This window comes from Actinoplanes sp. NPDC049802, from assembly GCF_040656595.1.
Classification (GTDB): Bacteria; Actinomycetota; Actinomycetes; order Mycobacteriales; family Micromonosporaceae; genus Actinoplanes.
On record NZ_JBFAMR010000033.1, the window covers coordinates 1 to 57,071 of the forward strand.

At 71.8% G+C, this 57,071-nt stretch carries 53 protein-coding genes and 1 pseudogene (1 of these 54 running past the window's edge); 35 read left to right on the top strand and 19 right to left on the bottom strand.

Annotated elements, in window-relative coordinates; translation table 11 throughout:
• The coding region (locus AB0I88_RS22865) for a hypothetical protein (protein ID WP_361027867.1) at positions 1-2,096 on the bottom strand (2,096 nt) is incomplete at its 3' end.
• Here AB0I88_RS22865 and AB0I88_RS22870 point away from each other — a divergent pair.
• Positions 1,989-3,149 (top strand): Replicase polyprotein 1ab, encoded by a 1,161-nt coding sequence (locus AB0I88_RS22870; RefSeq protein WP_361027870.1) that lies wholly within the window; start codon positions 1,989-1,991, stop codon positions 3,147-3,149. The two genes, AB0I88_RS22865 and AB0I88_RS22870, sit on opposite strands and share 108 nt — an antisense overlap.
• Positions 3,146-4,162 carry an HAD-IIA family hydrolase gene (locus AB0I88_RS22875; RefSeq protein WP_361027873.1) on the top strand — a complete coding sequence of 339 codons (1,017 nt, stop codon included), beginning with the start codon at positions 3,146-3,148 and terminating at the stop codon, positions 4,160-4,162. The genes AB0I88_RS22870 and AB0I88_RS22875 overlap by 4 nt, the downstream gene beginning before the upstream one ends.
• A 490-nt stretch (positions 4,163-4,652) precedes the next feature.
• Here AB0I88_RS22875 and AB0I88_RS22880 read toward each other — a convergent pair whose 3' ends face one another.
• Entirely contained in the window at positions 4,653-4,913 is a 261-nt protein-coding gene (locus tag AB0I88_RS22880; RefSeq protein WP_361027876.1) for a hypothetical protein, read from the bottom strand.
• Between the two features lie 146 nt (positions 4,914-5,059).
• On the opposite strand from AB0I88_RS22880, the gene AB0I88_RS22885 reads away from it, so the two are divergent.
• Positions 5,060-6,343, top strand: coding sequence for a methyl-accepting chemotaxis protein (locus AB0I88_RS22885; RefSeq protein ID WP_361027879.1), 1,284 nt, complete (start codon positions 5,060-5,062; stop codon positions 6,341-6,343).
• A 58-nt stretch (positions 6,344-6,401) separates the two neighbouring features.
• Here the strand turns inward: AB0I88_RS22885 and AB0I88_RS22890 are convergent, their stop codons facing one another.
• On the bottom strand, positions 6,402-6,725 hold the full coding sequence (locus AB0I88_RS22890) for a sterol-binding protein (RefSeq protein ID WP_361027882.1): 324 nt from the start codon (positions 6,723-6,725) through the stop codon (positions 6,402-6,404).
• A gap of 108 nt (positions 6,726-6,833) precedes the next feature.
• Here AB0I88_RS22890 and AB0I88_RS22895 point away from each other — a divergent pair, with 108 nt between their 5' ends.
• From AB0I88_RS22895 to AB0I88_RS22955, 13 genes are all read left to right on the top strand, one after another.
• Complete coding sequence (locus AB0I88_RS22895; protein WP_361027885.1) at positions 6,834-7,742, top strand: hypothetical protein; 909 nt, start codon at positions 6,834-6,836, stop codon at positions 7,740-7,742.
• A gap of 4 nt (positions 7,743-7,746) precedes the next feature.
• Positions 7,747-8,025, top strand: a complete 279-nt coding sequence (locus AB0I88_RS22900; protein WP_361027888.1) for a hypothetical protein — start codon at positions 7,747-7,749, stop codon at positions 8,023-8,025.
• Positions 8,026-8,097: 72 nt separating this feature from the next.
• Complete coding sequence (locus tag AB0I88_RS22905) at positions 8,098-9,021, top strand: TlyA family RNA methyltransferase (RefSeq protein ID WP_361027891.1); 924 nt, start codon at positions 8,098-8,100, stop codon at positions 9,019-9,021.
• Positions 9,018-9,905: an NAD kinase gene (locus tag AB0I88_RS22910; protein ID WP_361027893.1), complete on the top strand. Its 888-nt coding sequence runs from the start codon at positions 9,018-9,020 to the stop codon at positions 9,903-9,905. Before AB0I88_RS22905 ends, AB0I88_RS22910 begins: the two co-directional genes overlap by 4 nt.
• Before the next feature lie 52 nt (positions 9,906-9,957).
• Positions 9,958-11,715, top strand: a complete 1,758-nt coding sequence (gene recN / locus AB0I88_RS22915; protein WP_361027896.1) for a DNA repair protein RecN — start codon at positions 9,958-9,960, stop codon at positions 11,713-11,715.
• A gap of 85 nt (positions 11,716-11,800) precedes the next feature.
• Positions 11,801-12,994, top strand: a complete 1,194-nt coding sequence (steA, locus tag AB0I88_RS22920; RefSeq protein WP_361028100.1) for a putative cytokinetic ring protein SteA — start codon at positions 11,801-11,803, stop codon at positions 12,992-12,994.
• Positions 12,978-13,937 (top strand): copper transporter, encoded by a 960-nt coding sequence (locus tag AB0I88_RS22925; RefSeq protein ID WP_361027899.1) that lies wholly within the window; start codon positions 12,978-12,980, stop codon positions 13,935-13,937. Before steA ends, AB0I88_RS22925 begins: the two co-directional genes overlap by 17 nt.
• 136 nt (positions 13,938-14,073) lie before the next feature.
• A complete protein-coding gene (locus AB0I88_RS22930; RefSeq protein ID WP_361027902.1) occupies positions 14,074-14,904 on the top strand; it encodes a hypothetical protein in 831 nt (276 codons plus the stop codon).
• A 203-nt stretch (positions 14,905-15,107) separates the two neighbouring features.
• Positions 15,108-16,625 (top strand): lipid II flippase MurJ, encoded by a 1,518-nt coding sequence (locus AB0I88_RS22935; protein ID WP_361027905.1) that lies wholly within the window; start codon positions 15,108-15,110, stop codon positions 16,623-16,625.
• A gap of 472 nt (positions 16,626-17,097) precedes the next feature.
• Positions 17,098-18,210 (top strand): glycosyltransferase family 4 protein, encoded by a 1,113-nt coding sequence (locus tag AB0I88_RS22940; protein ID WP_361027908.1) that lies wholly within the window; start codon positions 17,098-17,100, stop codon positions 18,208-18,210.
• Positions 18,207-20,438 (top strand): hypothetical protein, encoded by a 2,232-nt coding sequence (locus AB0I88_RS22945; RefSeq protein ID WP_361027911.1) that lies wholly within the window; start codon positions 18,207-18,209, stop codon positions 20,436-20,438. The genes AB0I88_RS22940 and AB0I88_RS22945 overlap by 4 nt, the downstream gene beginning before the upstream one ends.
• Before the next feature lie 217 nt (positions 20,439-20,655).
• Entirely contained in the window at positions 20,656-22,335 is a 1,680-nt protein-coding gene (locus AB0I88_RS22950; RefSeq protein ID WP_361027914.1) for a CTP synthase, read from the top strand.
• Between the two features lies 1 nt (position 22,336).
• Positions 22,337-22,915 (top strand): NUDIX hydrolase, encoded by a 579-nt coding sequence (locus AB0I88_RS22955; protein WP_361027917.1) that lies wholly within the window; start codon positions 22,337-22,339, stop codon positions 22,913-22,915.
• A 305-nt stretch (positions 22,916-23,220) separates the two neighbouring features.
• Here the strand turns inward: AB0I88_RS22955 and AB0I88_RS22960 are convergent, their stop codons facing one another.
• The gene (locus AB0I88_RS22960) at positions 23,221-24,405 is read right to left on the bottom strand and encodes a macrolide family glycosyltransferase (RefSeq protein WP_361027920.1); all 1,185 of its coding nucleotides are present in this window, start codon (positions 24,403-24,405) and stop codon (positions 23,221-23,223) included.
• Positions 24,406-24,508: 103 nt separating this feature from the next.
• Between AB0I88_RS22960 and AB0I88_RS22965 the strand changes: the two genes are divergently transcribed.
• The 3 genes from AB0I88_RS22965 to AB0I88_RS22975 all read left to right on the top strand — a co-directional run bounded on the left by AB0I88_RS22965 (position 24,509) and on the right by AB0I88_RS22975 (position 27,378).
• On the top strand, positions 24,509-25,090 hold the full coding sequence (locus AB0I88_RS22965) for a TetR/AcrR family transcriptional regulator (protein WP_361027923.1): 582 nt from the start codon (positions 24,509-24,511) through the stop codon (positions 25,088-25,090).
• A 135-nt stretch (positions 25,091-25,225) separates the two neighbouring features.
• Positions 25,226-26,092 carry a CPBP family intramembrane glutamic endopeptidase gene (locus AB0I88_RS22970; protein WP_361027926.1) on the top strand — a complete coding sequence of 289 codons (867 nt, stop codon included), beginning with the start codon at positions 25,226-25,228 and terminating at the stop codon, positions 26,090-26,092.
• A 29-nt stretch (positions 26,093-26,121) separates the two neighbouring features.
• Entirely contained in the window at positions 26,122-27,378 is a 1,257-nt protein-coding gene (locus AB0I88_RS22975) for an MFS transporter (RefSeq protein ID WP_361027929.1), read from the top strand.
• 37 nt (positions 27,379-27,415) lie between these two features.
• Here AB0I88_RS22975 and AB0I88_RS22980 read toward each other — a convergent pair whose 3' ends face one another.
• Complete coding sequence (locus AB0I88_RS22980) at positions 27,416-28,021, bottom strand: YdbC family protein (RefSeq protein ID WP_361027932.1); 606 nt, start codon at positions 28,019-28,021, stop codon at positions 27,416-27,418.
• A gap of 104 nt (positions 28,022-28,125) precedes the next feature.
• Between AB0I88_RS22980 and AB0I88_RS22985 the strand changes: the two genes are divergently transcribed.
• Together AB0I88_RS22985 and AB0I88_RS22990 are read left to right on the top strand one after the other, a co-directional pair.
• Positions 28,126-28,521 (top strand): VOC family protein, encoded by a 396-nt coding sequence (locus AB0I88_RS22985; RefSeq protein WP_361027935.1) that lies wholly within the window; start codon positions 28,126-28,128, stop codon positions 28,519-28,521.
• Positions 28,522-28,574: 53 nt separating this feature from the next.
• A complete protein-coding gene (locus tag AB0I88_RS22990; protein ID WP_361027938.1) occupies positions 28,575-28,970 on the top strand; it encodes a PPOX class F420-dependent oxidoreductase in 396 nt (131 codons plus the stop codon).
• A 16-nt stretch (positions 28,971-28,986) separates the two neighbouring features.
• On the opposite strand, the gene AB0I88_RS22995 is transcribed toward AB0I88_RS22990, so the two are convergent.
• Positions 28,987-30,198, bottom strand: coding sequence for a barstar family protein (locus AB0I88_RS22995; RefSeq protein WP_361027941.1), 1,212 nt, complete (start codon positions 30,196-30,198; stop codon positions 28,987-28,989).
• Positions 30,199-30,289: 91 nt separating this feature from the next.
• Between AB0I88_RS22995 and ald the strand changes: the two genes are divergently transcribed.
• The 6 genes and pseudogenes from ald to AB0I88_RS23025 form a co-directional block, all read left to right on the top strand.
• A complete protein-coding gene (ald, locus tag AB0I88_RS23000) occupies positions 30,290-31,405 on the top strand; it encodes an alanine dehydrogenase (protein WP_361027944.1) in 1,116 nt (371 codons plus the stop codon).
• A complete protein-coding gene (locus tag AB0I88_RS23005) occupies positions 31,402-32,316 on the top strand; it encodes a site-specific tyrosine recombinase XerD (protein ID WP_361028104.1) in 915 nt (304 codons plus the stop codon). Before ald ends, AB0I88_RS23005 begins: the two co-directional genes overlap by 4 nt.
• 151 nt (positions 32,317-32,467) lie before the next feature.
• Positions 32,468-33,400 carry a ParA family protein gene (locus tag AB0I88_RS23010; protein WP_361027947.1) on the top strand — a complete coding sequence of 311 codons (933 nt, stop codon included), beginning with the start codon at positions 32,468-32,470 and terminating at the stop codon, positions 33,398-33,400.
• An 11-nt stretch (positions 33,401-33,411) separates the two neighbouring features.
• Complete coding sequence (locus AB0I88_RS23015) at positions 33,412-34,083, top strand: hypothetical protein (RefSeq protein ID WP_361027950.1); 672 nt, start codon at positions 33,412-33,414, stop codon at positions 34,081-34,083.
• A 33-nt stretch (positions 34,084-34,116) separates the two neighbouring features.
• Positions 34,117-35,343, top strand: coding sequence for an MFS transporter (locus tag AB0I88_RS23020; protein ID WP_361027952.1), 1,227 nt, complete (start codon positions 34,117-34,119; stop codon positions 35,341-35,343).
• Positions 35,344-35,706: 363 nt separating this feature from the next.
• Positions 35,707-35,829, top strand: a pseudogene (locus tag AB0I88_RS23025) (hypothetical protein); the annotation flags it as partial.
• A gap of 3 nt (positions 35,830-35,832) precedes the next feature.
• Here the strand turns inward: AB0I88_RS23025 and AB0I88_RS23030 are convergent.
• Positions 35,833-36,003 carry a hypothetical protein gene (locus AB0I88_RS23030; RefSeq protein WP_361028110.1) on the bottom strand — a complete coding sequence of 57 codons (171 nt, stop codon included), beginning with the start codon at positions 36,001-36,003 and terminating at the stop codon, positions 35,833-35,835.
• Positions 36,004-36,201: 198 nt separating this feature from the next.
• Between AB0I88_RS23030 and AB0I88_RS23035 the strand changes: the two genes are divergently transcribed.
• Together AB0I88_RS23035 and AB0I88_RS23040 are read left to right on the top strand one after the other, a co-directional pair.
• A complete protein-coding gene (locus AB0I88_RS23035) occupies positions 36,202-37,101 on the top strand; it encodes an AAA family ATPase (protein WP_361028107.1) in 900 nt (299 codons plus the stop codon).
• Between the two features lie 44 nt (positions 37,102-37,145).
• The gene (locus tag AB0I88_RS23040; RefSeq protein WP_361027955.1) at positions 37,146-37,844 is read left to right on the top strand and encodes a hypothetical protein; all 699 of its coding nucleotides are present in this window, start codon (positions 37,146-37,148) and stop codon (positions 37,842-37,844) included.
• 43 nt (positions 37,845-37,887) lie between these two features.
• Here the strand turns inward: AB0I88_RS23040 and AB0I88_RS23045 are convergent, their stop codons facing one another.
• Positions 37,888-39,594 carry a glycerol-3-phosphate dehydrogenase/oxidase gene (locus tag AB0I88_RS23045; RefSeq protein WP_361027957.1) on the bottom strand — a complete coding sequence of 569 codons (1,707 nt, stop codon included), beginning with the start codon at positions 39,592-39,594 and terminating at the stop codon, positions 37,888-37,890.
• Complete coding sequence (locus AB0I88_RS23050; protein ID WP_361027960.1) at positions 39,591-39,833, bottom strand: FGGY family carbohydrate kinase; 243 nt, start codon at positions 39,831-39,833, stop codon at positions 39,591-39,593. The genes AB0I88_RS23045 and AB0I88_RS23050 overlap by 4 nt, the downstream gene beginning before the upstream one ends.
• A gap of 81 nt (positions 39,834-39,914) precedes the next feature.
• Between AB0I88_RS23050 and AB0I88_RS23055 the strand changes: the two genes are divergently transcribed.
• Both AB0I88_RS23055 and glpK read left to right on the top strand, forming a co-directional pair.
• On the top strand, positions 39,915-40,673 hold the full coding sequence (locus AB0I88_RS23055; protein ID WP_361027963.1) for an IclR family transcriptional regulator: 759 nt from the start codon (positions 39,915-39,917) through the stop codon (positions 40,671-40,673).
• Positions 40,670-42,154, top strand: coding sequence for a glycerol kinase GlpK (glpK, locus tag AB0I88_RS23060; RefSeq protein WP_361027966.1), 1,485 nt, complete (start codon positions 40,670-40,672; stop codon positions 42,152-42,154). The genes AB0I88_RS23055 and glpK overlap by 4 nt, the downstream gene beginning before the upstream one ends.
• A gap of 37 nt (positions 42,155-42,191) precedes the next feature.
• On the opposite strand, the gene AB0I88_RS23065 is transcribed toward glpK, so the two are convergent.
• Positions 42,192-42,458: an acylphosphatase gene (locus AB0I88_RS23065; protein ID WP_361027969.1), complete on the bottom strand. Its 267-nt coding sequence runs from the start codon at positions 42,456-42,458 to the stop codon at positions 42,192-42,194.
• Between the two features lie 194 nt (positions 42,459-42,652).
• Between AB0I88_RS23065 and AB0I88_RS23070 the strand changes: the two genes are divergently transcribed.
• Positions 42,653-43,027 (top strand): hypothetical protein, encoded by a 375-nt coding sequence (locus tag AB0I88_RS23070; RefSeq protein ID WP_361027972.1) that lies wholly within the window; start codon positions 42,653-42,655, stop codon positions 43,025-43,027.
• Between the two features lie 36 nt (positions 43,028-43,063).
• Here AB0I88_RS23070 and AB0I88_RS23075 read toward each other — a convergent pair whose 3' ends face one another.
• Complete coding sequence (locus AB0I88_RS23075) at positions 43,064-43,588, bottom strand: GNAT family N-acetyltransferase (RefSeq protein WP_361027975.1); 525 nt, start codon at positions 43,586-43,588, stop codon at positions 43,064-43,066.
• Between the two features lie 118 nt (positions 43,589-43,706).
• On the opposite strand from AB0I88_RS23075, the gene AB0I88_RS23080 reads away from it, so the two are divergent.
• From AB0I88_RS23080 to AB0I88_RS23090, 3 genes are read left to right on the top strand one after another with little or no spacing between them, the layout of a single operon-like run.
• The gene (locus tag AB0I88_RS23080; RefSeq protein ID WP_361027978.1) at positions 43,707-44,681 is read left to right on the top strand and encodes a ScpA family protein; all 975 of its coding nucleotides are present in this window, start codon (positions 43,707-43,709) and stop codon (positions 44,679-44,681) included.
• Positions 44,678-45,691: an SMC-Scp complex subunit ScpB gene (scpB, locus tag AB0I88_RS23085; RefSeq protein WP_361027981.1), complete on the top strand. Its 1,014-nt coding sequence runs from the start codon at positions 44,678-44,680 to the stop codon at positions 45,689-45,691. The genes AB0I88_RS23080 and scpB overlap by 4 nt, the downstream gene beginning before the upstream one ends.
• On the top strand, positions 45,678-46,415 hold the full coding sequence (locus tag AB0I88_RS23090; RefSeq protein ID WP_361027984.1) for a pseudouridine synthase: 738 nt from the start codon (positions 45,678-45,680) through the stop codon (positions 46,413-46,415). The genes scpB and AB0I88_RS23090 overlap by 14 nt, the downstream gene beginning before the upstream one ends.
• Here the strand turns inward: AB0I88_RS23090 and AB0I88_RS23095 are convergent.
• The 8 genes from AB0I88_RS23095 to AB0I88_RS23130 form a co-directional block, all read right to left on the bottom strand.
• Positions 46,412-47,395, bottom strand: a complete 984-nt coding sequence (locus tag AB0I88_RS23095) for an ABC transporter substrate-binding protein (protein ID WP_361027987.1) — start codon at positions 47,393-47,395, stop codon at positions 46,412-46,414. The genes AB0I88_RS23090 and AB0I88_RS23095 overlap by 4 nt on opposite strands.
• Before the next feature lie 125 nt (positions 47,396-47,520).
• Positions 47,521-48,813, bottom strand: a complete 1,293-nt coding sequence (locus tag AB0I88_RS23100; protein ID WP_361027990.1) for an ABC transporter permease — start codon at positions 48,811-48,813, stop codon at positions 47,521-47,523.
• Positions 48,810-49,499 carry an ABC transporter ATP-binding protein gene (locus AB0I88_RS23105; RefSeq protein ID WP_361027993.1) on the bottom strand — a complete coding sequence of 230 codons (690 nt, stop codon included), beginning with the start codon at positions 49,497-49,499 and terminating at the stop codon, positions 48,810-48,812. The genes AB0I88_RS23100 and AB0I88_RS23105 overlap by 4 nt, the downstream gene beginning before the upstream one ends.
• Positions 49,496-50,467 (bottom strand): efflux RND transporter periplasmic adaptor subunit, encoded by a 972-nt coding sequence (locus AB0I88_RS23110; protein WP_361027996.1) that lies wholly within the window; start codon positions 50,465-50,467, stop codon positions 49,496-49,498. The genes AB0I88_RS23105 and AB0I88_RS23110 overlap by 4 nt, the downstream gene beginning before the upstream one ends.
• 428 nt (positions 50,468-50,895) lie before the next feature.
• On the bottom strand, positions 50,896-51,132 hold the full coding sequence (locus tag AB0I88_RS23115; RefSeq protein ID WP_361027999.1) for a hypothetical protein: 237 nt from the start codon (positions 51,130-51,132) through the stop codon (positions 50,896-50,898).
• Positions 51,133-52,823: 1,691 nt separating this feature from the next.
• Positions 52,824-53,600, bottom strand: coding sequence for a metallophosphoesterase (locus AB0I88_RS23120; RefSeq protein ID WP_361028002.1), 777 nt, complete (start codon positions 53,598-53,600; stop codon positions 52,824-52,826).
• Between the two features lie 43 nt (positions 53,601-53,643).
• Positions 53,644-55,914: a bifunctional diguanylate cyclase/phosphodiesterase gene (locus tag AB0I88_RS23125; protein WP_361028005.1), complete on the bottom strand. Its 2,271-nt coding sequence runs from the start codon at positions 55,912-55,914 to the stop codon at positions 53,644-53,646.
• Between the two features lie 36 nt (positions 55,915-55,950).
• Positions 55,951-57,071 carry the 3' portion of an AMP-binding protein gene (locus AB0I88_RS23130; RefSeq protein ID WP_361028008.1) on the bottom strand. It continues 211 nt past the right edge of the window, so the window shows 1,121 of its 1,332 coding nt (coding positions 212-1,332); its start codon lies off the right edge, out of view; its stop codon occupies positions 55,951-55,953.

A 57,071-nucleotide genomic window follows, 5' to 3' on the forward strand; every position in this document is an offset into this window, starting at 1 on the left:
AGCAGTTTGTTGTCCTGGCCGACGGCCTCTAACACGGGGGCGCCGCAGCAACGTGATCGGTCGAGGGCCGCCCCACTTGGGGTCGGCCCTCGACTGCGTTTATGGGCAGATCCCCTAGTAACTTTGTGTATCGAGAACAGCGTGTGTCGGAGCAGGGCCACCCGGGCCTCAGTAGCCCGCCGCCGTACTGGAAGGAATGATCCGTGAGTACAGGACCGCAGGACGGCGGCTCCAGCAACCGCGACGACGACCGTCGGCCCGGCCGGGGCCGTGACGGAGATGGCGACGGTCGCCGCGGTGACCGGAGCGGCTATCAAGGCGGCGGTGACCGCAGCGGTTCCCGTGGCGGCTATCAAGGCGGTGGCGACCGCGGCGGCTTCCGTGGCGGTGACCGTGGTGGCTATCAAGGCGGTGGCGACCGCGGCGGCTTCCGTGGCGGTGACCGTGGTGGCTATCAGGGTGGCGGCGACCGTGGCGGGCGTCCGAGTGGTGACCGGCCTGGTTACCAGGGTGGTGGTGATCGCGGTGGTTTCCGTGGTGGCGACCGGCCTGGTTACCAGGGTGGTGGCGACCGTGGTGGGTTCCGCCGGGATGACCGCGGCGGCGACCGTGGCGGCTTCCGTGGGGGAGACCGTGGCGTAGAGCGCGGCGGCTACCAGGGTGGCGGCGACCGTGGCGGCTTCCGTGGCGGTGACCGGCCCGGTTACCAGGGTGGTGGCGATCGCGGTGGTTTCCGTGGCGGCGACCGGCCCGGTTACCAGGGTGGTGGCGACCGTGGTGGGTTCCGCCGGGATGACCGCGGCGGCGCCGGCGGCGACCGTGGCGGGCGTCCGAGTGGTGACCGGCCTGGTTACCAGGGTGGTGGCGATCGCGGTGGTTTCCGTGGCGGCGACCGGCCCGGTTACCAGGGTGGTGGCGACCGTGACCGTGGTGGTTACCAGGGTGGCCGTCCGAGCGGTGACCGGCCCGGTTACCAGGGTGGCGGTGATCGCGGTGGTTTCCGTGGTGGTGACCGTGACCGTGGTGGCTACCAGGGTGGGCGTCCGAGCGGCGACCGGCCCGGCTACCAGGGTGGTGGCGACCGTGACCGTGGTGGCTACCAGGGTGGGCGTCCGAGTGGTGACCGGCCTGGTTACCAGGGTGGCGGTGATCGCGGTGGTTTCCGTGGTGGTGACCGTGACCGTGGTGGCTACCAGGGTGGGCGTCCGAGTGGCGACCGGCCTGGTTACCAGGGTGGCGGCGATCGCGGTGGTTTCCGTGGTGGTGACCGTGACCGTGGTGGCTACCAGGGTGGGCGTCCGAGCGGTGACCGGCCGGGCTACCAGGGTGGGCGTCCGAGTGGCGACCGGCCCGGTTACCAGGGTGGTGGTGATCGTGGCGGGTTCCGCGGCGACGACCGTGGGCGTCCGAGCGGTGACCGGCCTGGTTACCAGGGTGGTGGCGATCGCGGTGGTTTCCGTGGTGGTGACCGTGACCGTGGTGGCTACCAGGGTGGGCGTCCGAGTGGCGACCGGCCGGGCTACCAGGGTGGGCGTCCGAGCGGTGACCGGCCGGGCTACCAGGGTGGGCGTCCGAGCGGTGACCGGCCTGGTTACCAGGGTGGTGGCGACCGTGGCGGGGCCCGGGAAAGTTTCCAGGGCGGCTCGGGTGGATTCCGGGGCGACCGGGACCGGGGCGGCGACCGTGGCGGGTTCCGTGGGGGTGACCGCCCGCAGGGCGGTGGCTTCCGTGGCGACCGCGACCGCTCCTTCGGGGACCGGCCGGGTTACCAGGGTGGCGGCTCGCGCGGTGACGACCGGGGTGGATTCCGCGGTGGTGACCGGGACCGTGGTGGTTACCAGGGTGGCGGCGACCGGGGTGGGTTCCGCGGTGGTGACCGGGACCGTGGTGGCTACCAGGGTGGCGGCGACCGGGGTGGGTTCCGCGGTGGTGACCGGGACCGCGGTGGCTACCAGGCCGACGGCGAGACCGGCGGACAGCCGGCGTTCGTGGCGCCGGAGATCCCCGAGGAGATCACTGCGACCGACCTCGACCAGGAGGTTCGGGCGGAGCTGCTGAGCCTGGCCCGGGACATCGCCGACAAGGTCGCGCGGCACCTGGTGGCGGCCGGGCAGATCATCGACGAGGACTCCGAGCTGGCGCTCCAGCACGCGATCGCGGCGCGGCGGCTGGCCTCGCGGATCGCGGTGGTGCGGGAGGCGGTCGGCCTCGCGGCGTACGCGGCGGGTGACTGGACGACCGCGATCGCCGAGCTGCGGACCTATCACCGGATGACCGGGCGGCAGACCCACCTGGCCGAGCTGGCCGACTGCGAGCGGGCGCTGGGCCGTCCCGAGCGTGCGATCGACCTGTTCCGGGGCGCGGACTCCGCGAACCTGGAGAAGGCCGGGGCGATCGAGCTGCTCATCGTGGCCGCGGGCGCCCGGGGTGACCTGGGACAGCACGACGCTGCCGTGGCGATGCTCCAGACCAAGGAACTGACCGCGGACGACGACGCCGAGTGGGCGGCGCGGCTGCGGTACGCCTACGCCGACGCCCTGCTGGCGGCGGGTCGCCGGGAAGAGGCGCGGGAGTGGTTCGCCCGGGCCGCCGCAGTCGACGAGGAGCAGGTCACCGACGCGGCCGAGCGGCTGCTCGAGCTGGACGGTGTCACCATCGAGGGCGACGACGACCAGGACGAGGAGCTGGACGGCGAGGACGGTGAGCGGGCCGCCGCGGACGCGCCGGCTTCGGACCGGGCGGACTCGGCCGACGAGGACGACCGCACCGACCGGGACGCCGACCTCGAGGACGATGATCTCGCAGATCAGGACGGCGCCCTCGAGGAGAACGACGACGACCTCGCCGACCAGGACGACGAGGAGGACGACCTCGAGGACGACGTTCTCGAGGACGGCGACATCGTGTCCGGCGACATCGAGGACGGTGACCTCGACGACGAGGACCTGGACGAGGACCTCGACGAGGACGAGCCGGTGGCCGTCGTGGAGACGGACGTGAACACCGACGCACTCAAGACCGAGAAGGACGCCCCGGAGACGGAGAAGCCGGAGACGGCCGAGACCGGCACCGCGGGCGACCACGACGAGAAGGCACAGGCGGACGAGTACGTCGGGCAGGCCGGCGACGAGGACAAGCCGCAGGCATGAGCGATCACCTCGCCGGCGGCTACGACCTGGTCATCTTCGACCTGGACGGGGTCGTCTACCTGATCGACAAGCCGATCCCGGGAGCCGCCGAGGCGGTCGAGCGGCTGCGTGCCGATTCGACACCGATCGCGTACGCGACGAACAACGCCTCGCGGCGTGCCGCCGATGTGGCGGCGCTGCTGACCGGCATGGGTGTGAGCGCGGAGCCGGCCGAGGTCCTCACCTCGGCCGGCGCCTCGGCGGCGCTGCTCGCCGAGCGCCTGCCGCACCGTGCGAAAGTGCTGGTGGTGGGTGCGGAGGCGCTGCGCGCCGAGGTCCGCGACGCGGGCCTCGAACCGGTCGGTTCGGCCGAGGACGAGCCGGTCGCGGTTCTTCAGGGGTACGGGCCCGAGGTCGGCTGGAAGATCCTGGCGGAGGCGGCGCTCGCGGTTCGTGCCGGGGCCGCCTGGTACGCCACCAACACCGACCGCACCCTGCCCAGCCCTCGCGGTCCGCTGCCGGGCAACGGCTCGCTGGTCGCGGTGCTGCGGACCGCGCTCGACCGGGATCCGGACGTGGTGGTCGGCAAGCCGCAGCCGGGCCTGTTCACGACAGCGGCGAGTCTCGCCGGGGCGCGGCGACCGCTGTCGGTCGGTGACCGGCTGGACACCGACATTCAGGGCGCGGTCGGCGCGGGTATGGACAGCCTGCTGGTGCTCACCGGTGTGAGCGGTCCGGCCGACCTGCTGGCCGCACCCGGCGACCGCCGGCCGACCTACGTCGCGGCCGACCTGTCCGGTCTGTTCCGCCCGGCCGACGGCGCTCGTGTGCCCGCGCCGGGCGACACGGCCGGCGGCTGGCGGGTCACCAGGGACGGCGATCACGCGACCTTGGACGGCTCCGGCGATCCGGTGGACGCGCTGCGCCTGCTCTGTGGTGTGACGTGGGATGGCGTCGACCCGTCGGGGATCGAGCCGCTCTCGTCCGAGGCGCGGGAGCTCCTGGCCGGTTGGGGAGTGTGGGCAGTCGGCTGAGTCGTTCGGCTGGTGGGCGGGCTGCGCCTGTTCTGTGACGTGGACGGCGTAGGGCCGGTCGGCGATCGAGCCGCTCTCGTCCGAGGTGCGGGAGCTCCTGGCCGGTTGGGGAGTGTGGGTAGCCGGCTGAGTCGTTCGGCTGGTGGGCGGGCTGCGCCTGTTCTGTGACGTGGACGGCGTAGGGCCGGTCGGCCATCGAGCCGCTCTCGTCCGAGGTGCGGGAGCTCCTGGCCGGTTGGGGAGTGTGGGTTGCCGGGTGTGGGCGGGTGCCGTCTGGGGCCGCGATGCAGCCTTGGATGACCCACCGGATGCGGCCTGTTGCCCGGACGGTTTCTCATCGTGGGTCTCCCGGTTTCGGGAGGCCCACGATCGCGTTCGGGGACGTGTCGGCCGGACCACCGGATCAGCCCGGCGCGGGCGTCGCCGCCTTGTGTTGCAGATGGTCGCCGTCGGCCGGATCGGGGGCGGGTAGGCGTACCGGAAATGGGGTTTATGGGTGTATGCGGGTGAGGCCGGCCAGCAGGCGGGAAGCGTCGTGGGCGGCGTCGTCGGGGTGGAAATCCGCCGAGCGGGCGCTCGAGACGGGACGGTAGCCGCGGCGCGGGGGTGGGGGCGCGTCCGGATCGATCCTCAGGAAGCCGTCGACGACGGCCACCACCGGGGCGCTCATCCAGTCGAACGAAGGTACAGCCAGTTGCTCGGCGCGCTCGTGAAGGCCGATGCGCGGGAGGCTGGGGCGGGCAGGTCGCATGATCGCTCCCAGAGGCGGGGCCGGCCGGACGCCGGCCGTTCAATTCCCTTGGTTTCATCGTCGCACTGTTCATGCGGGAAACCGACGGTCTTCCGGCATTTGCCGCTCTGGGTCAAGAGCCCCCTTTTCCGGAGGATCATTGGGGTGTGAGCTCGTTTACCCTGCCGCACGGCGCGCGTCTCTCCGAGGTGTCCTGGCGGGCCCGGCACCGGATCGTCAGCCGGTTGCTCTGGCTTCACGTGCCGGTGTTCCTGGTGGTCGGCCTGCTCGGGCCGCGGCCGCTGTGGGAGACCGTGCTGCTCGCCGCCGGCGTCGGGGTGTGGGCCGGGCTGGCGCCGCTCGCCGGGTCGGCCAAGGCGCAGTCCTCGCACATCAGCGTCGGTTTGATCGCGTGCACGTTCGTGGCGATCGAACTGACCGGTGGACACATGTCCACCCACATCCACCTGTACGCGGTGCTGATCTTCGTGGCCCTCTACCAGCAGTGGGCGCCGCTCGTGTCGGCGATCGTCGTGGTCGTGCTCCACCACGGGGTGCTCGGACTGGTGTCACCGGAACGGGTGTTCGGCGAGCACCACATGGGTGTTGTCGCCGCCCTCGGCATGGTCGCCCTGCACGCCGGTTTCGTCACTCTCGAAGTGGTCGGCATCGTCGTCTTCTGGCACTTCGCCGAGCAGGCGGAACGGGAGAACGAGATACTCGCCCGGAATGCCGAGGAGGCACGGCGCGAGGTGGAACGGGCCGAGCGGGAGAACCGGGAACGGGCCGCCGACGAACTGCGCCACCGATCCGAGGAATCGGCGGAAAAAGCCCGCCGGATCGCCGTCGAGGTGGCCGGCATCAGTGCCGAGGCGCACGCCGCGATCTCGGCCGTCGCCGCCGTCGACCGGGAGCTCGCGGCCCTGACCGCATCGGTGCGGGACATCGCCGAACGATCCGCGCGGGCCGCCGGGACCGCGTCCACCGGCAAGGACGCGGCCGCGTCGGCCGGCGCGAAGGTACGACAGCTGGAACGGTCGGTCGGTGAGATCGCCGACGTGAACGCGATCATCGCGTCCCTGGCCGAGCAGACGAACCTGCTCGCGCTCAACGCCACCATCGAGGCGGCCCGCGCAGGTGAGCTGGGCAAAGGGTTCGCTGTCGTGGCCGGTGAGGTCAAGGACCTGGCCCGGGAGACGGCCACGTCGGTGGAACGGGTCAACCAGGTGATCACCACGATCGTGGCGGAGACCGGGGACGTGGCGCACACCTTCGCGTCCACGACCGGCGCCGTCGACGATATCCACGAACTCCAGCTGAACATCGCCTCCTCGGTGGAGGAGCAGGCCGCCGTCCTCGCCGAGGTGACCACCCAGCTGTCCACCGCGACCGCGGCCGCCGACCAGGTGCTGGCGGGTCTGCAAACCCTCTCCGCGACAGCCGAGCGCTGACCTTTGAACCTCGGCACCGGCCGCGCCCGTATCCCGGGGCACGGTCGGTGTGGCGTTTTCAGAGGAGTTTGCGGAGCTTGAGCAGGTCGAACGGGTTGGCCCGGACGGAGGAGATCACCCGGGGCAGCTCCAGCCTGCCGTTGACCAGCGCGATCAGATCGTCGCTCGTGATGACCAGGGCGATCTTGGCTTTCGGGTCGTCACCGTCGGCGATGTCGACCAGCCGGCCATCCACGAGGCGGCCGTGGAACGCCGTGCCGAGGTCGGTCAACCGGCAGGCGAGGGTGCGGTTGAGATCGAGTTTCCCCTGGGCTTCGGCGTTCGCGGCGAGCCGGGCGGCAAGATCGTGCAGTGCCTGCCGGCACTCGTCCACGGTGGCCATCAGCATCCTCTCCGGTGACACCAGCCATACGACACCAGCACGGTACCTCAGTGGTTTCCTGGAGGTGCCCGGTAGCGTGGCATCCGACGCGGCGAGAGGAGGCGGGACATGCCGGACGCATGGCGGGCATATCTGGACCTCGCACTCGGTTTGACGGAAGCCCCCCGGAAGAAGGCGCAGCAGGTCGCCGGGGAGCTGCTCAACCGGGGCGGGGCCACGGCGGCGCAGGTGCAGGGCCTGGTGGAGGACCTGCTGTCGGCGGGGATCGCGAACCGGGAGGCGCTGACCAACATCGTGCGGTACGAGGTGGACCGGGCGCTCGGGCGAGTGGGACTGGCCACCGTCGACGAGGTGTCCGAACTGACCACCCGGGTCCACGACCTGGAGCGGCAGCTGCGCGAGGCGCAGGCCCGCTCCGGCTCGGCGGAGGCCGTCGGCGGGACGCGGCTGGACAAGCCGGCGCCGGCTCCTTCCGCTCCGGCCAGGAAGACGGTGGCGAAGAAGGCGGTCAAGGCCAAGCCGAACGCGATGCCGGCGGCGGGGACCGTGCCTGCCGCGGTGCCGGGGAACGCGGCGCCGACGAGTGAGCCGGAAGCGGACACCACGCCGGTCAAGGCCGCGCCGGTCAAGCGGGTACCCGCCAAGCGAACGCCTCGGAAGGCCGCTTCCGGGCCCGCGGCTGAGGTCGCGGAGACTCCCGCGGCGGTTCCATCGGAGACTCCGGCAACATCGGTCGCCGAGCGTGCGCCGGCCAAGAAGGCGGCCGCCGAGCGGGCGCCGGCGAAGAAGGCGGTCGCCGAGCGTGCGCCGGCCAAGAAGGCCGCCGCCGAGCGGGCTCCGGTCCGGAGGGCTGGGACCGTGGCGGCGCCGGTCAGTGCCGTGACCGAGGCCGCGGCGGCGACCGAGGTGCCGCCCGCGCCCGCGCCGCGTAAGCGGGCGCCGCGCCGGGCGCAGGTGCCGACCCAGTCGACGCCGGCGACGGAGAACGTCGGCCAAACCGGAACCACGGAGGCGTGAGGCCGTGACGTACCCCAGTTCCGCGCGGCCCGGACCGCGCCCGGGGCCGCCGCCGGGCGGGTTCCGGCCGGGTCCGCCCGCGGGCGGCCACCCCGGCTCCGGCTCCGGCTCCGGCACCGGGTATCCGGGTGCCGGAAGTGGGGAGGACACCGGTCATCCGGCGGTCGACGCGGTGCTGCGGTCGCTGGCCAACGCGGCGCGGCTGGCGCCGGGCGAGCAGATCGCCGAGTACGAGGCCGCGTACCAGGTGCTTCAGGAGACGCTGGCCGGCATCGACCGCTGAGGCCGCCGTATGACCGGCGGCGAGTAGGTTGTGCAGGCCGTAACGAACCGCCCGTACCGATGAAGGATTCTGATGGCCCGCCGCGCGCGTCTCGACGCCGAGATCGTCCGTCGTAAGCTCGCCCGCTCCCGGGAGCAGGCCGCCGCGCTCGTCGCGGCCGGTCGTGTGCGGGTGCGCGGCACCGTCGCGTCGAAGGTGGCGGCCATGGTCGACCCGGCCGACCCGATCGTGGTCACCGGGGAGGACCCGAAGGACGAGTACGTGTCCCGTGGCGGCCACAAGCTGGCCGGCGCCCTGGCGGCGTTCGGTCCCGGAGGGCTGGCCGTGACGGGTCGGCGCTGTCTGGACGCGGGCGCCTCGACCGGCGGGTTCACCGATGTCCTGCTGCGCGCCGGGGCCCGGCAGGTGGTGGCGGTCGACGTCGGGTACGGGCAGCTGGCCTGGCCGATCCGTACCGATGAGCGGGTGGTGGTGCACGAGCGTACGAATGTGCGATCGATCACACCCGACTCGATCGGCGGCCCGGTCGACCTGACCGTGGCGGATCTGTCGTTCATCTCGTTGCGGCTGGTGCTGCCCGCGCTGGCCGGGTGCACCGCCCCGGACGGCGACCTGGCGCTGATGGTGAAACCGCAGTTCGAGGTCGGTAAGGAACGGGTCGGCTCGGGCGGGGTGGTCCGTGACTGGCGGCTACGCGCCGAGGCCGTGATGGACGTGGCCGCGGCCGCCGCCGAGCTGGGCCTGGGGGTGGCGGACGTGACCGCCAGCCCGCTGCCCGGGCCGAGCGGCAATGTGGAGTTCTTCGTGTGGTTCCGGCGGGACGCGCCGGCGGCCGACCCGGACAGGGTGGCGGCCGTGGTCGAGGCCGGCCCGGCGGGGGAGAAGGCGGCAGGCGGCGAGCCGGTGGACGAGGCCGGCCCGGCGGGGGAGAAGGCGGCAGGCGGCGAGCCGGTGGGCGAGGAAGCCCCCGGGGAAGCTCTCTTGGAGGAAGAATGACGCGCTCGGCCCTGCTGGTCACGCACACCGGGCGTAGACAGAGCACCCAGCACGCCCGGGCGGTGGCGCTGGATCTGATCGCGGCCGGTTTCGAGGTGCGGGTGATCGCTGAGGAGGTCGCCGATCTGGAGCTGCCGGAGGCGGTCAAGCCGGTCGACGGCCCGGAGGCGGCCGACGGCGTGGAGATCGTGATGGCGCTGGGTGGTGACGGCACGTTTCTGCGGGCGGCCGAGCTGGCCCGCCCGTCGAAGACGCCGCTGCTCGGCATCAACCTGGGCAAGGTGGGCTTCCTGGCGGAGGCCGAGATCGATCACATCGATCATGCGGTGGCCGAGGTGGTGGCCGGTGAGTACGCGGTGGACGAGCGGCTCACCCTGGACGTGCGGGCGGAGTACGACGGACGGCTGATCGCCGAGTCGTGGGCGCTCAACGAGGTGACCGTGGAGAAGGGGCAGCGGGCGCAGATGCTCGAGCTGCTCGTGGACGTGGACGGGCGGCCGCTGTCCCGGTACGGCTGCGACGGTGTGGTGTGTGCCACGCCGACCGGGTCGACGGCGTACGCGTTCTCGGCCGGGGGACCGGTGGTGTGGCCCGAGGTGGAGGCGCTGCTGCTCGTGCCGATCAGCGCGCACGCGCTGTTCAGCAAGCCGATCGTGACGGCGCCCACCTCGACGTTCGTGTTGACGGTGGACCCGTACACGTCTTTCGCGGTGATGTGCTGTGACGGACGCCGCACCTGGGACCTGCCTCCGGGGTCGACGGTGACGGTGGAGCGCGGCCGGCTGCCGGTACGCCTGGTCCGCCTGGCGCCGCGGCCGTTCACCGACACGCTGGTGGCGAAGTTCGGGCTGCCGGTGGTCGGCTGGCGGGGCAATCGACGCTGATCAGAAACCCCCGAGGTGGGCTTTTGTCGGTGGCTCCCGATACTGTTCGCCTGTGCTGGAGGAACTGCGCATCACCGGGCTCGGCGTCATCGACGACACGACGCTGCGCCTCTCGTCGGGTATGAATGTGATCACCGGGGAGACCGGCGCCGGTAAGACGATGGTGGTGACCGGTCTCGGACTGCTGTTCGGGGGCCGGGCCGACGCCGGGCGGGTCCGGGCCGATCCGGGCCGGGCCGTGGTGGAGGGCCGGCTGAAGGTCGGCGGGACACTCGGCGACGCCGTGCGCACCCGGATCACCGACGCCGGTGGCGAGGCCGACGACGACGGCTCGGTCCTGCTCAGCCGCACGGTCACGGCGGAGGGCCGGTCCCGGGCGCACGTCGGCGGCCGGAGCATGCCGGTGGCGACGCTGAGCGAGCTCGGCGAGCAGGTGCTGGCGGTGCACGGCCAGTCCGACCAGCTGCGCCTGCTGCGCCCGTCGGAGCAGCGGTCCGCGCTGGACAGGTTCGCCGGCCCGGAGCACGAGAAGCTGCTGGAGTCCTATCGGGAGGCGTTCGGCCGCTGGCGCGCGGTGGTCGAGGACCTGACCGACCGCCGTCGCAACGCCCGGCAGCGTTCGCAGGAGGCCGACCTGCTCAAGCTGGGCCTCGACGAGATCACCCGGGTCGGCCCGCAGCCCGGTGAGGACGAGGATCTGCGTGCCGAGGTGCAGCGGCTGGAGCACGCCGAGGGGCTGCGGGTCGCGGCCAGCCTGGCGGCGCAGGCGCTGGCCGGCGGGGTGGAGGCGGCCGACGACACACCGGATGCCACCCAGCTGCTCGGGCTGGCCCGGCGCACCCTGGAGGGCCAGTCGGCGGTCGACGCGTCGCTCGGTGACCTGGCCGCCCGGATCGAGGAGGCGGCGACCCTGGTCGGTGACGTCTCCTCGGAGCTGTCGGCCTATCTGGGCTCGCTCGACGCCGACCCGGCCCGGTTGGAGGCCATCTACGAGCGGCGGGCCGCGCTGCGGGGGTTGACCCGGAAATACGCGGACGACATCGACGGTGTGATCGCCTGGGCGGAGATGGCCCGCACCAAGCTGGGCGAGCTGGACAACTCCGACGAGCTGCTGGAGGAGCTGGACCGGGAGCGGCAGCGGCTCGAGGGGGCCGTCGCCGAGCTGGCCGGGCGGCTCACGGCGGCCCGGCGGGAGGCGGCCGGCCGGTTCTCCGAGGCGGTCAGCGTCGAGCTGGCCGGGCTGGCCATGCCGCACGCCCGGGTCGAGGTGGCGGTGCTCACCCGGGCGCCGTCACGCGACGAGCCGGCCGTGACGGTCGACGGCCGGACCGTGGCCGCCGGGGCGGACGGCGCCGACGAGGTGGAGCTGCGGCTGCTCGCCCATCCGGGCGCGCCCGCGCTGCCGCTGCAGAAGGGCGCCTCCGGCGGTGAGCTGTCCCGGGTGATGCTGGCCATCGAGGTGGTGTTCGCCGGCGCCGGTGGGCCGCCCACCCTGGTGTTCGACGAGGTGGACTCGGGTGTCGGCGGGACGGCCGCGGTGGAGATCGGCAAACGGCTGGCACGCCTCGCGCGTACCCATCAGGTGTTGGTCGTGACGCATCTGCCGCAGGTCGCGGCATTCGCCGATCGCCATCTCGTGGTGGCGAAGGACACCGGTGGGGCGATCACCACCAGTGGTGTGCGCATCGTGGAGGAGACCGAACGAGCCCGCGAGTTGTCCCGCATGCTGGCAGGTTTGCCCGACTCCGACCTGGGTATAGCGCACGCCGAGGAGTTGCTCTCCGTGGCGGCGCGGGAGAAACGCGCTTGAGCGGGCCGGACGCGGCCGCCTCGATCAAGCCTCGATAGTGAGCTGGCGCATGTCGCGGGGAAAGTGGGTGCGACGGCATGTCAGGATGGCCGGGATGCGACTTCCCATTCCCACCCTCCGCCGGACCAAGGGCGCCGAGCCCGGTCCGGTCTCCGGCGTGGCCCGGCTGGACCGGCGGACCAAGCGCCTGACCGGCCGGCTGCGGCCCGGTGAGATCGCCGTGATCGATCACCTCGACCTGGACCGGGTCGCGGCCGACTCGCTGGTCGCCTCCGGGGTGATGGCGGTGCTCAACGCCAAGCCGTCGATCTCCGGGCGGTACCCGAACCTCGGCCCCGAGGTGCTGATCCAGGGCGGCGTGATCCTCGTCGACGACCTGGGTGAGGACGTCTTCGCCGGCCTTCGGGAGGGTCAGGTCGTCAGCATCGAGGGCGGCGCCGTGCTGCTCGACGGCGAGCCGGTCGCCTCCGGGGTCCGGCAGGACGCGGAGAGTGTGGCCAAGTCGATGGCCGACGCCCGCGAGGGCCTGTCGGTGCAGCTCGAGGCGTTCGCCGCGAACACCATGGATTACCTGAAGCAGGAGCGGGACCTGCTGCTAGACGGTGTCGGTGTGCCGGAGGTGCAGACCCGCATCGCCGGGCGGCACGTGCTGATCGTGGTCCGGGGCTACGACTACAAGGAGGACCTGGAGGTTCTCCGGCCGTACATCCGGGAGTACAAGCCGGTCCTGATCGGCGTCGACGGTGGCGCCGACGCGCTGGTGGAGAACGGCTACACCCCCGACCTGATCATCGGGGACATGGACTCTGTCACCGACGACGTGCTGCGCTGCGGCGCCGAGGTGGTCGTCCACGCGTATCCGGACGGGCGTGCTCCCGGCCTGCAGCGTGTGCAGAATCTGGGCGTCGACGGGCTGACCTTCCCGGCCGCCGCCACCAGCGAGGACCTGGCGATGCTGCTCGCCGACGAGAAGGGCGCGTCCCTGATCGTGGCCGTCGGCACGCACGCCAACCTCGTCGAGTTCCTGGACAAGGGCCGCGGCGGCATGGCCTCCACCTTCCTCACCCGGCTCAAGGTCGGCGGCAAGCTGGTCGACGCGAAGGGCGTGAGCCGGCTCTACCGGCAGACCGTCTCCGGGTCGGCGGTGCTGCTGCTGGTGCTGTCCGCGATCGCCGCGATGGCGTCGGCCGTGGCGGTCTCCACGGTGGGGAAGGCGTATCTCACCGTGGTGTCCGAGTGGTGGGACAATTTCGTCTTCCAGCTTGGCAATCTTTTCTGAGGGCGTCGTGATCAACTTCCGGTACCACGTGGTGTCGCTCACCGCGGTCTTCCTCGCGCTGGCGATCGGCCTGGTGGTGGGCACCGCGGCGCTCAACGGCCCGGTCTCCGAGAACCTGCGGGACAACCTGGCACAGCTGAACAAGGACAACAACGTCCGCCGGGAGCAGGTCAACAAGCTCAACGAAGAGGTCAACCGCAACCAGGACTTCGCCAAGGAGATCGCGCCCATGCTGCTGGGCGGCAAGCTCGCCGCCCGCAAGATCGCGGTCGTGGCGCTGCCCGGCGCGGACGAGCAGGCCGACGGCGTCGCCGAGATGCTGACCGTGGCCGGCGCCACGATCACCGCCCGGCTTCAGGTCGAGGACAAGTTCTTCGACTCGAACTTCGCCACCGAGCTGCTCCAGTTGGCCGACCAGTCGGCGCAGCCGAGCTTCTCGGCGGCCGGGCTGCCGCTCAACAGCGACGGCGTCGAGACCGCCAGCGCCCTGCTGGCGCTCGCCCTCCAGCAGAGCAGCGGCACCACCCAGCCCAGCGCCGACGACGTGACCGCGGTGCTGGCCGCCTTCGCCCAGCCCGGCTATCTCACCGCCGAGGACGGCGCGACCGGCGGCGCCGAGGCGATCGTGCTCGTCGCCGGGGCGCCGGCCACCGACAAGGAGGCCGACAAGAAGAGCAAGGCCGCCGTCACGATGGCCAACCAGTTCCACAGGAACCGGCCGCTCGTGGTCGCCGGCGACAGCTCCGGCGAGGGAAACCTGGTCTCCAGCATCCGCAGCGACCCGACCCTGGTGCAGGACATCTCCACGGTGGACAACGTGGTCACCGTGCAGGGGCAGGTCGCCACCGCGCTGGTCACGGCCGAACGGGTGGTGCAGAACAAGATCGGACAGTACGGTCTGGGCGCCGGCGCCACCTCCATCGTGCCGTCGGCCGCGCCCTGACCCGCCCCGGGTGGCCCGAGTCTCGCCAAGGGCTGGCCGGGCCGCGGCGTGGCCCGGGCGGCGCCTGCCGTCAGCCCCACCGGGACCCCGCCTCGCTCCGGCTCTCCTTTCGGGCCACGGGCTAGACTCTGCGGCCATGGCCTACCTCCGCTCCTTCGGCATCGGCGCCCTGGTCGCGCGGGCCGCGCTCGGCTGGGTGCGGCACGACCCGAAAGCGGGCGAGCTGCGCCGGACCAACTTCCACGGGCGGACCGTGACACTCGCCGGCGGGCCGGCCCTCGCGGTCGGCGCCACGGTCGGTGCGGCCTCCGGGGCCCCGACCGGGCGGCTCGCCGCGGCGGCGGTCACCGCCGGAGCGGTCAGCGGTGCGGTCGGCTTCTACGACGACATCGTCGGCAACCGGCCGGAACAGAAGGCGGCCAAAGGCTTCGCCGGACATCTCGGCGCGCTGCGCGAGGGGCGGGTCACCAGCGGGCTCGTCAAGATCGCGGGAGTCGGCGCGGCCGGGCTCGCCGCGTCCGCGCTGATCGGCAGCGGGCGCCGGACCCGGGCCGGCCGCGGGCTCGACGTGCTGCTCGGCGCCGGGGTCATCGCCGGGACCGCCAACCTGCTGAACCTGCTGGATCTGCGCCCCGGCCGGGCGATCAAGGCCGGGCTGATCGTCGGGGCGCCGCTCGCCGTCGGCCGCAACGCGCCGATGGCCGCCGGGACGCTCGGCGCCGGGGCCGCACTGCTGCCCGCCGACCTCAACGAGGAGATCATGCTCGGTGACGCCGGCGCCAACGCGCTCGGCGCGCTCCTCGGGGTCGCCCTGGTCACCCGCAGCGGGACGGCCGGGCGTGCCGCCGCGCTGACAGTGCTGGCGGCGCTGACCGCGGCCAGCGAGAAGGTCAGCTTCACCAAGGTCATCCAGGACACGCCGTGGCTGCGGACCCTCGACGAGTTCGGCCGCCGGCCACCGGCGTGACGAACTCCTCCGACACGGGCGCGGCCCTCCCACCGGGCGATCTCTCCGGCCCGGCCGCGCCCTCCGCGCCCGGCGGCGCTTCCAGCTCGGATGCGCCCCGGCCCGGCGATTCCCGCTCCTCACCTGCCACTTCCGCTTCGGGCACACCACCGAAACCTCGGGGTACGGGCGCCAAGCTCGCCGGCGCCGCCGCGCTGATCTCGGTGCTCACGATCCTGGCGCGGCTCGCCGGGTTCGGGCGGACCACGGTGTTCTTCTACACCGTCGGCGACGACAGCCTGGCCGACGTCTACCTCGCCACGAACCTGGTGCCGAACATCGTCTTCGAACTGGCCGCCGGCGGCGCACTGGCCAGTCTCGTGGTGCCGCTGCTCGCCGGGGCGGTCGCGGCCGGGGACCGGGCACGCGTCGACCGGGTGGCGTCCGCGCTGCTCACGTGGGTGCTGGCGGTGACCGTACCCCTGGCGGTCCTGGTGTTTCTGATCTCGGGATCGATCACCGGGCTGTTCGACGTCGCGGCGGAACATCAGGAGGTCGCCGCGCGGATGTTGCGGGTCTTCGCGCCGCAGTTGCCGCTCTACGGTGTCGGGATCGTGCTGACCGGCGTGCTGCAGGCGCATCACCGGTTCGCGTGGCCGGTGATCGCGCCGCTGCTGTCCAGTGTGTTGGTGATGACCGCCTATCTCACCTATGCCGGGATCGACGGCGCGGGCTCGGACTTCACGGGGCTGAGCCGGGCCGGTGAGCTCACCCTGTCGGTGGGCACCACCCTCGGTGTCGTGGCGCTCAGCCTCTGCCTGCTGATTCCGGTGTCGCGGCTGCGGTTGCGGCTGCGGCCGTCGTTCCGGTTCCCCGGCGGCGAGGGGCGGCAGGCGGTCCGGCTGGGCTGGGCCGGTGCGGTCACGGTCGGCGCGCAGCAGGTGGTGGCCGCGCTGATCGTGGTGTTCGCGGCGCGGCAGATGGCGCCCTACAGCGGCGCGCAGACGCTCTTCCTGCTGCCGTGGGCGGTGCTCGCGGTGCCCCTCGCCACCGCGGTCTATCCGCGACTGTCGGCGGCGGCTTCAAACAACGACGAGACGGGGTACGCGTCCGCGCTCGCCGGAACGGCCCGGTCGGTGGCGCTGCTGGCCGGACTGGGCATGGCCGGGCTGGCCGGGCTCGCGATCCCGATGACCCGGCTCATGGAGGTCCCGGACGCGGTTCCCGGTGTGGTCGGCTTCGCGCCGGGCCTGCTGGGCTACGCGATGTTCGCGCTGCTGTCCCGGGCCCTGTACGCGCGTGGCGCCACCGTGGCGGCCGCGGTCGCCTCAGCGGTGGGGTGGCTCACCGCCGGAGTGGCGGTGATCGTCGCCACAACGGCCGCCGACGGGGGCCGCGAGGTGTTCGGTCTCGGGCTGGCCAACGCCATCGGCATGTCGGTGACCGGTTTGCTGCTGGTCCTGGCGGTGCGGCGGCACGCCGGCCCGGCCGCGCTCGCCGGTCTCGGGCGGGCGGCCACCGCCTCGGTGGTCGCGGCTGCGTTCGCCGGTCTCGCCGGCTGGGGTGTGGTCCGGGCCCTGGAAGCGGCGTTCTGGCCCACCCCGGGCGTGTTCGGCAGCCTGGTTGCGGGCATGCTGGGCGGTGTGACGGTGGCGGGCGTCTTCGCCGGGCTGGTGTTCGTGCTGGACCGGCGGGACGTCGGGCCGCCGGTGGCCGCGCTGGGGCGGCGCTTGCGCGGATAGGTGACGGTCTTGAGGCGCACCCGCTGCGGCGCGCCGGGTGGGGCGCGGGTGTGTTCGTCCCGGCCGGGAGCGCGAGACGGGTGCTCGTCCCGGGCGCTCCGGGCCCGTCCGAAGCCGGCGCCGGGACCCGCGCCGAAGCGATCGCGAGGAGCGGAGACAATTCCGGAGCCGGAGCCGGAGCCGGAGCCGGAGCCGGAGCCGGAGCCGGAGCCGGAGCCGGAGCCGGAGCCGGACCCGGACCCGGACCCGGACCCGGACCCGGGATCGAAATCGGGACCGGGACCGGGATCGAAATCGGGAACGGAAACGGGACCGGAAACGGAGCCGGAACGGAATCCGGGCCGGCCGACCGTCGGTGCGGGCCGGGGTCGGCGCAGGCGTCGGTCAGGGAAACGCCGGCCGGAGCGGACGCCGGCCGGTGCAGGGCCAGCGATCGCGCGGCGGTCGGCGGAGGAGAGGGGTAGTCGGGGTCGTGAGCAGCGACGAGGAGTGGCGCGGCTCGGTCGTGCTGGTGGTCGCGTCCAGTACCGGCGGGATCGGTCAGCACGTCGCCTCGCTCGCCCGTGGCCTGGTCGCCGACGGGTGCCGGGTGCTGGTGTGCGGGCCGGGCGCGGTGGATCAGCATTTCGGGTTCTCGGCGAGCGGCATCGAGTACTCGATCGTGGAGATCCCCGCCGACCCCGGACCGCAGGACTCCGGCGCGATCCGGCAGTTGCGCCGGGCGATCGCCGGGCGGGACGCCGACGTGATCCACGCGCACGGGCTGCGGGCGGCTTTCGTGGCCTCGGTCGCGCGGACCGGCGTACCCCTGGTGGTGACCTGGCACAACGCGGTGCTCGCGCGTGGTCTCAAAGGCCAGGCCGGCGCCCTGCTGGAGCGGATCGTGGCGCGTAACGCGGTGCTGACGCTCGGCGCGTCGGAGGATCTGGTGCAGCGGGCCGTCGCGCTCGGTGCGCGCAACGCGCGGCTCGGCCCGGTCGCGACGCCGCAGCTCGCGCCGCCGAAACGGTCCCGCGGCGCGGTGCGCGCCGAGTTCCGGCTGCGCGGGGAGACGCCGTTCATCCTGTCGGTCGGCCGTCTGCACCCGCAGAAGAACTACGATCTGCTGATCGACGCCGCCGCCCGCTGGCGGGAGCTGGACCCGGCGCCGGTGGTGGCGATCGCCGGGTCCGGGCCCAGCTACATGCCGCTGGCGCAGCGGGCGTCACGGGTGCACGCCGAGGTCCACCTGCTCGGGCACCGCACCGACGTGCCGGATCTGCTGGCCGGCGCCGACCTCGCGGTGATCACCAGCGATTGGGAGGCGCGGCAGCTGTTCGCGCAGGAGGCGCTGCACGCCGGGGTGCCGTTGATCACCACGGCGGTCGGCGGGCTGCCCGGACTGGTCGGCGACGCGGCGGTGCAGATCCCGCCGAACGACCTGGACGCCCTCGACGGCGCGGTCCGGCGGCTGCTGGCCGATCCCGGGCTGCGTGCCGACTACGCGGCCCGTGGCCCACGGCAGGCCGCCACCTGGCCGGGCGAGGCGGCCGTGGTCGCCGACGTGCGCTCGGCCTACGCGGATGTCGCGGCGGTCCGCCGGTGACCGCTTCACGCAGCCTCGACCGGGTCCGGCGGGTCCGGCCACCGGGCACCCCACGCGGCCCGATGGTGGGCGCCTGGGTGCCGTTCGTGCTGATCGCCGTGGTGGTCGCGGCGGCCGTCGTGGGCCTGTCGTTCCGCCCGGCCGAGCAGGAGCGCCGCGGCGACGCCGACTACGTGATCGTGGCCGCCGCGGCCGGGCTGCGCTGGGAGGACCTGGATCCGCAGCGCACCCCGGCGCTGTGGCAGGAGGCGGCCGCCGGCTCGGTGGGCTGGCTCTCGGTACGCTCCGCGCACTCCGTCACCTGCCCGTCGGACGGCTGGCTGACCCTCGGCGCGGGCAACTACGCGGCCTGGGACACCCGGGCCGTCAACGGCCGGTGCCCGGCGGCGGAACCCCGGCTGACCCGGCCGGACGGGATCGGCGCCAACCTGACCGACCAGCAGAACGTGGTACGCGTCAACCAGAACCGGCTGCCGTACGGGACCACCCCGGGCGCCCTGGCCGAGTCGGTGCGCTGTTCGGTGGCGGTCGGCCCGGGTGCCGCGATCGCCGCGGCCCGCCCGTTCGGGCGCGTCGACCGGTACGTGCCCGAGCTGCCCGGCGATCCGGCGAAGCTGCTCAGCGAGTGCGTGCTCAACTTCATCGACCTCGGCACGATCGCCGGGTCGGGTGCGGAGCGGGAGGCCGCGGTGACGGCCGCCGACCGTACCCTGGCCCGGGTCCTGGCGGCCCGGCCACCGCGCTCGCTGATGCTGATCGCCGGCCTCGCCGACACCGAGACCTCCTCGCGCCTGCACGTGGCGATCGCCGAGGGACCCGGCTGGGAGGACGGCTGGCTCACGTCGGCCGGCACCGGCCGGGAGGGCTACCTCCAGCTGGTCGACCTGGCGCCGACCGTGCTGTCCGCGCTCGGCCGTCCGGCCCCGGAGAAACTCTTCGCCGGGTACGCGGCCACCGTCCTGCCGGACCGGCCCGGTGACCCGGCCGAGGCGATGCAGGGCGCGCAGGACGCCGACCGCCGGGCCATCGCCCAGCGCGGTGTCACCGAGATCTTCTTCACCGTGCTGGCGATCGTGCAGCTGGTGCTGTTCGCCGCGGTGATCCCGGTGCTGATCCGGGCACGCCGGCACGCCGGGCCGCTCGGGCCGCCGCTGCCGCCGCGCCGCCTCGTGTCGCTGGCCGAACTGGCGCTGATCGCGGCCGGGCTGGCCATCCCGGCGGCGCTGCTGGCCGACGTGGTGCCGTGGTGGAGCAGCGACCACCCGGCGTGGATGTTCGGGTCGGCGACGGCGGTGCTGATGGCCGCCGGGACGCTGCTGATCCGGATGGCGCCCCGCTACGAGCGGACCCTGTGGCCGATGGCGGCGGTCGCCGCGATCAGCGTGCTGGTGGTGGCGGTCGATCTGATCACCGGGGCGCGGTTGCAGCTCAACGGGGTCGCCGGGTATTCGGCCATCCACGGGGTGCGGTACGCCGGGCTGGGCAGTGTCGGGCTGGGCGTCTTCGTGGCCGGTCTGCTGCTGCTGGCCGGGTCGCTGGCGCAGTGGGTGAGCCGCCGGTGGCGGCCGCTGATCGTGGTCACCTTCGGCGGGCTGGGCGTGGTCATGGTGGGCAGCCCGTACCTGGGGGCGGACCCGGTGGGGGCGATCGCCGTCACGGCCGGGGTGTGTGTGGCCGCCGCGATCAGCACCGGCGGCTGGCTGACCTTTCCCCGGTTCGCCTGGGCGGCGATGACCGGTATCGCGGTGACCATCACGTTCGCCGTTCTGGATCTGAGCCGGGCGCCGCTGGAGCAGGGCACCCTGGGCCGGTTCCTGACCGCGCTCGGTGACGGCACCGCCGGTCCGGCCATGCAGCGGGCCGCCGCGGCGAACGGTCTGGCGCTGCTGGGCAGCCCGCTCAGCCTGCTGGCCCTGTTCGGGGCGGCGATGCTGGTGTTCTGCCAGTTCTCCCCGTGGGGCGGCCTCAACCGGGTCTACGGGCTGCATCCGGCGGTCCGCGCCGGGGTGGCCGGGACGGTGGTGGCCACGCTGATCGCCGGGGTGCTCGGCGGCACGGCTCTCGGTGTGGCCGGGGCGGCGGCCGCCGCCGCGGTGCCGGTGGCGGTGCTCACCGCCTTGCGGGTGCTGTTGCACGCCGCGGACCGGACTCCGCCGCCGGGCGAGACCGACGGGCCCGGCGGGCCGCTGCTGCGCAAATCGGACGATGATCCGGTACCGGTGCGGTGACGGGACAAAACGCGGCCCGTTTCCGGCGGTGCGGGCGCATGATAGTCCTTCCCCGGGCCGGCCGCGGTGGGGGGCGGCCGTGAACCGGCCCCGTTGACACGCACGCCGACCAGCCCGAACATGGCGGCTCCGGCAAACAGTGTTACGGTGAACTCCCGTGGATGGGGCCCGGCCCCGGCCGCACGAACCGGAACATCGGCGACCACGGGAGCGGGCGTTGGCCTCTACAGTGCGCGACACGCGGCACATCTTCGTCACCGGGGGCGTCGCCTCCTCACTGGGCAAGGGCCTCACCGCCTCCAGCCTCGGCAATCTGCTCACCGCCCGCGGTCTCCGCGTCGTGATGCAGAAGCTGGACCCTTACCTCAACGTCGACCCCGGGACGATGAACCCGTTCCAGCACGGTGAGGTGTTCGTCACCGAGGACGGCGCGGAGACCGACCTCGACGTCGGCCACTACGAGCGGTTCCTCGACCGGGATCTCTCCGGCAAGGCGAACGTCACGACCGGCCAGGTGTACTCGGCGGTCATCGCCCGGGAGCGGCGCGGCGAATACCTGGGCGACACCGTGCAGGTCATCCCGCACATCACCAACGAGATCAAGAGCCGGATCTTCGCGATGGCCGACCCGGACGAGAACGGCAACGTTCCCGACGTGGTCATCACCGAGGTCGGCGGCACCGTCGGCGACATGGAGTCGCTGCCGTTCCTCGAGGCGATCCGCCAGGTCCGGCACGAGGTCGGCCGCGACCACGTCTTCTACCTGCACGTGTCGCTGGTGCCGTACCTGGCGCCGTCGGGTGAGCTGAAGACCAAGCCGACGCAGCACTCGGTGGCGGCGCTGCGCAACATCGGTATCCAGCCGGACGCGCTCATCTGCCGCAGCGACCGGGAGATCCCGGAGAAGATGAAGCACAAGCTGGCGCTCTACTGCGACGTCGACGCGGAAGCCGTCATCGCCTGCCCGGACGCGCCGAGCATCTACGACATCCCGAAGGTGCTGCACGACGAGGGCCTCGACGCGTACGTCGTACGCCGTCTGGGTCTGTCCTTCCGGGACGTCAACTGGAAGACCTGGAACGATCTGCTGGAGCGGGTGCACCACCCGAAGCGGACCATCACCATCGCCCTGGTCGGCAAGTACGTCGACCTGCCCGACGCGTACCTGTCGGTGAGCGAGGCGATCCGGGCGGCCGGCTTCGGCAACACCGTCAAGATCAAGCTGCGCTGGGTGCCGAGCGACGACTGCGTCACCCCGGCCGGCGCCGCTGCCGCCCTGAAGGGCGTCGACGGCATCGTCATCCCGGGCGGCTTCGGCGTCCGCGGCATCGAGGGCAAGGTCAACACTTCCCGGTACGCGCGGGAGAACCGGATCCCGATCCTCGGCCTGTGCCTCGGTCTGCAGTGCATGACCATCGACGCGGCCCGCAACCTGGCCGGTCTCGCCGACGCCAACTCGGTCGAGTTCGACGAACAGGCCCAGTACCCGGTCATCTCGACGATGGCCGACCAGCAGGACATCGTCGCCGGCAAGGGTGACATGGGCGGCACCATGCGGTTGGGCGCCTACCCGGCCAAGCTCACGGAGGGCTCCATCGTCGCCGAGGTGTACGGCGCCACCGAGATCTCCGAGCGGCACCGGCACCGTTACGAGGTGAACAACGACTTCCGTGACAAGCTGGCGCAGTCCGGCCTGGTCTTCTCCGGCACGTCGCCGGACGGCCGGCTCGTCGAGTTCATCGAGCTGGACCGGGAGACGCACCCGTACTTCGTGGCGACCCAGGCGCACCCGGAGCTGAAGAGCCGGCCCACCCGGCCGCATCCGCTCTTCGACGGCCTCGTCAAGGCGGCGATCGCCTACGCCGCCGCCGACGAGCTGCCGGTCGAGGCCTCCTGAGATGGCGTTCGCGCACGAGACGGTGTCCCGGGCCGAGCGGTACCACGGCGCGATCTTCTCGGTCTACACCGACGAGGTCACCATGTCCGACGGTGGCACCGCCACCCGTGACGTGGTGGAGAACCGTGGCGCCGTGGTCGTCGTCGCCCTCGACGAGCAGGACCGGGTGGTGCTGATCCGGCAGTACCGGCACCCGGTCGGCAAGCACCTGTGGGAGCTGCCGGCCGGGCTCCGCGACGTCGTCGGCGAGGACGAGTCGCTCACCGCGGCCCGCGAGCTCGCCGAGGAGGCGGACCTGACGGCCGGCCGCATCGAGCCGCTCATCGACCTGCACACCTCGCCCGGTTTCGCCGACGAGTACGTCCGCGTCTTCCTGGCCCGCGACCTGTCCCCGGTGGCCGACGCGGACCGGCACGTCCGGACCGCCGAGGAGGCCGACCTGGAGGTGCGGCTCGTCGACCTGGACGAGTGCGTCGCCATGGTCTTCCGCGGCGAGATCACCAACGCGGCGGCGGTCGGCGGTCTGCTTGCCGCGGCCCGGGCCCGCGACTCCGGCTGGACGTTGCTCGGCGCCCGCTGAGCCGGTGACCCCTGCCGTCGAGCGGCCGTCCGGAGTCTCCGGGCGGCCGCTGTCGCGTTCGCGGGCGGGGCCGGGCACTCATCGGCCGGGTGTCGTCGTCCGTGCCGGCGTGTGGGTGCCGGGCTCGTCCGGCGGTGGTCGTTCGTGCCGGCGTGTGGTGCCGGGGTACGGCCGACGGTGGTCGTCGTTCGTGCCGGCGTGTGGTGCCCGGGTACGGCCGACGGTGGTCGTCGTTCGTGCCGGCGTGTGGGTGCCGGGGTACGGCCGGCGGTGGCGTGTCCGTGCCGGCGTGTGCGGGCCGGGGCTCATTCGGCGGGGGTGGCGAGTTCGGCCTCGATGACGGCGGCCGCGTATCCGGCGCCGCTGGACGCGTGGAGTTCCTTGCTGATGCGGGTGCTCGTTTCGCGTACCCCCGGATCGTTGATCAGGGTGAGGAACTCGGAGCGCAACTGATCGGCGGTGACGGAGCCGGTGTCGATCTTGGCGGCGACGCCCAGCTCGATCAGCCGGTCGGCGTTGCCGAACTGGTCGGCGGCCTGCGGCGCGACCAGCATGGGGGTGCCGCAGTAGAGGCCCTCGACGCTGCCGCCCATGCCGGCGTGGGTGAGGAACGCGTCCGCCCGGCGCAGGATCTCCAGTTGCGGCACCCACGGGTGGACCTCGATGTTCGCGGGCACGTCGCCGAGTTCGGACGGAGCGACCTTCGAGCCGATCTGGAGTACGACGTGCCAGCCGGGCAGGTCGCCGAAGGCCTGGACGCAGCGCCGGTAGAACTCGGGGTGCTCGGTGAAGGCGGAGCCCAGTGAGACGAGCAGCACGTTCCCGGCGTCCGCCGGGCGGGTCCACGTGCCCTGATCGGCGCGGTCGCCGAGCACCGGCCCGGCGAACGTGTAGACCTCGTCGTTCACACGGTCGGCGTTCGGCTGCATGTGCCGGGGGATGAGGACCAGCGCGCGATCGGGGCGGCCCTGGAAGGCGGCACTGTCGGTGATCGAGGATCCGTTGCCGGTGAGCCACTGCTCGAAGCGGCGGTAGTAGTCGGCGCCGCGCGGGTCGGCGCGCATCTGCTCGACGTAGGGCGCCATGTCCTGCTCGTAGCCGTCCCAGGCCACGTAGGTGGGGGAGATCTGCACGGCGGGGATGCCCCACTGTTCGGCGAGCAGCCGGACGGGCGCGGCCGCGATGTCGTAGAGGAACAGGTCGGGGCGGTCGTTCTGATACGCCTCCCGTAGCTGCGGAAGCATCGCGATCGCGTCGTCGAGGAAGAGCGTGAGATGGTCGATCATGTCGCCGTCCGCGCCGTTGCCGGCGGCCGGAAGCGTCGAACGGTACGGCTTGAACTCGGCCCCGGTCGCCTCGACGGCCTCCGCCCAGCTCGCGTCGTTGGCGTAGGTCACCCGGTGGCCGCGGGCGACGAGCTCCCGGATCACCTCGATGCTCGGGTTGACGTGGCCCGGCGCCGGGATGCTGACCATGGCGATGTGCGGCATCGGTACTCCCTGACTCGCTAGCAAGACGAGACGTAGCGTCTCGTTTCCCGGGCAGCTTGTCAAGACGATACGTAGCGTCTCGTTTCGAGGTAGGATCCGCGCCATGCCCAACGTCACCCGCCGCAGCGAACGGTCCCGCCGGGCGATCCTGGAATCCGCCCTGGCCCTGCTGCACGAGTCCGGATACCCCGATCTGACCGTCGAGGCGATCGCCGCCCGCGCCGGCGTCGGCAAACAGACCATCTACCGCTGGTGGTCCGGCAAGGGCGCGGTGGTCCTGGACGCGCTGGTCGAGCAGGCGAGCGCCACCGAGCCGCCACCACTGCCGGACACCGGCGACCTGGAGGCGGATCTGCGGCCGGTGATCCGGGCGATCGTCGCCGAGCTGGCCGACCCAGGGCTGTCGGCCACCACCCGGGCGCTCACCGTCGAGGCGCTGAGCAGCGAGACCTTCGCCGAGCAGGTGCGCGACCGGCTGCTGAGGCCGCAGCTCGCCACCATCTCCGACCGGCTGCGGTCCGCCCGCGACGCCGGCGCCCTGCGTGCGGACGCCGACCTCGATCAGGCCGTCGAGCTGTTCATCGGCCCCATGTACCACCGCTGGATGCTGCGGACCGGGCCGCTCACCGAGGAGTACGCGGACGGCCTGCTCGAACTGGGACTGGCCGCGTTACGCCCCCGGTGAGACTCCCCGGGCGAGCGTCCTTCGTCCTCCTCGATCGGAATGTGCCGTCCCTGACCGAAGTCGGATGTCGGTCAAATCCGCCGGGCGCCCCGATCGGGGCCCCGAACGCAGCGCCGGAACCTCCATGATGGAGCGATGCGAACCAGGGCACTGACCGTCGCGGGCCTGGCGGTCCTCGCCGGTGCGCCGATTCTGCTGCTGCTCACCGGGCACACCTCGATCACCACGTCGGCCGATGACGAGGCCGCGGCGGTGCCCCTGGCGGCCATCGTCGTGCCGTACCTCGTGGGTCTGATTCTGATCCGGCTCGTCCCGCCCGTGCTGCCGGTGCTCGACATCGCCGGCGGCGATCCGCGGGCCGTGCTGAGCCGGCAGGCCCGCTGGCTGACCGTGGTGGCACTGCTGTTCACGGTGCTGGCCGTCGCGGTGCGGGCGGCCGGGCTCAAGGACGTGTACCCGCTGCTCAAGGTGCTGGTGCTGCTCGGCGGCGGGTGGCTGGTGCTGTGGCGGATCAAAGGGGGGCGGCGGCCCGGCCGGGCGCACCGGGAGCGGGTGCCGAGGTTGTGGTACTGGCTGGGCCCGGTCCCGGCGATCCTGGTGTGGGGGTATCTGTTCTTCTACAGCCCGCTGGTCGGCGGCGGCACGGACGTCTCCGGCTACGCGGGGTGGAACCGGGCCGAGCTGGCCGCGGCGGCGATCTTCTCCCTGCTCACCGCCTCCGTCCTGGAGGAGTGGTTCTACCGGATGATGCTGCAGACCCGGTTCGAGGCGCTGTGGGGACGGTGGCCGGCGATCGTCGCGGCGACGCTGCTGTTCGTGGCCATGCACGCCTACCGCCTGGTCGAGGGCGAGGTGTTCGGCACGGCGCTCGGGCTGATCGTGTCGACCGGCGGGCTGGGCCTGATGGCCGGCTATCTGTGGTCGCGTTACCGCAACCCGTGGGCGATCTTCGTGGTGCACGGTGCGACGAACGCCCTCGTTCTGCTGCCCCTCTTCTTCTGAGACGAGAGCCAATGATCTTATAGACGTTGATGGAAGCGTTATGGGGGAAACTCGGGAAGGTGCTGCCGCCGCCGGGGCTGCCGCGCGCGCTCGCGGCACAGTCGGCGCTCTACGCGGTCGGCAACGGCGCCTTCCTCACCGGCAGCGTGGTCTTCTTCAGCCTGTACGTCGGCCTGAGGCCGATCCAGATCGGCATCGGCCTGTCCGTGGCCGGGTTCGTCGGGCTGGCCGGGTCGCTGCCGTTCGGGCACCTCGCCGACCGGCTCGGCGGCCGGCGCGCCTGGGTGGCCGGGGCCGTCGCCGAGGCGGTCGCGTTCGCCTGCTACCCGCTGGCCGACGGGTTCGTCCTGTTCCTGCTGGTGATCAGCGCCCAGACCGCGGCCGAGACGCTCGCCAACGCGGGCCGGGTCGTCTACACGGCCGCCGTCGTGCCCAAGGAGGGCCGGGTACGCGTCATGGCGTTCGCCCGGGCGTACCTGAACGTGGGGTTCACCGTGGGATCCGGCATCGCCGCCGCGGCCCTCGCCCTCGACTCCCGCCCCGGCCTGCTCGTCCTGGTGCTGACCGCGGCCACGGGCACCGCCCTCAACGCGTTCTTCGTGTCCCGGATGCCGCACGCCGAGGCGGCCCCCGGATCCGGCGAGACCCGGCCCAGCCCGTGGGGTGTCCTCCGGGACCGCTCGTTCACCGCCCTGGCCGTGCTGTTCGGGGTGCTCTGGCTGCACAGCACCATCTGGGCGGAGATCATGCCGTTGTGGGCGATCACCATGACCGACGCCCCGAAACCCGTGCTCGGCGCGCTCGTCGCGCTGAACACCGTCCTGGCCGTGCTGCTGCAGGTGCGCGCGTCACGCGGCGCCGACACCCTGCCCGGGGCCACCCGCCTGCTGCGACGGTCGGCGATCGCGGCCGCGGTGGCCTGCCCGATCGTGGCGCTCAGCGGCCGTACCGACGGGTGGGTGACGGTGGCCGTGCTGGCCGTCGCCGTGGTGCTGTTCACCGGCACCGAACTGTGGGTGTCGTCGGCGCAGTGGTACCTGCACACCGAGATCCCGCCCCCCGGGCAGCGTGGCGCCTACGTGGGCATGAGCCGGTCGGTGGGCGGGCTCGCCAAGATGGCCGGGCCCGCCGGGTTCACCATCCTGGCCATCGAGACCGGAGGCTGGGGCTGGTGGGTGATCGCCGGGGTCTTCGCGCTGTGCGGGGCGGCCTGCCTGCCGGTGGTGCGCTGGGTCGAACGGACACCCCGCAACACGGCCGGCACCGCCGTCCAGCCCTCATCGTGAAGTCGTCGCGGGCGTACCGACGGGGACCGGCGCCGCGCTAGACGGTCCACTCCGGGACCATGTCGATCAGGTCGCCGTCGATCGCCGCCAGGTGGCCGGCCGCCCCGGAGCGGCGGTACAGGCCGGCGAAGTGATCCCGGCGGTACCGGTCGTGGTCGGCGGCGGACGCCCAGCCGGACAGCACCAGGAACTCCACCTGACCGGGACGGCCGGGCGCGTCGGCGGTGCCGAACGAGCAGCCGCGGAAACCGGGGGCGGCGGCCATGCCGGGGGTCCAGACGGTGTGCTGTACGCGCACGAAATCGTGGTCGAGGCCGGGATGGACACGGCAGTGGGCGAGCCGCACCAGCGCGGCCGGCGACAGGCCCGTCTCGATCACCTCGAAGAGGCGCACCTCGATGGAGCGGTAGCTTCCGGCCTGTGCGGCGGCGAGCCGGTCGTGCGGCCCGGCCATGAACGCCCGGTACGCCGCGCGGTCCCGCCAGAGTCCGAAAACGTGCGCGCAGCCGGGCGTGTTGCGGCTCCAGCCGCCGGTCTGGCCCAGGAATCCCGGCTGGGCACGCAGCTCACCCCAGACGGACTGGCCGGTGTGGAACCGGCCCGCGTCACCGACCGCGCAGGTCACCCATTTGATCAGCGTCATCGGCCGGCCCGCCGGATCGCCTCGACAAGCCCTCCGGCGGTGCCCTGACGGCGATCCCGGCGCTCACCTCGCATCGATTCATCGTAGGGGGGTACCACCCGGACATGACATTTCCACAGCTCAGAGCCTTCGTGCTGGACGCCCCCGACGCCCGTCGCCTGGCCGAGTTCTACCGGGAGCTGCTCGGCCTGGAGTATCTCGAGGGCGACGAGCCGCCGGCCGACAAGGACTGGCTGCGGCTGCGGGCCCCGGACGGCTCCTACCGGCTCTCGTTCCAGCAGACCGACGGGGTACGCCCGACCACCTGGCCGGACGGCGACGTGCCGCAGCAGATGCACCTGGACACCGCCGTCGGCTCGGTCGAGGAGCTGGACCGCCAGCACGAGCGGGTGCTCGGCCTCGGCGGCACGTTGCGCTTCGACCGCTCCGACGATCCCGAGGAGCCCCTTCGGGTGTACGCCGACCCGGCCGGCCACGTGTTCTGCGTCTTCGTCGGCTGACCCGCCGTCGCCGCTCTTGACCTCAACCTTCGTTGATGTTTCAGGGTGGGGGCATGGTATTCACCGCGCAGGAGCTCGCGTACCTCGCCGAACAGCGTCTCGGCCGGCTGGCCACGGTCCAGCCGGACGGGACGCTGCAGGTCAGCCCGGTCGGCTACACGTACAACGCGGAGACCGCGACGATCGACATCCGGGGCTGGAAGATGGCGGCCAGCCGCAAGTACCGCAACGTGGCGGAGAACGGCCGGGTCGCGTTCGTGGTCGACGACGTGCCGTCGGTGAACCCGTGGCGGGTGCGCTGCCTGGAGATCCGCGGCCACGGGGAGGCGCTCGACGGTCCGGATCCGATCATCCGGATCCACCCGCGGCGCATCATCGCCTTCGGCCTCGACGAACCCGACCGGGACGCGCACACACTCACCGCGAGCAAGCGGAACGTCAGCGTCTGACGGGCGGGCGGGCCGGTCAGCGCAACTCCACCTCGACGTTCGAGTCGGCCAGATATCCGAGCAGGTCGTCCATCGTGACGGCCGGCGTCCACCAGCGCCGGTCGTAGCCCGCCACCAGGTGGGCGCGGGCCACCTCGGAGTCGTGCCAGACCAGCCGGAAGCCGGGCGCCGCGCCCCAGCCGCCGCCCGCGCAGTCGTGCAGCGCGCCCAGGTTCCAGCCGAAGTAGCCGCCCGGGCCGTTGATCGCCTCGCCGATCGCGCAGAAGAAACCCTCGACGTCGGTGATGTGCCGCCCGGCCAGGTGGTACGTCGCCCCGGCCACCCGGTCCGGGCGACCGTGCTCGTGATGGGCCAGCGCCACGCCGGCCCACTCGTGGCGCAGGTCGGCGTCGTACTCGGCCCACTCGCCGACCACGTCCGGGCGGCCGGCCCGCCAGCGGTGCCACACGGCGCGGGCCCCGGTCGGGCGCGGGCCGCCGATGGCGTCGCCGTACGTGGGTTCCAGGGTGACGTCGAGCAGGCCGTCGCCGAGCCGGGACGGGCGCACCCCGGCGACCTCCGCGCCGATCGTGGCGCCGACCATGCCGACCGCCGTGCCGTCCCGGTCCACACTGAAGATCGACGCCTGGATCCAGCGCCGCCGCCGGGCGCCGCCGCGGGCCAGGGCGTCCAGGGCCCGTTGCAGCGGTGGCTCGGGACGGCAGCCGATCAGGGTGGCGCCCCGGGGCGACGGTGCGGGCCGGCTGCGGAACACCCCGTCCACCTCACGGCAGGAGCCGAAGTCCTCGTCGCCGTGGCCGGTGACGCCGACCAGCAGGTACCCGTCGGCCTCCGGGGCCCGGTCGGCACCGCGGGCGAACCGGGCCAGCTCCTCGATGCGCAGCCGGCCCTCCAGCGTCACGTCCAGCAGGCGGCGGCCGAGCGGCGACGGGCGGGCGTCGAGCACGGTGATGTCGAGCAGTTCCTCGGCGCAGTGCCAGCAGTGCGCCGGATGCTTGGAGTGCGGCGGATGGATGGCGTCCAGACCGATATTGCCCAGCCAGTCGGGGCCCAGCCCGTCGCAGGCGTCACGCAGCCGGCCGGCCGGCTCGCAGCCGAGCAGGCCGTACCGCTCGACCGGCGGTTGCGGCACATCGACGAACAGACCGTCGATGTCGGAGCAGGCGGCGATGACGAGTTCACCGTCGTCGCTGTTCTGGTCCACCAGAAGCCAGGGAAAGCCGCTCATCGGGTGGAACCGTACAGCCCGGACCGCCGACCGGGGGACACCGGTGCGCGAGTCGGGAAAGATTCGCAGGTCAGGCGTACGCTGGCGCGGTATGAGGGTCGGGATACCCGCCGAGGTCAAGAACAACGAGCACCGGGTGGCGATCACCCCGGCCGGCGTCTACGAGCTCGTCCGAGCCGGACACCAGGTCACCGTGCAGTCCGGAGCCGGTGACGGATCGTCGATCGGCGACGGCGACTTCCGGTCCGCCGGAGCGTCGATCCTGCCCGGCGCGGACGCCGTCTGGGAGTCCGCCGAGCTGATCCTCAAGGTCAAGGAGCCGGTCCCGGAGGAGTACCCGCGGATGCGCCCCGGGCAGGTGCTCTTCACCTACCTGCATCTGGCGGCGTCGAAGGACTGCACCGACGCGCTGCTGGACCGGAAGGTGACCGGGATCGCCTACGAGACGGTGGAGCTGCCGGACCGCTCGCTGCCGCTGCTGGCCCCGATGTCCGAGGTGGCCGGCCGTCTCGCCCCGCAGGTCGGCGCGTACCACCTGATGCGTACACGTGGCGGCCGCGGCGTGCTGATGGGTGGCGTCCCGGGGGTGTACGCGGCGAAGGTGGTGGTGATCGGCGCCGGCGTGTCCGGGCTGAACGCGGCCGCCATCGCGCTCGGCATGCAGGCCGAGGTGCTGCTGCTGGACAAGAACGTGGCCCGGTTGCGGGCGGTGGACGCCGACTATCGCGGGCACATCCAGACGATCGCGTCCAACGCGTACGAGATCGAGAAGGCCGTGCTCGACGCGGACCTGGTGATCGGCGCCGTGCTGGTGCCGGGCGCGAAGGCGCCGAAGTTGATCTCCAGCGATCTGGTGGCGCGGATGAAACCGGGCAGCGTGCTCGTCGACATCTCGATCGACCAGGGCGGCTGCTTCGAGGACTCGCATCCGACCACCCACGACGATCCCACCTATCCGGTGCACGGCTCGATGTTCTACTGCGTGGCCAACATGCCCGGGGCGGTGCCGCACACCAGCACCTACGCGCTGACCAACGTGACCCTGCCGTACGCTCTCGAACTGGCCGACCACGGCTGGCGCGACGCCCTGCGCGGCGATCCGGCGCTGGCCGCCGGGCTGAACACGTTCGACGGCGAGGTGGTCTACGGTCCGGTCGCGGAGGCGCACGGGATGCGGTCGATCGCCCTGACGGAGGTGCTCCGCTGAGCCCGGACCTGGCGATCAAGGCCTATCTCGACCATCTCGGCGTCGAACGGGCGCTGTCGGCCAACACGCTCGCCTCCTACCGGCGCGACCTGGAGCGTTACGCCGAGGGGCTGACCGCCGCCGGGATCACCGAGATGGCCGGGGTCCGGGAGTCGGACGTGGCCGCCCACCTGGCCCGGCTGCGCGAGGAGGGGCTCGCGTCGGCGTCCGCGGCCCGGGCCGTGTCGGCGGTCCGCGGGCTGCACCGTTTCGCGGTCCGCGAGCGCCTCGCCCCGCACGACGTGGCCGCCGGGGTACGCCCGCCGGCGCCCCCGCGACGCCTGCCCAAGGCCATCGACGTGGACCAGGTGGAGCGGCTGCTCGCGGTCCCCGACGGCGACTCCCCGCTCGGGCTGCGCGACCGGGCGATCCTCGAATTCCTCTACGGCACCGGGGCGCGGATCTCCGAGGCGGTCGGCGCCGACATCGACGACCTGGCACTCGACGCCGACCCGGCGGTGGTCCTGCGGGGCAAGGGCGGCAAGACCAGACTGGTCCCGGTCGGCGGTTTCGCGCGGGCCGCGTTGCAGGCCTATCTGGTACGGGCGAGGCCCACCCTGATCGCGGCCGGCCGTGGCACCCCGGCGGTCTTCCTCAACGCCCGTGGCGGCCGGCTGTCCCGCCAGAGCGCCTGGACCGTGCTGCACCGCTGCGCCGCCGCGGCCGGACTCCCCGTCGACGGCCCGTACGCGGTCAGCCCGCACACGCTGCGTCACTCCTACGCGACGCATCTGCTCGACGGCGGAGCTGACGTACGGGTGGTGCAAGAACTGCTGGGACACGCCTCGGTCACCACGACGCAGGTGTATACCCTGGTGACCGTCGAGCGCCTCCGGGAGGTGTACGCGACCGCACACCCGCGGGCTCGTTAGAGGCTATGGATGCGTAGGCGCGACACGCCGAACGGCTGATCCCGATGGGGCGGTGCCCGTGGCGTACAGTCGGGCATCGACTGTGCTAGCCCCGCGGCGGAGATGCTGTCAAAGCGGGGTCCACGACACCGGTCGGAAGGGGGCGAGGGCGATGTCAGGGAACGGCGAGCGTGCAGAGGCCTGGACTTCCGCGCTCCGGGAACAGCAGACCTCCCTGGATCTCGGCGCCGACCTGGGCCCGGCCGATCCCACGGCGTACACGATGCGCCGTCCGATCCCCGAGCCGATGCCGACCGACAAGCACGGCCCGGCGCGGATCATCGCCCTGGCGAACCAGAAGGGTGGCGTCGGCAAGACGACCACCACCATCAACCTCGGCGCCGCCCTCGCGGAGTACGGGCGCAAGGTCCTGCTCGTCGACTTCGACCCGCAGGGCGCCTGCTCGGTCGGCCTCGGCGTCAACCCGCACAACCTCGACCTGAGCGTCTACAACCTGCTCATGCAGGACGACGTCACCACCGAGGACGTCATCATCAAGAGCGATGTGGCCGGCCTGCACCTGCTGCCCGCCAACATCGATCTCTCGGCGGCCGAGATCCAGCTGGTCAACGAGGTGGCGCGGGAGATGGCGCTGGCCCGGGCGCTGCGCTCGGTCCGCAAGGAGTACGACTTCATCCTGATCGACTGCCAGCCCTCGCTGGGCCTGCTGGCGATCAACGCGCTCACCATCGCGCACGGCGTGCTCATCCCGCTGGAGTGCGAGTTCTTCTCGCTGCGCGGTGTGGCCCTGCTGCTGGACACCATCGACAAGGTGCGCGAGCGGCTCAACTTCGACCTGGAGCTCGAGGGCATCCTCGCCACGATGTACGACTCCCGCACCACCCACTGCCGTCAGGTGCTGCAGCGTGTGGTCGAGGCGTTCGGCGACAAGGTGTACCAGACGGTCATCACCAAGACGGTGAAGTTCCCCGAGTCGACCGTGGCGGGCGCTCCGATCACTACGCTGGATCCCGCCTCCTCCGGCGCCCGTAACTACCGTCAGCTCGCTCGCGAGGTCATCGCAGCCCAGGCAGATCGAGGCTAGGTCACACACCCGTGCTCTTCGCGCTCGGCGAACCGGTGGCGTTCGCCGCACTGCTCGCCGCTTTCCTGCTGGCCCTGTGGCTTCGTACCGCGGCCATGCGGTTCACCGCGCGTACCGTCGGGCTGGCCGAGCGCCGGCAGTCGCTGCGGTTGCGGCCGCGGGAGGACATCGACCCGTTCGGCGCGGTCGCGGTGGCGGTCGGCGGCGCGGGCTGGGGCCGGTCGGTGTCGGTCGACGAGGTGTCCCGCTGGCGGGGCCGGGGACGGGCGGCCGCGGTGTTCGCGGCCGGGCCGGTGGCCTGCATCCTGGCCGGTGAGGTGGTCATCGCGGGGTACGCGCTGGCCTTCCCGGACAATCAGCTCGACGGCCTGAGCCTCGGCACCGTGCTGTTCGGGGCGGGTTTCCTGCCGTACGCGCAGCAGGTGGTCCTGTCGCTCGGGGTGGGCCTGCTCGCCTTCGGGCTGCTGGCGCTGATCCCGATTCCGCCTCTGGACGGGTTCGGCATCCTGTGGAACGCTCTGCGCCATCCCGGCGCCGGGATGAACTGGATGCGGCTCTGGTTCGAGGACAAGAACATCGGTGTCCTGATCCTCCTGATCTGCGCGTTCTTCCCGACCGGCTACCCCATCCTGATCGTGATCATCGACATCCTGGGTGCACTCTTCCTGCAGATCTGGGCCTGATTTTTCCCGCTCGGCACAGCTACTGTGTGAGCGATGTCGATGTCACTCGCTGTCGCCGTGTTGCTGCTCGGCGTCGCTGACTCGATGGTCGGCTCGTATTTCGTCCTGTTCGTGACCGATGTGACCGGGCTCAGCCCGTGGCAGACCGGCGTCTTCGTCTCCGTCCACGGTGTCGGCGGCATCTTCCTGAGCTGGCTGGCCGGGCGCGGCTTCGACCGGCGACCATCCCGCGGCTACGCCGCCGCGGCCATGCTCTCCGGCGGCGCAGCCCTCTGCCTGATGACCGTGATCACCTCGTTCCCACTGCTCATCCTGCTGGCCGTCACCCTGCTCGGCGCCCTCGCCGCCGCGTTCCCCCAACTGTTCGCGCTGGCCCGGACCGTCCTCGGCGACGGCCCCGCGGCCCGCCGGTCGGTGCCGCTGCTGCGATCCGTGTGGTCGCTCGCCTGGGCGCTCGGCCCTCTGCTCGGCACCGTGGTGCTCACCAGCGCCGGGCACGTCGCCATCCCGCGCGCCGCCGGAGCCGTCCTCGCCGTCGCGGCGGTCTGGGTGCTCGCCGCGGTCCCGGCCCCCGGCCACGGCCACCCGGCCGGCGTCCCCGCCCGGGGACCGGTCGGCGGCCCGCTGTCGCGTACCGCCACCGTCCTGCTGACCGCCGGCGTCACCCTCTTCTTCACCGCGATGTTCGCCGGCTCCGTCGCCATGCCACTGTTCGTCACCCGGGAACTGCATCAGCCGTACTCGTCCGTCGGCCTGCTGTTCAGCGTCTGCGCGGCCGTCGAGGTGGTGGCCGCGCTCATCCTCGCCGCCGTGCCCGGCCACGTCAGCCAGCGGCTGGTCATCCTCACCGGGATGGGCTGCTTCGTGTTCTTCTTCGCCCTCACCATCCTCGCCGGCGGCCTGCCCCTGCTCCTGGCCGGCCAGGTGGTGCGCGGCCTCGCGGTGGCGATCGTCGGCGCGGCCGGCATCCGCTACTTCCAGGACGTGATGGCCCCGGCGACCGGACGCGCCACCACCCTGTTCGCCAACGCCACCACGGCCGGCATGGTCATCGCCGGCATCGTCGCGGGCGGCGCCGTCGAGATCCTCGGCTACGCCGGCACGCTCTCGCTCTGCTGCGGCGTGACCGTCGCCGCGGCGGTGGCCTTCGCCCTCGGCACGGCCACCCACATCCGCCGGCCCCGCTCGCCGTCGCGCCCACGCACTCCACCCCCGCCCCGCTGCGCCACCCCACGCCGGGTCCCCGGCCCCCACCACTGACCTGGTTCCCGCCCGCAGACCGGCCCCGCCAGGCCGTCGGCCCGTCGCGCCACGCCACCCGGGCGGCGGGCGACCCTCGGACCGGAGCCGGACATTCCGGCGGTGCTGGGGCCGGAGTGGTGCGCGGGTGAGGTCAGCCGCGCTGGGCGGGCGCACGAACAGCAGCGGCTCGCCGTCGCCGATGCTCTCGTAGGCGCTGTCGGTCCGGTCCCACAGCGTGCGCGATCGTCTCAGTCACGAGCAGCCACGTCAGGCTCCTGCACCCGTTGGGAGATCCCCATCTGTGCCGATGTTTCAGCCCTGCGGACGGGCTACGTCTGATGGGACGGGAGAGGCAGGCCACTGCTCGCTAATCTGGCCCCCATGTACATCAAGGAGATCAAGCTAACGGATATTCGGGGCTTCCATGGCGCTCGAAACGTCGCGCTGGATCTCACCCGGCCTGACGGGTCCTTGGCCGGATGGACCGTCATCGCCGGCCGCAACGGTTCAGGCAAGACCTCGCTTCTTCAAGCGGTGGCACTGGCGACCGCCGGCCAGCGCGTCGCTCAGAACCTGGTCGCCGATTTCGCCTCCTGGATCTCCGTCGGCGCGCGAGGCGGCATGGCGGTCGTGCGATTCGCGTTCGACGCTGACGCCGATCGTTTCGACGACGGCCACGTTCGGGCTCTTGAATCATTCCGCACCGGACTGATGTGGGTGAAGACGCCGTCGTCGGTGCCGGGCCGTCCGGAGAATCAGCCGATGCTGATGCCGGTGGCTTACGGTGCCGACGGTCCGGGCTCGTACACCCCGGAGCCAGAGGCGGAGGCTGCCCGGCACGGACCTTGGAGCAGCAGTCCCGCGGGATGGCTATGTGTGGGGTACGGACCGTTCCGGCGGCTCACCGGTGGGTCCGGTGACGCTCAACGGCTGGTGTCGAGCCGCGTCTCGGCGGCCCGCATGGCCAGCCTCTTCCACGAGGACGCATCGCTGGCTGACGGTGTGGCCTGGCTGATCGAGCAACATCTGCGCGCCTTCGAGCGGCGTCCGGGTGCGGAAGCTCTCAAGCGTGCCGCACTGGCGGTACTCGGCGACGGGCTCCTGCCGGACGGCTACCGGGTCTGCGATGTCGACTCTGAAGGGCTCTGGGTCGAACGGGACGGGACCAGATTCGCGCTTCGCGAGATGAGCGACGGCTACCGCGCCGTGACCGCACTCGTCGTCGATCTCCTCAAACAGATCCACGATGCCTACGGCAGCCTTCCGGCGGAGGAACACGACGGATCGGTGGTGATCACCGCCCCCGGTGTGGTTCTCATCGACGAGGTGGACGCCCACCTGCATGTGTCCTGGCAGAAGCGGATCGGCGGATGGCTGAAGGCGCGTTTCCCGCGGATCCAGTTCATCGTCACGACCCACAGCCCGTACATCTGCCAGGCCGCCGACGAGAACGGGCTCATTCGTCTGCCCGGACCCGACGAGGACGAGCCACCGCGGATCGTGAGCGGTGACCTGTACGAGCGGATCGTTTACGGCAGCGGCGACGACGCGGTCATGTCGGAATTGTTCGGCGTCGACACTCCGTACTCGGACAAGGCCCTTCGCCTCCGCCGTGAGCTCGTCGAACTGGAGACCGACGTCCTCGTCGGCCGGGCCGGGACCGACGCTGTGCGCCGCTACGAGGAGTTGCGCGACACGCTCACCAGTTCCCCGGGCGCGCGGGTGGAGGAGCTCGCGGCCCGGATCATCGCCGATCGGGAGAATCGAGAGCGGTGATCCCGATCGCCCGAAGCCGCCTCCCCACCGAGGTGTGCAGCCGCATGGTGGTTCTGACCGAGGAGATCCGTGCGGCGCGGAGCGGCAGCCGGACAGAGACGGCGCGGCAGATCTGGCGCCGAAGCAGCACGAGGGACGACGTGACCACACCGGTCCGGACGGTTCTCGCAAGCATGGCACCCGGCGCGGAACGCTGCATGTACTGCGGCGACAACCAGGGCACCGACATCGACCACCACGAGCCGCTGGCCAGGAACCCGCTGCGTACCTTCGACTGGCTCAACCACCTGCTCGCCTGTTCGCACTGCAACAGCCACCACAAACGCGACCGGTTTCCGGTGGACGGCGAGGGGCGGCCACTGCTGATCGACCCGAGCGCCGAGGATCCGTTCGATCATCTTCTGCTGTCGTTGTCTGTCGGCGAGTACCGGCCGCTGACCGAGAAGGGCGCTCGCAGCATCGAGGTGTTCGGCCTGAACCGTCCGATCTTGGCGCGCGGCCGGCGGCAGGCGTTCGGTGTGGTGGTGATGTGCCTGCGGCAGTGGCGTGCGGCCGAGTCGGGCACGGGCCCCTACGAACCGGACGTCCTGGTGCAGATCATCAGAGAGCAGCCCTGCGCCGACGTGTGCCAGGCCATGCTGCGCCAGGCCGACTCGCCGGGCACGGCCGTGGTCTTCCGAAAGGTGCCGGAGATCGTGCCGATCCTGCGTGACCCGGTGGTGCGGAGCGCGTTGCTGAGGTGAGCGCTCCGGCGTGCCCCTTCGCACGCCGGAGCGCCGGGGCCGGTCAGGCGGGGGTGAGGGCTGTGCCGCGGAGGGTGGCGTCGGCGGACTCGTCGTCGGGCTGGGTCTGGGCGGCGAGTTCGGCGATCACGTGGGATTCGTGGGCGGCCACCTCCCGGTCGGCGTCGGCCTGCGACCAGCCCAGGACCGGCGCGATCAGCGCGGCGGCCGGGCGGGCTGCCGCGACCCCGCGATCGGGCGTTTCAAAGGCGATTCTGGTACGCCGTACGAGCACGTCGTCGAGGTGCCGTGCGCCCTCGTGGCCGGCCGCGTAGACGATCTCGGCGCGCAGATGGCCGGGTGCGCCGTCCAGCGGCAGGCCCAGTGACGGGTCGTCCTCGATGAGCGCGAGCACCTCGTCGGCCAGGGTGCCGTAGCGGCGGAGCAGTTCCTCCACCCGGGTGACGTGCAGGCCGTGTGCACGGGCGAGGGCGGCGCGCCGGTTCCACGCGGCCCGGTAGCCTTCGGCGCCGAGCAGCGGCACCTGGTCGGTGCAGGACGGGGGCACCCGGGCGGCGAGTTCGCGGACCGCGGCGTCGACCGCGTCCCGGGCCATCACCCGGTACGTCGTGTACTTGCCGCCGGCGACCACGATCAGGCCGGGCACCGGGTTGCCGACGGCGTGCTCGCGGGACAGTTCGGCGGTGCCGGTCGCCCGCGCCGACAGCAGCGGGCGCAGCCCGGCGTAGACGCCCTGCACGTCGTCCCTGGTCAGCGGGGTGGCGAGGGCTTTGTTGACCTCGTCGAGCAGGTAGTCGACGTCCTTGCCGGACGCCGCCGGATCCGCCTTGCCGAGGTCCCATCTCGTGTCGGTGGTGCCGATGATCCAGTGACGGTCCCACGGGATCACGAAGAGCACGCTGGTGGCCGTACGCAGGATCATGCCGGTGCGGCCGGCGATCCGGTCGCGCGGCACCACCAGGTGGATCCCCTTGCTCGCGGTGATCTCGAATTCGGCGGGCTCGCCGGCGAGCAGGGCCTGGCTGTCGCCGGTCCACACGCCGGTCGCGTTGATCACCGTGCGGGCGCGGATCTCGATCTCGGCGCCGGTCTCCAGGTCGCGGGCCCGGACGCCGGTGACCCGGCGGCCCTCCCGCAGGAAGCCGATCACCTCGGTGCGGGACGCCACGTGCGCGCCGTGCGCGGCGGCCGTGCGGACCAGGAACATGGTGTGCCGGGCGTCGTCGACCTGTGCGTCGTAGTAGCGGATCGCGCCGACCAGCGTCTCCGGCCGCAGCGACGGGAACGCCTTGAGCGCCTCGACCCGGCTCAGGTGCCGGTGCACCGGCACGCCCGCGCCGCCGCCGGACAGGGCCAGGATGTCGTAGAGGGCGACGCCCGCTCCGACGTAGAGCCGCTCCCAGGCCCGGTGCTGCAGCGGGTAGAGGAACGGCACCGGGCGGACCAGATGCGGGGCGAGCCGCTGGATCAGCAGGCCGCGTTCCCGCAGGGCCTCCCGGACCAGGCTGAAGTCGAGCATCTCCAGGTAGCGCAGGCCGCCGTGGATGAGTCTGCTCGACCGGCCGGAGGTTCCGCTCGCGAAGTCGCGGGCCTCCAGCAGACCGACCGACAGGCCGCGGGTGGCGGCGTCCAGCGCCGATCCGGCGCCGACCACGCCGGCGCCGACGACCAGCACGTCCAGTTTCTCGCCGGACGACAGGGCGGCCAGTGCCCGCACCCGGCTCGCCGGTGAGATCACTCCGGTTCTCATTCTCTTCTCCAAACCGGTCGGCCGACGCTGACCCGGTCGAGCCCGGTGTCGGCGAGAGCCCCCGCGACGGCCTTGAGGGTGTCTTCCCCGATCTCCGCCGGATCGTGTTCGGCCCCGGGGCGGGGCTGGATCTGCCGGTGTTCGAGCTGGTGGCGGCCGATCTCGTGACCGGCCCGGTCGAAGACCATGAACCGGGTGCTGGTGGTGTCCCGATCGAGTGCGCCGATGTGGTGCGCCACAAGTGCCTCCCGTCCTCGACGAGCGCGACGTTAGGGAGCGATCCGGGGCGCGGCAACGCGACCCGTGCGACAATGTCGCACGTGCCCGGCCTGATCCAGTCCATCGAGCGGTCCTCGGCGGTGTTGCGGCTGCTCGCGGCGAGACCCGGCCGGCTGCGGGTCAAGGAGATCGCCGACGCGCTCGGGCTGCCGAAATCCACCGCGCACGGCATCCTGCGGACCCTGGAACACGTCGGGTTCGCCGAACAGGACCCGCGGACCGCCCGCTACCGGCTCGGCCGGGGACTGTCCGACCTGAGCTCAGCCGGGATCGACGCCAACGAACTGCGCGGACGCGCCCTCAACTGGGCGGACGCGCTCGCCGCCCGCAGCGGCGAGGAGGTCCGGCTCGGCGTGCTCCGGGACGGTGAGGTGGTGGTCGTGCACCACGTCTTCCGGCCGGACGACCCGGCGCAGTCGCTGGACACCGGGGTCCGGCTGCCCGCCCACGCCACCGCGCTCGGCCAGGTGCTGCTCGCCCACGACGCCGCCGCCACCGAAACGGCCGTGGCGGGCGGGCTGGACGCGTACACCCGTAGGACGGTGACCGACCCGAAAGCGCTGGTCCGGGCACTCGGCGAGATCCGCGCCCGGGGCTGCGCACTGTCGGCCGGTGAGTGGCGGCCGGACCTGGCCGCGATCGCCGCCCCGGTACGCACCTCGGGCGGCCTGGTCGTCGGAGCGGTCGGGATCGCCGGCCCGGTGGAGCGGCTCACCGGCACCCGGCGGCAGGCCCGGCCCGCGCTGGTCGACCACGTGCTGGCCACCGCCCGGTCGATCTCCCGGGAGGTGCGGGGGTGAGTTACGTGCTGGCCGTCGACCAGGGCACGACGTCGACGCGGTGCATCCTGTTCGACCGCCGGGCCACCGTGGTGGCGGTCGCGCAAGCCGAGCATCCACAGTCGTACCCGAGGCCCGGGTGGGTGGAGCACGACGCGGCGCGGATCTGGCGGGACGTGCGCCGGCTGATCGGGCGGGCGCTGCACGAGGCCGGAGTGCAGCCGTCCGAGGTGGCCGCCATCGGCATCGCCAATCAGCGGGAGACCACCGTGCTGTGGGACCGGGCGACCGGCACGCCCGTCGCCCCGGCGATCGTGTGGCAGGACACCCGCACCGATCCCTCCGGCCTGGACCCTGATCTGATGCGAAGCCGGACCGGGCTCCCGCCGGCCACCTACTTCTCCGCCACCAAGATCCAGTGGCTGCTCGACGACATCGACGGTCTCCGCGCCCGAGCCGAGAAGGGCGACGTGCTGTTCGGGACGATGGACTCCTGGCTGATCTGGAACCTGACCGGCGGACGGCATCTGACCGACGTCACCAACGCCAGCCGTACGATGCTGATGAACTTGAACGATCTTGACTGGGACGAGGACCTGCTGCGGCTGTTCCGGATCCCGCGGGCCATGCTGCCTCAGATCCGGTCGTCCGCCGAGATCTACGGCACCGCCGAGACCGTGCTGCCCGGAGTGCCGATCGCGGCGGCCGTCGGCGACCAGCAGGCCGCCCTGTTCGGGCAGACCTGTTTCGAGCCGGGCGAGGCCAAGTGCACCTACGGCACCGGCGGCTTCCTGCTGATGAACACCGGGACGAAACCGGTCCGGTCCGACCACGGACTGATCACCACGGTCGGCTACCGGATCGGCCGCGAGCCACCGGTCTTCGCGCTGGAAGGCTCGATCGCGATCGCCGGCTCGCTGGTCCAATGGCTACGCGACAACCTGGGCCTGATCGGCACCGCCGCGGAGATCGAAACCCTCGCCGGGACGGTACGCGACAACGGCGGCTGCTACATCGTCCCGGCGTTCTCCGGCCTGTTCGCACCCTACTGGCACAGCGAGGCGCGCGGCGTCATCGTGGGCCTCACCTCGTACATCACGAAGGCGCACCTGGCCCGCGCGGCGCTGGAGGCGACCGGCTGGCAGACCCGCGACGTGGTCGACGCGATGAACGCCGACGCCGGGCTGGCGCTGACCGCCCTCAACGTGGACGGTGGGATGACCGCGGACAACCTGCTGATGCAGATCGTCGCCGACTTCCTCGAGGTCCCGGTGCTGCGGCCGATGGTCGCCGAGACGGTGTCGCTGGGCGCCGCCTACGCGGCCGGGCTGGCCGTCGGCTACTGGTCGGACCAGCGCGACCTGCGGGCCAACCGGCACCTGGCCGGCCGCTGGAGCCCGCGCCTGGACCCGGACCGGCGGGCCGCCGGGCACGCGAACTGGCGGCGTGCCGTGGAGTGCGCGATCATGTTCAGCCCGGCCGACCAGGACGGGCCGCGGTGATCGGCGGCCGCTGACGTCCATCCGAACCGGACGCGTGTCAGCGGATGGTGAAGCCGTCGAAGCCCTCGACCGGCTCGTCACGCACGTCCACATCGTCCACCCGGGCGCCGGGCGGGCCGGTGCGCACCCAGGTGACGAGCCGTTCGACGCCGGCCGCATCGCCCTCGAAGACCGCCTCGACCCTGCCGTCCGGCAGGTTGCGCACCCAGCCGCGGACCGCGTGCCGGCAGGCGAGCCGGCGGCACGAGTCGCGGAAGGAGACACCCTGCACCCGGCCCTCGACCAGGACGCGTCTACGGATCACCGGCCCACCCTACGACGGGGATGTGTCACCGGGAGTCGTTATTGGGCCGGCCTTCGACCGGCTTTCCGGTCTGTCGAATGGTGAACATTTCACTTCGGTCACGTGAACCCCAAGTTTCCCAAGATCCACTACAGTCGCGTGCACACGCGCGCCGGCCGGGACGCGTGAACTCTTGCATGCGGAAGGAGGCCGACGTGGGTAAGACCAAGGACAAGGCCAAGAAGGCGGTAGTGGTCGAGGAGGCGCCCGTTGTCGAGGAGGCGCCCGTTGTCGAGGAGGCGCCCGTAGCGGAGGAGGCGCCGGTCAAGGCCAAGAAGGCCAAGAAGTCCAAGAAGGAGAAGGCCGCCGTCGAGGAGCCGGTTGCTGAGGAGCCGGTTGCCGAGGAGCCGGTTGCTGAGGAGCCGGTCGTCGAGGAGCCGGTTGCCGAAGAGCCGGTTGCTGAGGAGCCGGTTGCCGAAGAGCCGGTCGTCGAAGAGCCGGTCGTCGAAGAGCCGGTTGCCGAGGAGCCGGTCGTCGAGGATGCCCCCGCCAAGGCCAAGAAGAAGTCCAAGAAGGACAAGAAGAAGTGATCCGCCGGGCCGCCGGCTCAGGCGCGGCGGCCCGACTCACGGTGCGTTCGTGAACAATTCGCAGGTCATGTTGTAGTAGCGGTCGGTCTGTCCGAGGTGCCGCATCCCGAGACGTCTGCAGACCGCCTGCGACGCGGTGTTCTCCGGCCACGTCACGGCCAGCACCGGTGAGATTCCCGAACGGGCCGCGTAGGCCATCACCGCGTTCGCCGCCTCGGTGGCGTACCCCTTCCCCCACGCGTCCGGATGCAGGTGCCAGCCGATCTCGGTGTCCTCGGTGGGAAGCATCCGCTCGCCGGAGGCCGGCAGCGGGACCAGCAGCGCGGTGCCGAGCAGACGGCCGGTCGCCCGGTCCTGGACCGCCCAGACGGTGTGCATGTCGTCCTGCCGCGCCCGCCACCGGGACAGCGTCGCCACGGCGTCGTCGCGGTCGGTGAGAGCCCGCGGCGCCGAGCCGAGAAAGCGTGCCACCTCCCAGCGCGAGTACATGTCGAGGAGAAAGTCGACGTCCTTCTCTTCCCACTCGCGCAGAAGCAGCCGTGGTGAGATCAGTGACCGCATCGCCGCAGCGTAACCAGTAAAGCGGTGGAGCGTAACCGGCCGGTAATCCGTTCGCTGAGCAACCCGGCACCGTTTGTGACGTTGGAAGAACGTGCGCCCGGAGCAACCCGTCAGAAGCATGGTCTACGGTCGGCACGTGCTGGAAGAGCCCGTCGACGACACCGCCATCGCCGCAGTCTCCGTGGAGACCGAGCCGAGCGGCTTCACCGTCCGTCTGGAGAACTTCACCGGCCCGTTCGACCTGCTGCTGCAACTGATCGGCAAGCACAAGCTGGACGTCACCGAGATCGCGCTGCATCAGGTCACCGACGACTTCATCGCCTACATCCGGGCCATGGGTGACGACTGGGACCTCGGCGAGACCAGCGAGTTCCTGCTGGTCGCGGCCACCCTCCTCGACCTCAAGGCGGCCCGGCTGCTGCCCGCCGCCGAGGTCGAGGACGAGGAGGACCTCGCCCTCCTGGAAGCGCGCGACCTGCTCTTCGCCCGGCTGCTGCAGTACAAGGCCTTCAAGGAGGCGGCCGCGCACATCGCGGAGCTCGAGGCCACCGGGGCGCGTCGCTGGCCGCGGATGGTCAGCCTCGAGCAGCGGTACGCGGACGCGCTGCCCGAACTGGTCCTCGGCGTCGGCCCGCAGCGGATGCTGAAACTGGCCCTGAAGAGCTTCCTGCCGAAACCAGGCCCGCCGCAGGTGTCCATCGCCCACATCCACCAGGTCCGAGTCAGTGTCCGCGAGCACGCCACCCTGCTGCGTGACCGGTTGCGCCGGGCCGGCCACGCCACGTTCAGCCTGCTCGTCGCCGACTGTGCGAACACGCTGGAGGTGGTGGCCCGATTCCTGGCCCTGCTGGAGCTGTACCGGGAAGGGCTGATCGAGTTCGAGCAGCCGGTCTCGCTGGACGAGCTGACCGTCCGCTGGATCGGCGGAGACGCCGACGTCGAGCTCGACATCGACGACTACGAGGGCAGCAAACCGGTGGATGAAGGTACCGATTCGGACGAAACATCGGCGGCGCGGCTTGACGAGCCCGGCCCTGATAGCGATCTTGGCACGGGTGACGAGACCCCGGCGGCGGTGAAGGAGACATCGTGAGCAGCGAGGAGCGTCCCGAATCCCTGGCGGCGCAGGCGGCCGCATGGGTGCCGCCGTGGGAGCGCCGACGCCCGCCGGACCGGGACTATCAGGAGGCGGCCTCCTCGGCGGAAGAGGCCGAACCCGCGACGATCGACCTCGAGCCGGAACCCGCGCCTGCCTCGGAGCCTGAGCCGGAAGCCGCGCCTGCCCCGGAAGCGAAACCTGCGCCGGCCCCCGAGCTGGAATCGGAGCCTGTGCCTGAGCCGGCGGCTGAGCCCGCCCCGCCCCGTGAGCCCGCCCCGGCCCCCGAGCTGGAATCAGCGTCTGAGCCCGCCCCGGCGGCTGAGCCCGCCCCGGCGCCCGAGTCGGCGCCTGAGCCCGCGCCTGTTTCGGTGCCGGAGCCGGAGCCGAGGATCGCGGTGCCCACCCAGCCGCGGCGACAGCGGGAAAGCGACGCTCCCACCCGTACCCCTGCTGTGATGGACGACGCAGAGCTCGCGGCGGCCCTCGAATCGATCATGCTGGTGGTCGACGAGCCGGTAGGCGAGTTGCAGTTGGCGCAGGTCCTGGAGCAGCCGGTGGAGCGGATCGCCCGCACCCTGGAGGACGTCTCGGCGCGCTACACCGCGGCCGGGCACGGCATCGACCTGCGGCGGGCCGCCGGCGGATGGCGGCTCTACACCCGCCCGGAGTACGCGCACTACGTCGAACGGTTCGTCCTCGACGGCCAGTCGGTGCGGCTCACCCAGGCCGCCCTGGAGACACTCGCCGTGGTCGCCTACAAGCAGCCGGTCACCCGATCCCGCATCTCGGCCATCCGCGGTGTGAACTGTGACGGGGTGATGCGTACGCTGGTCACTCGCGGCCTGATCGAGGAGTGCGGCACCGAACCGGAAACCGGGGCATACCTGTACCGGACGACGTCGTTGTTCCTCGAGAAGCTCGGCCTCAACTCGGTCGACCAGCTGCCGCCGCTTGCTCCGTTCCTGCCCGACGACGTGGAAGAAGTGCTCGATGCCTCAGGCTGACACCGCCGAACGCCTCCAGAAAGTCCTGGCGGCGGCCGGTGTTGGATCCCGGCGCGCCTGCGAAGATCTGATCTTCCGGCGGCGCGTCACCGTCAACGGCCGGGTTGCCAAACTCGGCGACAAGGTCGACCCCGCCACGGCGGAGATCCACGTCGACGGGCAGCGGGTGATCACCGACACCAAGCTCGTCTACGTGGCGCTGAACAAGCCGCGCGGCGTCGTCTCCAGCCTCGACGACGAGAAGGGCCGCACCGAGCTGGCCGACTTCCTCGGCGCCAACTTCGAGCAGCGGCTGTTCCACGTGGGCCGGCTCGACGCCGACTCCGAGGGGCTGCTGCTGTTCACCAACGACGGCGGGCTGGCGCACAAGCTGATGCACCCGTCGTATGAGATCAACAAGACCTATCTGGCCGAGGTGGTCGGGCCGCTGCCGCGCAGCGTGGGCCGGGCTCTGCAGGCCGGTGTCGAGCTGGAGGACGGCCCGGCGAAGGTGGACTCGTTCCGCCTGGTCGACGCGATCGGCAAGACAGCCCAGGTGGAGATCGTCCTGCACGAGGGCCGCAAGCACATCGTCCGCCGGATGATGGACGCCGTGGGGCACCCGGTCACCCGGCTCATCCGGACAGCGGTGGGCCCGATCCGGCTCGGCGACCTGCGGCCCGGCGGCTTCCGCCACCTGTCGTCCGCCGAGATCGCGGCCCTGTTCAAGGCCGTCGGCGACTAGTAGGTGCGATCGGGCAGCGCGTCCGCGGCTGAGTTCCGGTCGAAGACCGCCTTCTGCGACTCCACGCGCTTCTGCACGTCGGCGCCGAAGAACAGGTCGATGACCACCGTCATCAGCTGCTCGCCGATCTCCGGGCTGCACTCGACGACGTAGTTCAGCTTGCCGTCCGCCAGGGCCTTCAACCCGGCCCTGGTGGCGTCGACGGTGACGATCCGGACGTCCGTGCCGGGCTTCTTTCCGGCGGCCTGGAGCGCCTTGATCGCACCCAGGCCCATGTCGTCGTTCTGGGCGAAGACGGCGTCGATCCGCTTGACCCGGCGCAGCAGCTTCTTCATGGCCGCCTCGCCGCCGGCCACGGTCCAGTTGCCGGGCTCGCTGTCCATCACCCGCAGCTTGCCGTGCCGGTACGCGGTCTCCCGGAAGCCCTCGGTACGCAGTCTGGTCGGCGACGATCCGGGCGTGCCGCGCAGTTCCACGACGTTGACGTGGCCGCTGAACTCGTCGTAGTCGTTCTCCAGGTAGAGCGCCGCCAGGTTGCCCTCGGAGGAGAACTCGGCGCCGATCGAGCTGACGTACAGCGATTCGTCCGCGGTCTCGATGAGCCGGTCGGTGAGCACCACCGGGATCCCGGCGTCGCGGGCCTGGCGCAGCACGGGGTCCCAGCCGGTCTCCACCACCGGCGAGAAGGCGATCACGTTCACCTTCGTCGCGATGTATGACTGAATCGCCGCGATCTGCTTCTTCTGGTCCCCGTCGGCGTTGTCGAATTTCAGCGTGACCCGGTTGCGCTCGGCCGCTTTCTTGATCGACGCGGTGTTCGCCGCACGCCAGCCGCTCTCCGAACCCACCTGCGAGAACCCGAGGACGATCGGGCCGCTGGGGACATCCCACCTGGAGTCCCGCTGCTCGTCGCTTCCGCAGCCGGCCAGAACCGTACACATGCCGGCGGCGCCGAGTGATATGAACGAACGTCTGCGCATGGGTAGAACTCCCGTTGACGGCGATGATCAATCCCGGAACGGATGATGACGATAACAACGTGTTAACCGTCGCTCTACCCCCTGTTGGCGTCGGCGGGCGAAATGCACCGCCGACGCCATAATGATCACGCTCTCATGACGGTGGCGATCGGAATTCCGGCCGCCCGGATCGCCGGAACGAAGCCGCCCAGCACACCCGCGATCAGACCGGCGATCACCCCGGCCACACCCGCGTCCCACGGGAAGACGACACCCTGAAGGAACGGCTGCGAGTCGCCGGCCAGCAGCACGATGCCCTTCAGCGCGGCTGCGCTCACGGCGATCGCCAGAGCGGCCGTCAACAGCCCGGTGATCAGGGTTTCGGCCAGCACGATACCGGCCAACAACGCGCGAGGCGTGCCCACCGCCCGGCGCAACGCGAACTCCTCGACCCGCTCGCCGACCGTCGCCAGGCCGACGTTCAAGATGCCGGCGACACCGATGAGCAGTACCAGCCCGGCCATCGCCAGGAAGATCAGCCGCATCAGGGACAGCTCTTTCTCCTGCTCCTTGCGCGAGTTGATCAGTTCGACGTACGGCTCCGCGTTGATCGCCTTGAGCTTGCTGGTCAGCACCTGCTCCACCGGCGTCGACGCGGTCATCAGGACGTTCAGTTCACCCATCGCCGGATCGATCAGCTTCGTCGCCGGGATCCAGTTGGCCATCTCGTCCATCCGCACGTACGCCCGCGGCTGGTAATCCCCGTCGTCGATGACCCCGATGATCTGCGGTGTCAGGTTCGCGCTCGCCCCCGGCACCCGCATCTCGGCCGGTACCTTGTACCGCTCGAAACCCTTGGCCGCCTCCTTGTTGAGAACCAGCCGCGGCGCCATCATCGGCAACGAATCGAAGTCCAGCCACTGCCCGGCGGACGCCCGGAACGGCCGGAACTTGCGGACGTCCCCGGTCAGCGCGGTCAGCCGCACCTCGATGGCCTGGCCCTCCGGACCGGCCTCCGCCGGCGTCTGCTCCCGGCAGTTGCCGTTCTCGTCGCAGAACATCGGCGCGCCGTAGTAGCCGATCTCGTCGAACGGCGAGGCATTCGGATTCACCGGCCGGACACCCGGCTCGCCGATGATCGCCGAGACGCCGACCACCGCCACCGCGTCGTCCCGCCCCGGGACGGTGCCCATGATGATCTCGCTGAGCTGCGGCTGCGGGGCCATGTTCATGACCTTCGTGCCGTCCAGGCCACGCTGCAACTCCATGTCGGCCAGCAGGGCCCGCTCGGCGATGCTGGCGCCGGCCTGCACCACCACGACAGCGAGCACCCCGAGGAACAGGCTCACCATGGACAGCAGCGTGCGGGTCTTGCGGGACCGGATCCCCTGCAACCCGATGATCAGAGCCGACCGGAAACGGCCCGAGAAGCGCATCATGCGGCTACTCGCTCGGTCAGCACACCCTCGTTGAGGTGCAGGATCCGGCCCATCCGGGCGGCGTGATCCCGGTCGTGGGTGACCAGGATGAGCGCGCAGCCCCGGGCCGTCACACCCTGGAGGGCGTCGATGACGAGCGTGCCGGTCTCGGTGTCCAGGGCGCCGGTCGGCTCGTCGGCCAGCAGGATCCGCGGCTGCCGCACCAGGGCCCGCGCGATCGCCACCCGCTGCTGCTCACCACCGGACATCTTGGCCGGCCGGTTCTTCGCCAGATGGGCGATGCCGACCTCCTCGAGCGCCGCCATGACCTTGGCCTTGCGGGCCCGGCGGGGCAGCCAGCCCTGGCCGTTCACCAGCGCCATCGCCACGTTCTGGGCCGCCGTCAGATGCTTGAGCAGGAAGAACCGCTGAAACACGAACCCGAAGTGCGAACTGCGCAGCTTCGCCGCCCGCCGCTCCGGCAGCCGGCTGATCTCGGTCCCGTCCAGCAGATAGCTGCCCTGATCCGGGCGGTCGAACAAGCCCAGCACACTGAGCAGAGTGCTCTTGCCCGAACCGGACCGGCCTACGATGGCCAGGCTCTCCCCGGGAAACACGCTCAGGCCGACACCGTCGAGGATCGTACGCGGCTGCTCCTGTCCTTTGAGGATCTTCGTGATGCCGTCGAGTTCGATCAGGGCTGTCACTTGGTCGCCTCGCCCGGCGCCGGGGTCGGCAGGTTCGGCCCGGGCACCGCGATGGTCTCGTTACCTTGCAGGCCCTTCTTGATCTCGATGACCTTGCCGTCCGAGATGCCCAGCGTCACGTCGATCGTCTTGCGCCGCCGCTCCTCGCCGATGACCAGATCGACCTTGCCCTTGCCCTGCGACCCGGCGACCGCCTCCACCGGCAGGACCAGCGCGTCCTCGGCCCGGCCGGTGATCACGTCGAGCGTGACGTCCGAACCGTTGATCAGCTTGGTCTTCGCCGGGGCGACACACACCACCTGAAGACCGGTCGGATCAGAACCGGTCGCACCCTCGGTCGGCGGCTCCTCCTGGCTCACGGGCGCAGACGGGTTCTGCGCGGGCTGCTTGGTGGGATCAGGTTCCGGTTCCGGCAGCGTCCCGGCGGGCAGAGCGGCGATCGTGCCGATCGGCTCACAGTTGAACGGGCCAGGACCGTTCTTGATCTGCGCCTTGATCGACTTCACGGCCCCGGAGATCCGGTACGCCTGCGCGCTGTCGATGTCGGCCACGATGCCGTAGCCGACATGCTTCGCCGAGATGATCGGCATGTTCTTCGACACCGGCGACTTGTCGGCCATCAACCGCCCGGCCATGATCGAGCCCTCCGGGATGTACACCCGGCGCGGGGCGCCCCCACCCCACACCGACGCCACCCAGGTGTCCCGCACCACCGGCGTCGTAGTCGGCTGCCGGTCGGTGAACCGCAGCTCTCCCGCGCCCGGCGCCACGATCCCGAACGTCGGGTTGATCGTCACCTTCCCGGCCAGGCTGATCTTGTTCACCAGGTCCTGCCTGGTCGGCTGCACAGTGGTGAGCACAGTCCCGCGGGCCTCGAGCTCCGGTGTCTGCGCCTGCTCGCTCTCCGACGTACAGCCACTCAGAAGCACCGCGACGGCTGAGGCCATCACGAACACACGTCTCTTCACCCGGTTCCCCGTTCACCCTGACAGCGGACATACCGGCATCGAAGGGAGTGCCCGCGACCCGGCGCGACGGAACGGTACATGACCGTCGCAAGCCAAAGCGAGAGCTGTGCGCGGGTTCCTCCCCATCCTCACGCAGGGCGAACCATCGACAGCACACAGTCGGCCCCGGCCGGGTCGCATTCGCCCGGCGCGGTCGCCGTGCGCGGCCGAGTTCGCGTTCAGTCTGTGCGGTTTCCGTGCGCGGCGAGCGGCGTGGCCGGATTCGCGTTCAGCCTCTGCGGTTCCGTGCGCGGCGAGCGGCGTGGCCGGATTCGCGTTCAGTCTGTGCGGTTTCCGTGCGCGGCGAGCGGCGTGGCCGGATTCGCGTTCAGCCCCTGCGGTTCCGTGCGCGGCGAGCGGCGCGGGGGTTTCGGATCGGTGGGTTGCGTTCAGTCCATGCGGTAGCCGTGCGCCGCGAGCACGGTCAGCAGCTGCTCATCGAACGCGATCTCGTCCCCATCGCGCCACTGGTGCCCGCCCGAACACTGCCAGTTGGGTGGTTGCCTTGGCATGAGGCAGCCGCCGAGGGCCAACTCCCCGCTCTGCGCGGCCGCGAGCGCTTCCGGTGCCGGAAGACCGAAGATCAGCGGCACCCCGGACGCGCCGCACTCGGGACACAAACTCACTCTCGCACCGTACCCGCGACCTTCCCACCACACCTGGGTCTTCCGGCTCGGCTACGCCTTCGCCGCGATGGTGGTCCAGCCAGGCGTCCCCGTTCCGCCCTTTCCCGGTACGGCCTACCCGCCCCCACCAGGGAAGTCGGCGACCTGCCTGCCACTCCGGCCCGCGAGGCCCGCGCCGGGCTGAGACCGGTGGGGGCCGTCCACACGCAGGCGGCGACGCTGGAGTCGATCTTGTTCGGCGGTCGTGGGCGCTGTCTCGGACCGTCTCAGGCAGCGCCCACGACCAGCCGGTACCGCTCGGCTGGCGCTGAGTGTCGTCTCAACGGTGCGGTTGGCAGAGTGGCAGCGCTGACATAAATGATGTTCGTGTGCACCTCCCGCGTCGGGGTCTGACCCGAGCTCTGACTGACTTCGGGTCTTTAAAGGGGATCTGTCCCTGCTGGCTTATCAATTAAGGTTCGCTCTCAGCGCATGTCCGGTCCGACCCCGCTTTGTCAGGCCTCACGACGTGGGTGCGGGGTAGCGGAGACCGGACCTGGATCAGGGGTTCGATGACCGGCGACGGCGGTCGGCGGTCCGAGACCGGTGAAGATCGGTCCGTTGCGGTGGTTACGCATGTGGACGGCATTGCGTGGACGGCATTGCGTGGACGGTGTGCTCGTTGCTGGGCAAGACCGGCGAAGCGACCCGGCCGGCCGCGAGGGCTCCTCGGCGATCGCTGCTGACGCTGCCTTGTGAACTCCAGCGTGTGGCACCGGGGCCGGCCGTCGCACGTAACCGCCACCACGTTCACCGACTGGCAGCGGACGCAGGAACGAAATCCCGTCCGGGGAGACGGCCACGGATCTCGGCCATCTGTGTTCCGTAGACGTGACACCCGCAACGGGTGTCATCACACCCACTACGGGTGTCGTGTTCTCCGAGCACACATCGCCCTGCACGCCGGCCCTCCGCCCACCGGACGACAGAACGACAGAACGACAGAACGACAGGGCGACAGAACGACAGGGCGGCGGGCGGCAGGGCGGCAGGGCGGCGGGGCGGCGGGGCGGCCGGGGCGACAGGGCGCCGGGGCGGCCGGAGCGGCGGGGCTCACCGTCGGTGCGCTGTGGGCGCCCGCCCGGCGGGCAGACGGGGCTTGAGCGACTCGGCACGCACGCGGGGCCTTGCGCGGTCGCTCACGAGTGTCACAGCGGTGCTCGGGGCTCACCGTCGGTGCGCTGTGCGGCCCCGCCCGCCTGCCCGGCGGGCTTGCAGGCAGGCGGAGCGGGGCGGGCGATTCGGCCATCAGGGTCAGCGCTCACGACCAGCCGAACAAGATCAGCCAAAGTCCGGACGGTCCCAGACCGGTGGCCGAGGGCTGTCCGGCTCGGTGGTTGGTGTTGTTCGGCTGGTCCTCAGCGCACTTCGGGTGTTGTGAGGCCGCTCTGGTGGTCGGCTGGGGAACGGCTTTTCGGCCGGGAACGGCGGCGGGTGGCGCCGACCAGGTGGGCCCGCCCGGTCGGTGAGCGCACGGCGCCGGCCGTGGTGGCCGACGGGTTTCGTACGGCCGTCGGCCGTGATGGGCCACCGGATCAGCCCGGCGGGCGCGGCACTGCCTTGCGTTGCGGTGAGCCACGGTTCGCTCGAATGGGGACGTGCACGGCGTACCGGGAAAGGAAGCGGAAGAGGGCCGCCTGGAGTGACCGTCGTCAGGTCAGGCGGGTGACCAGGATGCGGCCGCCTTCGAAGACGCCGCCGTCGATGGCCAGTACGCGGCCGCCGGTGTAGCGGTGGGCGGTGACGGCTTCGGCGGGGGTGAGGCCGAAATGGCTGAGCAGGGTGCTGTGGCCGTGGACGATCGTGCTGCCGCCGTAGATGGACAGCAGTTTGTCGACGGCGGCGGGGGAGACGAGGTCGCCGCGTCCGCAGAACCGGGACCACAGGTGCAGCCAGATGTACGGGTCGCTGCTGGCCAGGGCCGCGTTCACGTGATCGTTGACGGCGTTGCGGGAGGCGCCGAACTCCAGGTAGCCGGTGCTGTCGCAGTGGGCGAGCAGGTGGTCGTCGGCCAGTGCCAGGGTGGGGCGGGAGGAGAGCCAGGCCAGGTGGTCGGGGGTGAGGCGGCGCAGATCGCGTTCGCGGCCGCCGTAGAGCCGCCAGACGCCGTAGTAGCCGCCCTCCTCCGGCGGCCATCCCGGGACCGGGTCGGTGCCGAATCGGTGGGCGGCCATCAGGAACACCTCGTGGTTGCCGAGCAGGGCCTGGACGTCGCCACCCGCGTACGCCGCCTGCGTGGACCAGCGGCGGATGTCGTCGACGACGCCCAGTCCGTCGGGGCCTCGGTCGAAGTAGTCGCCGAGCAGCCACAGGCGGGCGTCGGCGCCGCACCAGTCGCCGGCCGTGTCGATCAGGCCGGCGTCGTGCAGGGCGTCGCGGAACTCGGATCGGTGACCGTGCATGTCACTGGCTGCGAAGAGAGGCGGCACGGGCGAGGACTATAGTCCCGCCGGGTATCGGCGTCGTTGCGTTTCAGGAGGCCGGCACCGGGGCGGTGAGCAGCGCGCCGATGTCGCCGGCCGGGATCGGGCGGGCGAAATGGTAGCCCTGCGCGTACCGGTAGCCGAGCGCGTGCAGCCGGTCCGCCTGATCCTGGGTCTCCACGCCCTCCGCCACGGCGCGCAGGCCGAGTGTCGACGCGATGGTGCTCAGCGACGAGGCGATCGCTTCCTGTTCGGCGGTGCCGTTCAGGTCGTCGATGAACGACTTGTCCACTTTGAGGGTGGTGACGGGGCAGGTACGCAGCAGGGTGAGCGAGCTGTGCCCGGTGCCGAAGTCGTCCAGGGCCAGGCCGACGCCGAGGTCGCGCAACTCCCGTACGGTCTCCAGCGCGGCCCCACCGGCGAACACCGCGGTCTCGGTGATCTCGATGGTGATCCGGTCGGGAGCGAGCCCGTGCCGGTGCAGGGCGTCGGCGACCATGCCGGGCAGATCCGGGTCGAGCAGCTGCCGTGCCGACACGTTGATGTTGACGCGCGGGCCGGCCGTGCCGTGGCTGCGCTGCCAGGCCGCGGCGTCGGCGCAGGCCGTGTCGATGATCCACACGCCCAGGTCGATGATCAGGCCGCTGTGTTCGGCGACCGGGATGAACTCGGCCGGCGAGATCACCGGCTGTCCGGTCGGCTGCCAGCGGATCAGCGCCTCGACCCCGATGACCGAGCCGCTGGGCAGTTCCACGATCGGCTGGTAGAGCAGATTGAACTCGCCCAGTTCGAGGCCGCGGCGCAGGGCGGCGGCCAGTTCGGCGTGATGCTGGGCGGTGGCGTCGAGGGCGCTGCTGTGCTCGCGGGCCCGGTCGGCGCCGGTGTACTTGGCGGCCTGGAGGGCGAGTTCGGCGCGGCGCAGCAGATCCGGCACGTCCACCCCGGCGCCGCAGGCGACACCGGAGGTGACGGTCACCAGCAGGTCCCGGGAGCCGACCCGCAACGGGGTGCGGAACGCGTTCACCAGGGCGTCGGCCAGGCCCGGGTCGGCGCCGGGGGCCAGCACACCGAACTCGTCACCGAGCAGCCGGGCCACCATCGTGTCGCCGCTGACGACCGTGGACACCCGTGCGGCGGCGGCGCGCAGCAGGGCGTCGCCGGTGTCGTCACCCAACTGGTCGTTGAGCGCCGCGAAGCCGTCCAGGTCGCAGACCGCGACGGTGGCCGGCGCGGTCCGCCCGGTCAGGGTGGTGGTGAACAGCCGGCGGTTCGGCAGGCCGGTCAGGTCGTCGTGGTCGGCCTGGTCCTCCAGCCGGTCGAGCAGCACCGCGTTGTGCAGCAGGGCGGTGAGCTGCCGGACCACCACGAGAACGGTCAGCACCACGGAGCCGGCGACCAGACCGGGCGGCAGGTGGCCGTGGTCGAAGGTGACCGCGATGAGCATCGCGGTGACCGAGGCGACCGCCGCGTACGGGACCATGCTGATCCGCCGCCACACGCCGCCGCGCCGGTCGCCCGACAAAGGCGGTAAGGTCGGCGAGGCACCGGCGGCGGTGTCGACGTTGGACCGGGTCTGCACCCATGCGGCCGCCGAGAACAGCAGCCCGACCAGCGGCAGCGCGGTCGCTGTGCCGTTGAGATGCGGCCAGCCGGACAGGGCCGGAGCCAGCAGCCAGGCGCCGGGGCCGAGAAGCCCGACCGGGGCGAGCACCCACAACGCGGGGGCCAGGACCGGGCTGGCGCCGGTCACACCCACCTTGATCACCGTGACGACCGCGGCGGACGCGGTGACCATCACGGTGACCAGCAGCGCGGCCGTGAGCGGGTTGTCGGCGGCGGGCAGGGCGGTACGCCACAGGAACCGAGTGAAGATCAGAGTGGCGGCGACCGCGACGATCGCGATGTCCAGGAAGCTGGCGATGGCGGCCTGCCAGGTGCGCCGGATGACCGGCAGCCGCAGCACCGCGCCCATCGCGAGGACACCCGCGCCGGCGAAGCAGGCCGCGGTCACCGGGTTCGTCGGCTGCGTGCTCCCGAGCAGCGCCTGACTGACGATCTGCGCCACGCAGCCAGCCAGCAGGCAGAAGCCGGCGTGGGCCAGCTGTCGCCAGAAGACGCGGACCGGCCCCTGGCGGGCGCCGGCGGCAGCGATCCGGCAGGCCGCGATCGCGGTGCCGATACCGCCGGCGGTCGTCGGCAGAAGCAGCCACGGCGGGACCGGCCGGTACCAGCCGACCGCGCCCAGCACGACAGTCGCCAGCAGCCAGAATGCCGCCAACGCCAGAAGCCCGGTGGCGGTGCGGAGCGAGGGTCTCGTCACGCCCGATCGATCGGCAGGGGATGGACGCCGGTTGAGTCAATCGGGGGAGAGCAGACTCTTCCGCACCTTGCCCATGGCGTTACGGGGCAGCGCGTCGACGTGGCGTACCCGCCGGGGCCGTTTGTGGGCGGCCAGCCGCTCGGCGACGAACGCGATCAGCTCGCTCTCCGGGACGGGGCTGCCGACGACGTACGCGGTGATCTGCTCACCCAGGTCGGCGTGCGGGGTGCCGATGACCGCGGCCTCGCGTACCGCCGGATGCAGCAGCAGCACGTCCTCCACCTCGCCGGCGCCCACCCGGTAGCCGCCCGTCTTGATCAGGTCGGTGGAGGCGCGGCCGATGATGCGATGCCGGCCGTCGGGGGCGATCGTGGCCACGTCGCCGGTCGGGAACCAGCCGTCCACCAGGTCCGCGGGCCGTACGCCACCGTCGCGCAGATAGCCGTCCAACAGGGTGGGGCCGCGCACCTGGAGGTTGCCGACGGTCTCGCCGTCCGCGGGCAGGGGAGCGCCGGACTCGTCGACCAGCCGGGTGGCGACGCCGGGCAGGGGAGTGCCCACCTGGCCGGGGCGGCGATCGCCGTCGGCCCGGGCGCTCACCGTGATCAGGGTTTCGGTCATGCCGTACCGCTCGACCGGGGCCTGCCCGGTCAGCGTGGCGAGATCGGCGAAGACCGGCGCGGGAAGTGGGGCGCTTCCGGAGACCAGCAGCCGGGCCCGGCTCAGCGCTCTCGCGGCGCCCACGTCGGCGGCGATCCGGGACCAGACGGTGGGGACGCCGAAATACATGGTGCCGCCGGCGGCCGCGTAACTCGCCGGTGTGGGGCGGCCGGTGTGGATCAGGCGGCACCCCAGTCTCAGCGGTCCCAGGACTCCCAGGACCAGGCCGTGGACGTGGTAGAGGGGAAGCCCGTGGACGAGGACGTCGTCGGAGGTCCACTGCCAGGCCTCGGCCAGGGCGTCGAGATCGGCGGCGAGGGCCTCCTCGGAGATCACCACGCCTTTGGGGGCGCCGGTGGTTCCGCTGGTGTAGAGGACCAGCGCCGCCTCCACGTCCGACTCGTCGTGTTCCAGCGGCGAGAAGCCGGGCAGGATGACGGCGGCCCGTGAATCCTCCAGGATGTGCCGCCGTTCCAGGACGCCCGCATCCGGCGGCA

What these genes read in the sequence shown, in the direction of transcription:
- AB0I88_RS22875 (WP_361027873.1), top strand. Translation starts at nt 3,146, where the DNA reads ATGAGCGATCACCTCGCCGGCGGCTACGACCTGGTCATCTTCGACCTG.
- AB0I88_RS22880 (WP_361027876.1), bottom strand. Translation starts at nt 4,913, where the DNA reads ATGCGACCTGCCCGCCCCAGCCTCCCGCGCATCGGCCTTCACGAGCGC.
- AB0I88_RS22890 (WP_361027882.1), bottom strand. Translation starts at nt 6,725, where the DNA reads ATGGCCACCGTGGACGAGTGCCGGCAGGCACTGCACGATCTTGCCGCC.
- AB0I88_RS22895 (WP_361027885.1), top strand. Translation starts at nt 6,834, where the DNA reads ATGCCGGACGCATGGCGGGCATATCTGGACCTCGCACTCGGTTTGACG.
- AB0I88_RS22905 (WP_361027891.1), top strand. Translation starts at nt 8,098, where the DNA reads ATGGCCCGCCGCGCGCGTCTCGACGCCGAGATCGTCCGTCGTAAGCTC.
- AB0I88_RS22910 (WP_361027893.1), top strand. Translation starts at nt 9,018, where the DNA reads ATGACGCGCTCGGCCCTGCTGGTCACGCACACCGGGCGTAGACAGAGC.
- steA (WP_361028100.1), top strand. Translation starts at nt 11,801, where the DNA reads ATGGCCGGGATGCGACTTCCCATTCCCACCCTCCGCCGGACCAAGGGC.
- AB0I88_RS22930 (WP_361027902.1), top strand. Translation starts at nt 14,074, where the DNA reads ATGGCCTACCTCCGCTCCTTCGGCATCGGCGCCCTGGTCGCGCGGGCC.
- AB0I88_RS22955 (WP_361027917.1), top strand. Translation starts at nt 22,337, where the DNA reads ATGGCGTTCGCGCACGAGACGGTGTCCCGGGCCGAGCGGTACCACGGC.
- AB0I88_RS22960 (WP_361027920.1), bottom strand. Translation starts at nt 24,405, where the DNA reads ATGCCGCACATCGCCATGGTCAGCATCCCGGCGCCGGGCCACGTCAAC.
- AB0I88_RS22965 (WP_361027923.1), top strand. Translation starts at nt 24,509, where the DNA reads ATGCCCAACGTCACCCGCCGCAGCGAACGGTCCCGCCGGGCGATCCTG.
- AB0I88_RS22970 (WP_361027926.1), top strand. Translation starts at nt 25,226, where the DNA reads ATGCGAACCAGGGCACTGACCGTCGCGGGCCTGGCGGTCCTCGCCGGT.
- AB0I88_RS22975 (WP_361027929.1), top strand. Translation starts at nt 26,122, where the DNA reads ATGGAAGCGTTATGGGGGAAACTCGGGAAGGTGCTGCCGCCGCCGGGG.
- AB0I88_RS22980 (WP_361027932.1), bottom strand. Translation starts at nt 28,021, where the DNA reads ATGACGCTGATCAAATGGGTGACCTGCGCGGTCGGTGACGCGGGCCGG.
- AB0I88_RS22985 (WP_361027935.1), top strand. Translation starts at nt 28,126, where the DNA reads ATGACATTTCCACAGCTCAGAGCCTTCGTGCTGGACGCCCCCGACGCC.
- AB0I88_RS22990 (WP_361027938.1), top strand. Translation starts at nt 28,575, where the DNA reads ATGGTATTCACCGCGCAGGAGCTCGCGTACCTCGCCGAACAGCGTCTC.
- AB0I88_RS22995 (WP_361027941.1), bottom strand. Translation starts at nt 30,198, where the DNA reads ATGAGCGGCTTTCCCTGGCTTCTGGTGGACCAGAACAGCGACGACGGT.
- ald (WP_361027944.1), top strand. Translation starts at nt 30,290, where the DNA reads ATGAGGGTCGGGATACCCGCCGAGGTCAAGAACAACGAGCACCGGGTG.
- AB0I88_RS23010 (WP_361027947.1), top strand. Translation starts at nt 32,468, where the DNA reads ATGTCAGGGAACGGCGAGCGTGCAGAGGCCTGGACTTCCGCGCTCCGG.
- AB0I88_RS23020 (WP_361027952.1), top strand. Translation starts at nt 34,117, where the DNA reads ATGTCGATGTCACTCGCTGTCGCCGTGTTGCTGCTCGGCGTCGCTGAC.
- AB0I88_RS23040 (WP_361027955.1), top strand. Translation starts at nt 37,146, where the DNA reads ATGGTGGTTCTGACCGAGGAGATCCGTGCGGCGCGGAGCGGCAGCCGG.
- AB0I88_RS23045 (WP_361027957.1), bottom strand. Translation starts at nt 39,594, where the DNA reads ATGAGAACCGGAGTGATCTCACCGGCGAGCCGGGTGCGGGCACTGGCC.
- AB0I88_RS23075 (WP_361027975.1), bottom strand. Translation starts at nt 43,588, where the DNA reads ATGCGGTCACTGATCTCACCACGGCTGCTTCTGCGCGAGTGGGAAGAG.
- AB0I88_RS23080 (WP_361027978.1), top strand. Translation starts at nt 43,707, where the DNA reads ATGGTCTACGGTCGGCACGTGCTGGAAGAGCCCGTCGACGACACCGCC.
- AB0I88_RS23090 (WP_361027984.1), top strand. Translation starts at nt 45,678, where the DNA reads ATGCCTCAGGCTGACACCGCCGAACGCCTCCAGAAAGTCCTGGCGGCG.
- AB0I88_RS23095 (WP_361027987.1), bottom strand. Translation starts at nt 47,395, where the DNA reads ATGCGCAGACGTTCGTTCATATCACTCGGCGCCGCCGGCATGTGTACG.
- AB0I88_RS23100 (WP_361027990.1), bottom strand. Translation starts at nt 48,813, where the DNA reads ATGATGCGCTTCTCGGGCCGTTTCCGGTCGGCTCTGATCATCGGGTTG.